Origin of the sequence: Novosphingobium sp. (assembly GCF_032093395.1) — a bacterium.
Taxonomy (GTDB): domain Bacteria; phylum Pseudomonadota; class Alphaproteobacteria; order Sphingomonadales; family Sphingomonadaceae; genus Novosphingobium.
Map to the genome: position 1 here is coordinate 1 of NZ_DAMDBA010000039.1, position 45,193 is coordinate 45,193.

Annotated in this window: 38 protein-coding genes; 19 read left to right on the forward strand and 19 right to left on the reverse strand. The window is 64.5% G+C overall.

Annotation, left to right across the window (positions count from 1 at the left end; translation table 11 throughout):
- Positions 1-1,409: DEAD/DEAH box helicase (locus RT424_RS13845; protein WP_313439218.1), on the reverse strand; the 1,409-nt coding region annotated here is incomplete at its 3' end.
- Positions 1,410-1,665: 256 nt separating this feature from the next.
- Here RT424_RS13845 and RT424_RS13850 point away from each other — a divergent pair.
- From RT424_RS13850 to RT424_RS13865, 4 genes are all read left to right on the forward strand, one after another.
- Positions 1,666-2,445 (forward strand): polysaccharide deacetylase family protein, encoded by a 780-nt coding sequence (locus RT424_RS13850; protein ID WP_313439221.1) that lies wholly within the window; start codon positions 1,666-1,668, stop codon positions 2,443-2,445.
- 128 nt (positions 2,446-2,573) lie between these two features.
- Positions 2,574-3,764 (forward strand): glycosyltransferase, encoded by a 1,191-nt coding sequence (locus RT424_RS13855; RefSeq protein ID WP_313439224.1) that lies wholly within the window; start codon positions 2,574-2,576, stop codon positions 3,762-3,764.
- A 23-nt stretch (positions 3,765-3,787) separates the two neighbouring features.
- Complete coding sequence (locus RT424_RS13860) at positions 3,788-4,729, forward strand: hypothetical protein (RefSeq protein ID WP_313439227.1); 942 nt, start codon at positions 3,788-3,790, stop codon at positions 4,727-4,729.
- A gap of 112 nt (positions 4,730-4,841) precedes the next feature.
- Positions 4,842-6,023 (forward strand): glycosyltransferase, encoded by a 1,182-nt coding sequence (locus tag RT424_RS13865; protein WP_313439230.1) that lies wholly within the window; start codon positions 4,842-4,844, stop codon positions 6,021-6,023.
- Between the two features lie 3 nt (positions 6,024-6,026).
- Here the strand turns inward: RT424_RS13865 and RT424_RS13870 are convergent, their stop codons facing one another.
- The 5 genes from RT424_RS13870 to RT424_RS13890 are packed head-to-tail and all read right to left on the reverse strand — an operon-like array spanning position 6,027 to position 11,131.
- Entirely contained in the window at positions 6,027-7,442 is a 1,416-nt protein-coding gene (locus RT424_RS13870) for a TolC family protein (protein ID WP_313439325.1), read from the reverse strand.
- A gap of 23 nt (positions 7,443-7,465) precedes the next feature.
- A complete protein-coding gene (locus RT424_RS13875; RefSeq protein ID WP_313439232.1) occupies positions 7,466-8,410 on the reverse strand; it encodes an efflux RND transporter periplasmic adaptor subunit in 945 nt (314 codons plus the stop codon).
- Positions 8,407-8,622 carry a DUF1656 domain-containing protein gene (locus RT424_RS13880; RefSeq protein ID WP_313439235.1) on the reverse strand — a complete coding sequence of 72 codons (216 nt, stop codon included), beginning with the start codon at positions 8,620-8,622 and terminating at the stop codon, positions 8,407-8,409. The genes RT424_RS13875 and RT424_RS13880 overlap by 4 nt, the downstream gene beginning before the upstream one ends.
- A complete protein-coding gene (locus tag RT424_RS13885) occupies positions 8,619-10,682 on the reverse strand; it encodes an FUSC family protein (protein ID WP_313439239.1) in 2,064 nt (687 codons plus the stop codon). Before RT424_RS13885 ends, RT424_RS13880 begins: the two co-directional genes overlap by 4 nt.
- A complete protein-coding gene (locus RT424_RS13890; RefSeq protein ID WP_313439242.1) occupies positions 10,679-11,131 on the reverse strand; it encodes a MarR family transcriptional regulator in 453 nt (150 codons plus the stop codon). Before RT424_RS13890 ends, RT424_RS13885 begins: the two co-directional genes overlap by 4 nt.
- 140 nt (positions 11,132-11,271) lie before the next feature.
- Between RT424_RS13890 and RT424_RS13895 the strand changes: the two genes are divergently transcribed.
- The 4 genes from RT424_RS13895 to RT424_RS13910 all read left to right on the forward strand — a co-directional run bounded on the left by RT424_RS13895 (position 11,272) and on the right by RT424_RS13910 (position 17,381).
- Entirely contained in the window at positions 11,272-13,026 is a 1,755-nt protein-coding gene (locus RT424_RS13895; protein ID WP_313439245.1) for a gamma-glutamyltransferase family protein, read from the forward strand.
- 95 nt (positions 13,027-13,121) lie between these two features.
- Positions 13,122-14,432, forward strand: a complete 1,311-nt coding sequence (locus RT424_RS13900) for an amino acid permease (RefSeq protein WP_313439247.1) — start codon at positions 13,122-13,124, stop codon at positions 14,430-14,432.
- A gap of 23 nt (positions 14,433-14,455) precedes the next feature.
- A complete protein-coding gene (locus tag RT424_RS13905; protein ID WP_313439250.1) occupies positions 14,456-16,102 on the forward strand; it encodes an NAD(P)/FAD-dependent oxidoreductase in 1,647 nt (548 codons plus the stop codon).
- A gap of 181 nt (positions 16,103-16,283) precedes the next feature.
- Entirely contained in the window at positions 16,284-17,381 is a 1,098-nt protein-coding gene (locus tag RT424_RS13910) for an acyltransferase (RefSeq protein WP_313439252.1), read from the forward strand.
- A 24-nt stretch (positions 17,382-17,405) separates the two neighbouring features.
- Here the strand turns inward: RT424_RS13910 and RT424_RS13915 are convergent, their stop codons facing one another.
- The 8 genes from RT424_RS13915 to RT424_RS13950 all read right to left on the reverse strand — a co-directional run bounded on the left by RT424_RS13915 (position 17,406) and on the right by RT424_RS13950 (position 29,613).
- Positions 17,406-18,815, reverse strand: coding sequence for a M20/M25/M40 family metallo-hydrolase (locus RT424_RS13915; protein ID WP_313439255.1), 1,410 nt, complete (start codon positions 18,813-18,815; stop codon positions 17,406-17,408).
- Between the two features lie 119 nt (positions 18,816-18,934).
- On the reverse strand, positions 18,935-20,614 hold the full coding sequence (gene acpA / locus RT424_RS13920; RefSeq protein ID WP_313439258.1) for an acid phosphatase: 1,680 nt from the start codon (positions 20,612-20,614) through the stop codon (positions 18,935-18,937).
- 165 nt (positions 20,615-20,779) lie between these two features.
- On the reverse strand, positions 20,780-22,414 hold the full coding sequence (locus RT424_RS13925; protein WP_313439261.1) for an alkaline phosphatase D family protein: 1,635 nt from the start codon (positions 22,412-22,414) through the stop codon (positions 20,780-20,782).
- A 23-nt stretch (positions 22,415-22,437) separates the two neighbouring features.
- The gene (locus tag RT424_RS13930; RefSeq protein ID WP_313439264.1) at positions 22,438-24,720 is read right to left on the reverse strand and encodes a TonB-dependent receptor; all 2,283 of its coding nucleotides are present in this window, start codon (positions 24,718-24,720) and stop codon (positions 22,438-22,440) included.
- Positions 24,721-24,813: 93 nt separating this feature from the next.
- Complete coding sequence (locus RT424_RS13935) at positions 24,814-25,914, reverse strand: ABC transporter permease (protein ID WP_313439267.1); 1,101 nt, start codon at positions 25,912-25,914, stop codon at positions 24,814-24,816.
- Positions 25,911-26,975: an ABC transporter permease gene (locus RT424_RS13940; RefSeq protein WP_313439270.1), complete on the reverse strand. Its 1,065-nt coding sequence runs from the start codon at positions 26,973-26,975 to the stop codon at positions 25,911-25,913. Before RT424_RS13940 ends, RT424_RS13935 begins: the two co-directional genes overlap by 4 nt.
- 92 nt (positions 26,976-27,067) lie before the next feature.
- Positions 27,068-28,114, reverse strand: coding sequence for an efflux RND transporter periplasmic adaptor subunit (locus tag RT424_RS13945; protein WP_313439273.1), 1,047 nt, complete (start codon positions 28,112-28,114; stop codon positions 27,068-27,070).
- The gene (locus RT424_RS13950) at positions 28,111-29,613 is read right to left on the reverse strand and encodes a TolC family protein (protein ID WP_313439276.1); all 1,503 of its coding nucleotides are present in this window, start codon (positions 29,611-29,613) and stop codon (positions 28,111-28,113) included. Before RT424_RS13950 ends, RT424_RS13945 begins: the two co-directional genes overlap by 4 nt.
- A gap of 200 nt (positions 29,614-29,813) precedes the next feature.
- Between RT424_RS13950 and RT424_RS13955 the strand changes: the two genes are divergently transcribed.
- From RT424_RS13955 to RT424_RS13965, 3 genes are all read left to right on the forward strand, one after another.
- The gene (locus tag RT424_RS13955; RefSeq protein WP_313439279.1) at positions 29,814-30,287 is read left to right on the forward strand and encodes a GNAT family N-acetyltransferase; all 474 of its coding nucleotides are present in this window, start codon (positions 29,814-29,816) and stop codon (positions 30,285-30,287) included.
- 452 nt (positions 30,288-30,739) lie between these two features.
- Positions 30,740-30,886, forward strand: coding sequence for a hypothetical protein (locus RT424_RS13960; protein WP_313439282.1), 147 nt, complete (start codon positions 30,740-30,742; stop codon positions 30,884-30,886).
- A gap of 205 nt (positions 30,887-31,091) precedes the next feature.
- A complete protein-coding gene (locus RT424_RS13965) occupies positions 31,092-31,658 on the forward strand; it encodes a MarR family transcriptional regulator (RefSeq protein WP_313439285.1) in 567 nt (188 codons plus the stop codon).
- 206 nt (positions 31,659-31,864) lie between these two features.
- On the opposite strand, the gene eno is transcribed toward RT424_RS13965, so the two are convergent.
- Positions 31,865-33,151, reverse strand: coding sequence for a phosphopyruvate hydratase (gene eno, locus RT424_RS13970; RefSeq protein ID WP_313439288.1), 1,287 nt, complete (start codon positions 33,149-33,151; stop codon positions 31,865-31,867).
- A gap of 183 nt (positions 33,152-33,334) precedes the next feature.
- Here eno and RT424_RS13975 point away from each other — a divergent pair, with 183 nt between their 5' ends.
- The 5 genes from RT424_RS13975 to RT424_RS13995 all read left to right on the forward strand — a co-directional run bounded on the left by RT424_RS13975 (position 33,335) and on the right by RT424_RS13995 (position 35,489).
- On the forward strand, positions 33,335-33,847 hold the full coding sequence (locus RT424_RS13975; RefSeq protein WP_313439291.1) for a hypothetical protein: 513 nt from the start codon (positions 33,335-33,337) through the stop codon (positions 33,845-33,847).
- Positions 33,848-33,866: 19 nt separating this feature from the next.
- Positions 33,867-34,253, forward strand: coding sequence for a phage holin family protein (locus RT424_RS13980; RefSeq protein WP_313439294.1), 387 nt, complete (start codon positions 33,867-33,869; stop codon positions 34,251-34,253).
- Positions 34,250-34,543: a hypothetical protein gene (locus tag RT424_RS13985; RefSeq protein ID WP_313439297.1), complete on the forward strand. Its 294-nt coding sequence runs from the start codon at positions 34,250-34,252 to the stop codon at positions 34,541-34,543. The genes RT424_RS13980 and RT424_RS13985 overlap by 4 nt, the downstream gene beginning before the upstream one ends.
- A gap of 12 nt (positions 34,544-34,555) precedes the next feature.
- Positions 34,556-35,137: a hypothetical protein gene (locus RT424_RS13990; RefSeq protein WP_313439299.1), complete on the forward strand. Its 582-nt coding sequence runs from the start codon at positions 34,556-34,558 to the stop codon at positions 35,135-35,137.
- Positions 35,138-35,267: 130 nt separating this feature from the next.
- Positions 35,268-35,489: a DUF4170 domain-containing protein gene (locus RT424_RS13995; RefSeq protein ID WP_313439302.1), complete on the forward strand. Its 222-nt coding sequence runs from the start codon at positions 35,268-35,270 to the stop codon at positions 35,487-35,489.
- Positions 35,490-35,572: 83 nt separating this feature from the next.
- Here the strand turns inward: RT424_RS13995 and greA are convergent, their stop codons facing one another.
- The 4 genes from greA to carA all read right to left on the reverse strand — a co-directional run bounded on the left by greA (position 35,573) and on the right by carA (position 41,260).
- Positions 35,573-36,049, reverse strand: coding sequence for a transcription elongation factor GreA (gene greA, locus RT424_RS14000; protein ID WP_313439305.1), 477 nt, complete (start codon positions 36,047-36,049; stop codon positions 35,573-35,575).
- A gap of 129 nt (positions 36,050-36,178) precedes the next feature.
- Positions 36,179-39,502 (reverse strand): carbamoyl-phosphate synthase large subunit, encoded by a 3,324-nt coding sequence (gene carB, locus RT424_RS14005; RefSeq protein ID WP_313439308.1) that lies wholly within the window; start codon positions 39,500-39,502, stop codon positions 36,179-36,181.
- Between the two features lie 47 nt (positions 39,503-39,549).
- On the reverse strand, positions 39,550-39,927 hold the full coding sequence (locus RT424_RS14010) for a hypothetical protein (RefSeq protein ID WP_313439311.1): 378 nt from the start codon (positions 39,925-39,927) through the stop codon (positions 39,550-39,552).
- Positions 39,928-40,093: 166 nt separating this feature from the next.
- The gene (gene carA / locus RT424_RS14015; protein ID WP_313439313.1) at positions 40,094-41,260 is read right to left on the reverse strand and encodes a glutamine-hydrolyzing carbamoyl-phosphate synthase small subunit; all 1,167 of its coding nucleotides are present in this window, start codon (positions 41,258-41,260) and stop codon (positions 40,094-40,096) included.
- A 163-nt stretch (positions 41,261-41,423) separates the two neighbouring features.
- Here carA and RT424_RS14020 point away from each other — a divergent pair, with 163 nt between their 5' ends.
- From RT424_RS14020 to RT424_RS14030, 3 genes are all read left to right on the forward strand, one after another.
- Entirely contained in the window at positions 41,424-41,876 is a 453-nt protein-coding gene (locus tag RT424_RS14020) for a GatB/YqeY domain-containing protein (protein ID WP_313439316.1), read from the forward strand.
- 27 nt (positions 41,877-41,903) lie between these two features.
- Positions 41,904-43,784: a DNA primase gene (gene dnaG, locus RT424_RS14025; RefSeq protein WP_313439319.1), complete on the forward strand. Its 1,881-nt coding sequence runs from the start codon at positions 41,904-41,906 to the stop codon at positions 43,782-43,784.
- Between the two features lie 40 nt (positions 43,785-43,824).
- On the forward strand, positions 43,825-45,193 hold a 1,369-nt coding region (locus tag RT424_RS14030; protein WP_313439322.1), incomplete at its 3' end, for an RNA polymerase sigma factor region1.1 domain-containing protein.

Here is a 45,193-nt window from a genome sequence, read left to right on the forward strand (position 1 = left end):
TGGATCCAGCGCGGATCGGCATTCTGCTGGCGGCCGATATCCATGGTGAACCACACCACGTCGTCGAAACCGGGACGCTGGCGCGCTTCGCGGGCTTCCGGGCTGTTGCCGATGAGTTCCTCGGGCTGTGGCATGGCGGCGCGGTGCGCGCGGACCAGTGCGGCGGCGAGATCCTCGGCACTGACCTTGTCCAGGATTTCGCGGGCGATCTCGCGATCTTCCTCGTCGGCCTCGACCGGCGCCAGCAGCTTTTCCATCAGGCGGCCACGGTCGGCGGCGCGGATGACTTCCGGCGTCGGCGCGGCAATCCACTCGGCTTCGATGCGCGCGCCGCGCAGCATGCCTTCGACGCGGCGACGGCGCGGGAACGGTACGATGAGCACGGCAGTGCCCTTCTTGCCGGCGCGGCCGGTACGGCCCGAACGGTGCTGAAGCGTTTCCGCATCGCGGGGAATCTCGACGTGGACGACGAGCGTCAACGAAGGAAGGTCGATGCCGCGCGCTGCCACGTCGGTGGCCACGCAAACGCGGGCGCGCTTGTCGCGCAGCGCCTGCAACGCGTTGTTGCGCTCGTTCTGCGAGTGCTCGCCCGAAAGCGCCACGGCGGAGAAGCCGCGCTCCGTCAGCGTCGAATGCAGGTGCTTCACGTTGTCGCGCGTGGCGCAGAACAGGATCGCGGTTTCTGCGTCGTGCAGGCGGAGCAGGTTGACCACCGCGTTCTCGACATCCGCCGGAGCGACGGTGACCGCCTGGTAGGTGATGTCGCCGTGACCGCGGTTTTCGCTGACGGTCGAAATGCGCAGCGCATCTTTCTGATAGCGACGGGCAAGTGCTTCGATCGGGCGGGGCATGGTGGCCGAGAACAGCAGCGTGCGGCGGCTTTCCGGCATCGCATCGAGCATCTCTTCCAGGTCTTCGCGGAAGCCCATGTCAAGCATCTCGTCCGCTTCGTCGAGCACGACGACGCGCAAGGACGAGAGGTCAAGCTTGCCGCGTTCGAGATGGTCGCGAAGGCGGCCCGGCGTTCCGACCACGATCGTGGCGCCGCGTTCCAGCGCCTTGCGCTCACGCACCGGGTCCATGCCGCCGACGCAGGTGACGATGCGCGCGCCGGTCGAGGCGTAGAGCCATTCCAGTTCGCGGCTCACCTGCTGCGCCAGTTCACGGGTTGGCGCGATCGCCAGCGCCAACGGCGCCTCGGCATAGGGGATGGAGCCGTCTGCCAGAAGTTCGTCGCTCATGGCGATGCCGAAGGCGACGGTCTTGCCCGAGCCGGTCTGTGCCGACACCACCAGGTCGCGCCCACGCGCCTCGGCTTCGGCGACGGCGGCCTGCACCGGGGTCAGGTTCTCATAACCATGCGCCGTAAGCGCGTCGGCAAGAGGTTGGGGGAGCTGGGAAAAAGTCATGCGTTTCGAATCTGTCCTATGCCGCCGTCGCGGTCTGTAAGGGCGGGCCTGTGCGAAGTGTGCGACCCAACGGGCCCTGGTTGAGGCGCTCCATAGACAAAAAAGTCCGGTTTGGCGCGCACCAATTTCATAAAAGGCAACAATGGCCTTGCGCGACAGACAAATATTCGGTCGCAGACGCGCAATTCCGTCTGTTTGTCACACGATTTTCATGAGCGAAGCCCAGGCGCGCTCGTGTGGATGGCTTTGACATATCATGACGGGAATAGCGAGTCCCAAGCACCTGCTTGCCTCCATTCATGACGTGGGACCGGGATCCGAAGCGGCAGTGCTGCGATTGGCCGAACTGCTGGAACGGCGGCTTGGCGGGCCGCGCTTCGCCATGCTGGTGGTGCCCGACCATTGGGGGCGGCATCCCTTGTCGCAAGACAGGCTTTTCCAGGCACGCCTCAGAAGCTGGGCCGATTCCGGCATCGAAATGTTCGTCCACGGCTGGTTCCACAAGGACGATTCCGAGAATGGCGGCGGGCAGCACCGGGGCGCGGCACGGTTAAAGGCCCGGCACATGACCGCCGGCGAAGGAGAATTCCTCGGTCTCGACGAAGCGACCGCGCTATCCCGCATGCTGGATGGCAAGGCGCTGTTGGAAGACGTAATCGGCCGCCCCGCCGCCGGTTTCGTCGCGCCTGCCTGGCTCTATGGAGACGGGGCGCGCGCGGCCTTGCGCAAGGCCGGCTTGCCGATCGTCGAGGATCACTGGCGTGTGTGGTCGGCCAAAAGCGACGCGACTCTCGCAAAGGGACCGGTGATCACCTGGGCGAGTCGCTCCACCGCCCGTACTGCATCCTCGCTTGCTTTCGCCGCCCTCGCTCGCCGCGTCCTGCCCATGATGGAGACGGTGCGCGTCGCGGTGCATCCAGGCGATGTGACGAAAAAATCGCTCATAGCCAGCATCGATACGACTTTGAAGCGCTTCGCGGCCACCCATACTCCGTCGAAATATCAGGATTTATGCGATTCCATGGCGGAACAGTGACTCTTTTCTAGAGCTTTCGCGTCCGCTCCATGACGAGGCCCCGCAGCGTCACAGACCCGACATCTAGCCCCCATACGAGCCCTTCCCGACAACGAGATCATGTCGCGCAAGGTCATAAGAGGGGTCGTATGACGGACAAGCTCAGGATCGTGGTTCCCATCCACAGCCTCGATCCGGGTGGCGTCGAGCGCGTCGCCCTGGGCCTCGCCTCGCGCTGGGTCGATGCCGGCCACGAGGTGACGATCGTGCTCGGCCGTTCGGGCTGCAACCATCTCGCCAGCGCGCCGCCCTTGAATTACTGGCAGGTGCCATCGCGTATTCCCACGGCATCCTGGGAAACGCCGTGGATGGTCTACTGCCTCTACAGCTACCTGGTCGCACATCGCGCCGACGTAGTGTTCCTGCCCGGAAACACGTATGCCGTAGTGGGCGCGGCGATGAAGCTGCTGCTGGGCGATCATGCTCCGCCAATGGCGCTGAAAGTCAGCAACGCCCTCCACCGCCCGGACATGGCAGCGCCGGTGCGGGCGGGATATGCACTCTGGTTGCGCGCCCAGGGCCGGCTGTTCGATCGGCTGGTCGCCCTTTCCGAGCCGATGAGCCGGGAGATCCGCGACACCACGCGCATGGAGGCGTGCCGCGTCGAGGTGATCTCCAATCCGATCCTCTCGCGCGCACGGCTGCGCAAGCTGGCGAAGCACCAGCCCCGAACAGCATCGGTATGGGGGACGCGCTATCTCACGGCCGGTCGTCTCGTCCCGCAGAAGAACCATGCCCTGCTGCTGCGTGCATTCGCCCGCTCCGCCCGACCATCGGACAGCCTTACGATCGCCGGTGAAGGCCCGCAACGCGCCCCCATCGCGCGGTTGGCGAGCGAACTCGGCATATCGGATCGCGTGCGCCTGGTCGGCCATGTCGCCAGCATCGACCCCTTGATGGCCGAGGCGGACGTCTTCCTGCTGAGCTCTGACTACGAGGGCCTCCCCGGCGTCGTCGTCGAGGCGCTTGCCGCCGGCCTGCCGGTCCTCTCGACCGACTGCTGCGTGAGCATGAAATGCCTGATCGAGAATGGGCGCACCGGCCTGCTCGTACCGACGGGCGACGAACGGGCGTTCGCCGAAGGCCTGGAGCGTATTCGCGATCTTGCCGGAGACGCGCAGCGAGCCCGCGCCGTCGCGTCTCGCTACGAAGTCGAAGGCGCGGCGCACCGCTATCTGGATATGATGGCGCAACTGTACCGCGAGCGGGAAAGCCTGCGTCGCCGGCGGCTGGGCCTGAGTACATGGGCGCCCCACTCGCCCTGGCAGCGATCGCTTTGAGACATCCCCAAGCGGAGACCTTCGTGACAGAAACCGCTGCCGCCCTGGCGCCCGAAAGTCGGACGATCCAGTTGACTCCCCAGGATCGCAATCCGCGGCTGGGCCGAAATGCGCTGTTTTCGATCGCCCTCTCCCTCGCGGTGATCGCGGTCGTGTTCCACGAAATGGACGGGCTCGACATGCGGCATCTGTCCGCCATGATCCCGGCCAACCCGGCGTTCTGGGCCGTCTTCGCGGCGAGCTACCTGATCACCCCTGCCAGCGAGTGGCTGATATTCCGCCGCCTCTGGGGCATTCCCGCAGCTGGCCTGATCGCCCTGCTGCGCAAGAAGGTCTACAACGAGCTTCTCCTCGGCTATCTTGGCGAGGCCTATTTCTACACCTGGGCCCGCCGCCGCGTCTCGCTCGATGCCGCCCCCTTCGGCGCGGTGAAGGACGTGGCGATCCTTTCCGCGATGACCGGCAACGGAGTGACGATCGCCCTGCTCGCGGTCATGGTGCCTTTCGTCGGCACCGCGCGGCTCGGTCTCGGCCAGGGCGCCTTCGATACGCGTATGATCACGCTCTCGCTGGGCGTAATGGTCCTGTTGTCCGCAGTGGCCATGCTCTTTCGCCGCCGGGTCTTCACTCTGCCGCGTGCGGAGTTGTCTATGATCGCCCAGGTGCATCTCGGCCGCATCGCGCTGACCACCCTGTTCAACGCTCTGCTCTGGCATCTGGCCCTGCCCGAGGTGCAATTGTCCTTGTGGCTGTTCCTCGCGACGCTGCGCCTGCTGGTGTCGCGCCTGCCGCTGATCCCGAACAAGGACTTGCTCTTCGCCGGCGTCGCCGTGCTGGCCCTGGGCCACGAACAGGACATCGGCGCGCTGATGACGCTGATGGCCGGACTGATCCTGGCGGCGCATCTGCTGCTCGGCGGCCTGCTGGCCATCCGCGATCTCACCGTTCCGGAGCAACCGGCGTGAGCCTATCCTCGATCATCCCGTTGCTGGCGGCGACGCTGACGCCCCTCCGCATCGTCCCGAACTATCGCAACAGCCTCGGCGTGGCGCTGCGAAGGCAAGGTTCCTGACCCACATGAAGATCGTCGATGTCTGCGCTTTCTACTCGCCCCAGGGCGGCGGGGTGCGTACTTATGTGGAGCAGAAGCTACGCATCGGCCCCTTGCTTGGACACGAGATCGTCGTCCTCGCCCCCGGAGACGAGGATACCGTCATCGAGCGCGGCCCCGGCGCAAGGATCGTCACGATAAAAAGCCCGCGTTTTCCGCTGGACCGCAAGTACGGCTACTTCGCGGAAAGCCGGCAACTCCATGCGGCGCTCGATGCCGAAGCGCCGGATTTCGTGGAGGCGACCTCGCCCTGGCGCAGCGCCGGGCTGGTGGCGGACTGGGCGGGATCGGCGCCGCGCAGCCTGGTCATGCATGCCGATCCACTCTCCGCCTATGCCTACCGCTGGTTGGGCAATATCTTCTCGCGCCAGACGATCGACCGGCAATTCTCGATATTCTGGGAACACTTGCGGCGCCACAGCCGCAAGTTCGATCATGTCGTCTGCGCCAACCGCGACCTTTCTCGGCGCCTGACCGAGGGCGGCGTCTCTCATGTCGTGACGATCCCGATGGGGGTCGAGCGGGGCTGCTTCTCGCCCGGGCATCGCGATCCGGCGCTGCGGGCGCGCCTGCTGGCGGACTGCGGGTTGCCGGAAAGCGCCGCCCTGCTGCTCGGCGTCGGTCGTCTCGCGTCCGAGAAGCGCTGGCCACTGGTGATCGACGCAGTGAATCTGGCCAGTCAACAGAGCCCGATCGGGCTGGTCATGTTGGGCGAAGGACGCGAACGGCGCACGATCCTGCGCCATATCGCCGGCAATCCCCATGTCCGCCTGTTCGCGCCGGAACGCGATCGCGCCCACTTCGCCCGGATCATGGCGAGCGCCGATGCGCTGGTTCACGGCTGCGAGGCCGAGACCTTCTGCATGACTGCCGCCGAAGCGCGGGCAAGCGGCATCCCCGTCGTGGTCCCGGACGCAGGCGGCGCGGCGGACCACGCCGCCGGGGGCGCGGGAAGAACCTATGCGGCGGCCGACAGCAATGCGGCGGCCCGGGCGATACTCGACGTGGTGCGCGAGCGCCCCCGTTCACGTTCACGTTCACGTTCACGTTCACGCCCGCGCGCAACAGCCCGGACGATGGACGAGCACTTCCACGAACTCTTCGCAGCCTACGCCGCCTGCCTCGACAGGCGGCGTCAGGCGGCCTGAGTCTTACTCGGCCTTCTGCCAGCCGCCACCAAGCGCCAGGAACACCGCGATCTGATCATCCACCAGCGCGGCCTGGGCAGCCGCATGGTTCACTTGCGCGGTGGCCAGCGCGCCCTGTGCGCTCAGCAGGTTCAGGAAGTCGCTGCGTCCGAAGCGGAACAGCTTGCCCGCCTGCTGCGCCGACAGCCCGGCGCTATCGCTTGCGCTTTCGAGCGCGACCGCCCGGTCGGTATCGCGCGCATAAGTCTCCAGCGCAGTTTCGGTGCCGCGCAAGGCGTCCAGCACGGTCTGGTCGAACCGCGCGAGGTCGGCCTCCACTTGCGCGTTCGCGGCATCGATCCGTGCCCGCACGATGGGTCGGTTCGGGAACGACCAGCTCAGCAACGGTCCCAGGCTGAACCCGAAGCTATGCGTCTTGCCGAAGTTCTCCAGCTTGCCGTCGTTGATGATGCCGCCGCCGATGCTGACGGTTGGGTAGAGATCCGCCGTTGCCACGCCGATACGGGCCGTGTCGCCCGCAATCGTGCGTTCGGCCTGGCGAATATCCGGACGACGGCGGATCAACGCGGCGCCGTCCCCGATCGGCATGGGCTGCGACAGGCGCGGAAGCGTCGCGCATGTCTCGACTTCGCGTGGATACTCCGCAGGCGCCTTGCCGAGCAGGGTGGCCAGCAGATAGAGCGCGGTCTGCCGCTTGGCATGGAAAGCCGGAAGATTGGCCTTACTGCTCTCCACGGCGGTGCGCGCCCGGCTCACGTCGAAAGCCGTGCCGCGACCGCCGCGTTGCAGGCGAACCGTAGCATCGAGAGTCTGCTGTTGCAGCGTGACGACCCGCTGCACCGTCGCGATCTGGTAGTTCGCGGCGCAGACGTCGGCATAGGCCTTGGTCGTTGCCGCCGCGACGCTGATCCGCACGGCGTCGCGCGCCGCTTCCACGGCCTCACGGTCGGCCAGGCTGCTTTCGATGGCGCGCTTGATCTTGCCGTTGAGATCAAGTGGATAGGATAGCGTCAGCCCGAGATTGTACGTCAGCACACCGGGCAAGTTGGTCCCGGCGGAGGGGGTGGAATAGTCTCGTTCGAGGTTGCCCTTGGCACCGATCGTGGTGTTGAGAGCCCTTTGTCCGGTCGTCTCGCGAAGGATTGCATCGGCCTTGCGCAAGTTGGCATCGGCAGCGCGAATGTTCGCGTTCGCCGCCAGCGCCTGTTCGACCAGCCCGTCCAACTGCGGATCGTCGTAGAGCCGCCACCAACGATCCGGCAGTTCGGCCTGGGCGAACGCAGGCCCCTGCCCGGACAGGAACGCGCCGTTGGCTCCGGGGGTCGTGGCCACGGAGTGCTCCGGCGGCGCGTAGTCCGGGCCGGCCGTGGCGCAACCGGCCAACAGCGCGAGTGCAACGAGGGAAGCTCCGTGACGGATCACTGGCCAAGTCACTGGCCAAGTCACTGGGCTGCCTCCGCCGAAGCAGCCGGCTGGGGCTGCGCGCGCCGGACCTGCCTTGCACTTTTGCGCCCCGCTTCGCCCGGTTGTTCAATGGTCACGGTCGCGGTGCGGCCGGAGATCAGGCTCACGTCGTCGGGTACTTCGGTCAGGCGCACCCGCACCGGGATGCGCTGGGCGAGACGGACCCAGGTGAAGGTCGCGTCCACGCTCGGCAGGAGGTTACGCGAATCGCTCCGGGTGGTGTCGTTGATGCCTGCCGCGATGCTCTCCACCACGCCCTTGAGCGGACGGTCCTCGCCCATCAACACGACCGTGACCGGCGAGCCGACATGGATGTTGGCCAGCTTGGTCTCCTCGAAGTAGCCCTCGATACGGATGGAATCGCTGTCGATCAGGGCCATGGCCTGATTGCCCGGCGCCACGTAGTCGCCCGGATGCAGGTCGAGGTTGGTGACCGTTCCGTTGACCGATGCGTGGACGTTGGTGCGCGCAAGATCGAGCTTGGCCTTGTCCAGCGCGCTCAGCGCTTGGTCCAGCGCAGCGCGCGCGGTGGCGACGGCGGCCACGTTCTGCTCGTGGGTTTCGGTCGCCACCAGGTCTCCCAGCGCCAGGTCGCGCTTGGCCTCGCGCTGCGCCTGCCCCAGTCGCGCCTGCGCGCTGGCGACGGCGGCCTGTGCCTGCTCCACCGCCAGCGAATAGCGCGGACGGTCGATCACGAAGAGCAGGTCGCCGGCCTTGACCACCTGGTTGTCCTTCACCTCCACCGAGGTGACCAGACCGCCGATGTCCGGCGTGACGCGCACGACATCGGCGCGGACGCGGCCGTCGCGGGTCCAGGGGCTGTCCTCGTAGTGACGCCATAGCCAGATCGCGATGATGGCGGCGATGATGACCAGCACGGTGGTGGCAAGGCTGGGGGCGACGCGGGCAAGAAAGCGCTTCATTGGCGGAAACCGATCAAGGGAGAGGCCCAGACGAGAAGCCCGAGCACGAGGATGTAGAGGCAGAGGTCCACCATCGCCCGATAGGCGAAAAGGCGGTAGAAACCGATGACGTTGGCAATGCGCATCAGCACCAGGGTGATGACCGAGGCGATCACGGCCAGGACAAGCAGCGTGGGGAGGAACACCCCGTCGAAAGAGACTTCCCCCCTCATGCCGGCACCTCGATCGTCTTCGCCTGCCGGGCGGGGCTGGCGGCGGGAAAGAGGTTGCGGCGCAGGCTGACCAGCCCCAGCGCCCCCGCACGGCTGAGCTGCGGGTTTTCGTCATTCAGGACGGCGGTCATGGCAATGTCGATATCCTCAAGCAGGATGGGATCTGCGGATGCGGGCCGGTCGGGATCGAGGCTCCGGTAATACTCGCCCACTTTCTGGAGAACTTCGGTCAACGGCCCACGCCTGGAGGGCGGCATGGCAAGGCGTAGCTCGCGCAGTTCGCCGATGGCGATGCCGGTACGCAAGTCGCGAAGCGCGTCGTAGAGCGGCGCGCCGGGCGAACGGCCCGCCATGGCGAGCCGCGGCGCCAGCAACGCGATGCGGTCCAGCATGCGGTTGATCCACGCACGCACGTCGGGCGGGCTCATGAGGTTGGCGCGCTCGGCGATGTCGGCCCAGCCGGCGCGGACGGTACGGCGTATCGCGGCATGCGTTCCGGTGGAATTGAGCAGGCGGATGACGATGATCGCGAAAAGAATGCCGACAAGCTGCGCGAACGCGCCGTTCACGAAGCCGGCGAAGCCACCGATGTAGCGATCGGATACAAGCACCGGCGAGCCGAGGCCCAGCAGCATCGGCAAGGCGATTCCGCTCCAGCGCGGAGACTGCATTAGCGCGCCCAGCATGAGCAGCATCGGCGCCATGGCGGCGGCGTACTGACCGAAACCGGCGAGCCGGGGCATGAGCACGAAGCCGTAAAGCAACCCGATCAGGGTGGCGAGGAGCGTGCCTGCAAAGAAGGAGCGCAACGGTGCCAGCGGGTCGGGCGCGGCCGCGAAAAGCGCGGTGAAGACCCCCGCCAGCATGATCGCCGTCGCGCCCTCGTGCCAGCCGGACCCGATCCATAGCGCACAGCCGAGAACGATGGTGAGGAAGGCCCCGATCGCGCCCCGCGTGGCGCCGCCGACATCGACATGCAGCTCCCTGCCGCGCCGCCCCTCAACCAGCTTTGCGGCGCGCGGGCTGACGGGCTTCGTGCTGGGCGTAGCAAGCTGCTCGGCCAGTATCCGGCAATCCCGATGGGCATCCACCAGGGCGGAAAGACGCGACAGCAGACTGAGAAGGATAAGGTCGTTCCAGGAGACCTCCGGCCCGACCTGCGGCTCCAGCGCGCGGCTGCGCTCCTGCAAGGCTATGGCGGTCTCCTCGCGCTCTGCCAGCGAGAGCTTGTCCAGTCGGCTGAACCACGCGCGGGTATCCGCAAGCAGCGTCTCGACGTCCTGGGAGACGGCACCGGCGGCGTGAAGCTGTGCTATGCGGTCGGTCACCGCAGCGCCCAGCGGCATTATGAGCGAGAGCTGATCCTGCAACGCGCGCACGGTGCGGATGCGCGGTGCGATCCTGGTGCTCTCGTAAGGAAGGTGGATCGACAGCTGGTGCAATTCGGTAACGTCGAGCGCGAGACGCTGGCGTTCCTTGTCGATGGCTGGAACCGCTTCGAGCTGCAGCGAATCGCGCGACCAGCGCTCGGCATCGGCAAGGATGTTGGAGACCCGCTGCAACATGAAGGCCGACACGGACTGCGGCAGCACCAGCGCATGAACGAAGCTGCCGCAAAGAATGCCGATCGTGATCTCCTGCACGCGCAGGGCGGCTACGGTGAAGATCGTGTCGGGCACATCGACGGTGGGAAGGACGATGAGCACCGCCGTATAGCCCGCCAATACGAAGGCGTAGGAACGCGGCGTGCGATCCAGCAACGAAACGAAGACGCAAAGCGCCAGCCAGGCGCCGATGCCAAGGACCAGCAGTTCCGGCTTCTGCACGAGGTTCGGCACCAGGACGACCGCCATGGCCGCGCCGACGAGAGTGCCCACCACGCGGAACATGGCCTTGGACACGACCGTGGCCGCCAGCGGCTGAGCAACGATGTAGGACGTCAGGAAAGCCCAGTAAGGCCGCTCCAGGCCGATCGAGAGGGCGATGTAGATGGCCAGCATCGAGGCCAGATAGGCCTTCACGGAGAACAGCGCGGCGTCCAGTCCGAAACGCTTCGTCATTGCCGGGCGGCGCTTTCCGCAATGCGTGCCGCGATGCGATCGAGCACCCGCACGACAGTCTCGACATCTTCAGTGGGAATGCCATCGAGCAGGCTCGCGCGCAACTCGATCAATCGCTTGTCGATGCGCCGCGCGGCAGTGACGCCTTCTGCCGTGAGCCGCAGGTTCTTGGCCCGGCGATCACTATCGTCGGCCACGCGTTCCACAAGGCCGGCGTCTTCTAGCAGATGAAGCGTACGTACCAGCGAGGGTTCGGTGACGTTGATCGCGCGTGCAAGGTCGCCCTGCCGAACATCGTCGCCCAGCCGCAACAGGTGCACCAGCGCCCATCCCGAGGAGTTGGAAACCCCGAGCGAGGAAAGCGCCGAATCGGCCAGTTGTTGCCATGAACGCGAAACCGGCCCCAACCTTGCGGCCAGAGCCTTCTCGCTCGATTGTCGATCTTGCATGCCATGGTAATTAGCGTGCTAACTAATCCGCGCAAGATCGGCTCGCTTGGATATTATCGCATTGCCCTTGCACTTATTGCAATGTGGCACCCTGCGATACGATGGTGGCGCGACGCGATGGAGGTCGCTAAGCCCCGCGCATGTCTGTCCTTTTCCAGAGAATGCCCTTGCGCCGATCGATCCTCGCTCTCGGCCTGTCTGCCGTTGCGCTTGCAGCCAGCCCGGTCCTGGCCAGGCAAACGGCCGAAACGACAGCCCCGACTAAGCCCGAGCGGGTCGAGCAGTCGGCATCCGCCCGTCACGCCATGGTCGCAGCGGCCAATCCCCTGGCGGTGAAGGCCGGTGTGGACGTGCTGAAAGCCGGAGGCTCTGCCGTGGACGCAGCCGTGGCCATCCAGGCCGTGCTGGGGCTTGTGGAGCCCCAAAGCTCCGGCATCGGCGGCGGCGCCTTCATGGTCTACTACGACGCGGCCAGTCGCAAGACGACGGCCTATGACGGTCGCGAAGTTGCGCCATCGGGCGCCACCGGAAGCCTGTTCCTGGATGACGACGGCAAACGCCTGCCTTTCGCCGAAGCCGTGCTCGGAGGTATCTCCACCGGCGTCCCCGGTGCGATTGCCATGCTGGACATGGCGCACCGCGATCACGGCAAGCTGCCCTGGGCCAGCCTGTTCGACGAGGCGCATCTGCTGGCCAGGGACGGCTTCATCGTCAGCCCGCGCCTAGCCGGCATGATCGCGAGCAAGGCACCCCAGGCCGCCGCGCCCGATGCCCGCCGCTATTTCACCAAACCCGACGGGACGCGCTACGTCGCGGGCGATCGACTGAAGAACGCGAACTATGCCCAGTCGCTGGAGCGAATTGCCCGATACGGTGCCTCGGGCCTGCTGACCGGCCCGCTCGCCCAGCAGATCGTGGACCGCGTGCACGAAGGCCCGCGCCCCAGCACCCTGACGCTGGCCGACATGGCGAACTATCGGCCGCATTCCGGCCCGGCGCTTTGCCAGCCCTACCGCATCTATCTCGTCTGCACGCCGCAGGCGCCTTCGGGCGGCCCCGGCGTACAAATCGCGCTCGGCGTGCTCGAACATACCGATATCGGCAAGCGTGATGCCTCGGACGAGAAAGCATGGTTCACTTTCGCCCAGGCCAGCCGCCTAGCTTACGCCGATCGCGACCGTTACGTGGGCGATCCCGCCTTCGTGCAAGTGCCGATCACGGGATTGCTCGATCCGGCCTACCTCAAAGGCCGGGCCGCCGAGATCGGGGAAAAGGCAGGCCCGGTAACGTTCGGAATGCCCAGCGGCGCGCCCAAAGTCGGGCCGGATGCCACGGAAGAGCCCGGCGGCACCAGTCACATCGTCATCGTCGATGCACAGGGCAATGTCGTTTCCATGACCACCACGGTCGAGAGCATCTTCGGTTCCGGCCGCATGGTGGGCGGCTTCTTCCTCAACAACCAGCTTACCGACTTCTCGTTCAGCCCCAGGGACGAGGATGGCGCAAAGGCCGCCAATGCCGTGGCCCCCGGCAAGCGTCCGCGATCGAGCATGGCCCCGGCCATCGTGCTGACGCCGCAGCGCAGCTTCGTGGCGGCTGCCGGTTCGCCTGGAGGCTCGGCCATCCAAGCGTACAACCTCAAGGTGCTGGTCGCCCTGCTCGACTGGAAGATGACGCCGCAGCAGGCCGTCTCGCTGCCCAATCTGGTCGCCAGGGGAGATAGCTACAGTGCCGACAGGTTCCCCCAGCCGATCATGGACGGGCTTGCCGCAAGGAACATGCCGCTCTCCACCGCCAGGGGCGAAGAATCCGGTCTTCAGGCGATCGTCGCCACGCCCAAGGGGTATGTCGGCGGCGCCGACCCCCGTCGCGAAGGCGTCGCGCGCGGGTTCTGAGCGCGGAAAGGCCGCTTTCTTCACGTTGAAAATCGCATAATCATCGCCTAGGGGCCGCTGCCTTCAATCCCACTGCCCTCATCAAGGGAGACGACATGGCAGGCGATCAGGACGGGCAAGACGAAGATCCCGGCATCAGGACGGCGACAGGCAGCCTTGGCCTCATGGCCGCGATCGCGCTGGTGATGGGCAACATGATCGGTTCCGGCGTGTTCCTGCTGCCGGCCAGCCTCGCGCCATTCGGCTGGAACGGGGTGATCGGCTGGGTCGCCACCATCGCCGGCGCCCTGATCCTCGCCTATGTCCTGAGTCGGCTCACGCATGAGCGGCCCGCGGACGGCGGCCCGGCCGGCTTCGTAACCGATGCCTTCGGGAGACGCGTCGGCTTCTTCATCAGCTGGATCTATCTCGTCTCGCTCTGGACATCGGTGGTCACCATCGCCGTCGCCGCCGTCAGCTACCTGTCGAGCATGGTGCCGTTCCTCGGGCGCGGCGAACATGTGCCCGCCCTCGCCGCGATCGTGCTGCTGTGGCTGATGACGCTGGTGAACTTGCGCGGCACTCGCGCCGCCGGACGGTTCCAGATCGTCACTCTGGCCCTGAAGGTCATCCCGCTGGTAGTGGTGATCGTGCTGGCTGCCTATGTCTTGTCGAGCGGGCAGGCGCAGCTTCCGACCTTCGATCCCACGCAAGTGCATACCGGTGCCGTCAACGGTGCGGCAACGATGACGCTGTGGGCCTTGCTGGGCTTCGAATCCGCCAGCGTCGCCGCAGCGAGGGTCCGCAACCCGGCCGTGAACGTTGCCCGAGCCACCCTGTGGGGCACCGCGCTCACGGGCGGGCTCTACCTTCTGGTGTGCTCCGCCATCGCCCTCCTCCTGCCGAGCGACGTGACCGCGCACTCCGCCGCGCCTTTCGCCACGTTCGTCGCCCATTTCCTGGATGGAGACGTGGCTACCCTCGTGGCCATCTTCGCGGTGATCAGCTGCATCGGCGCGCTCAACGGCTGGACCTTGCTCGAAGCCGAGATGGTGCGTGACATGGCGGCGCGACGCCTGCTGCCACACTGGTTCGCACAGACCGACGCGCGCGGGACGGCGCGGCGGGCCTTGCTGATTTCGGCCGTTGTCGCCAGCTTCTTCGCGGCGATGAACGCCAGCCGGACGATGCAGGCCCTGTTCGAATACCTGCTCCTGCTCTCCACCTCCTCCACGCTCTGGCTCTATCTTGCCTGCGCCCTGGCCGCGCTCAAGCTCGGGGTAGCGCGGGTTCCGGCAGCGATCGGCGCGGTCTATGCCGTGTGGACATTGTGGGGTGCCGGCATCGGTGCCAGCGGGATGAGCTTCGTGCTGATGGCGCTGGGCTTGCCGATCTGGCTCTGGCTAAGGCGCAACGAGATCGACTGACCACGAAAAAGGACGCCGCCCGCATGACCAAGCACTACGATGCCCTGATCGTCGGCGGCGGCCACAACGGCCTGGTCTGCGCCTTCTATCTTGCCCGCGCGGGCATGAACGTCCGCATCCTGGAACGCCGGAACGTCGTGGGCGGCGCAGCCGTCACCGAGGAGTTCCATCCCGGCTTCCGCAACTCTATCGCCAGCTATACCGTCAGCCTGCTCCAGCCCAAGGTCATCGCCGACATGCGACTGGCCGAGCATGGCTACCGCGTGATCGAGCGGCCGATCTCGAACATGCTGCCCCAGGAAGACGGCGGCTATCTCAAGCTCGGCGGCGGGCTGGAGCGCACCCAGGCCGAGTTCCGGCGCTTCTCCGCGCACGATGCCGAAGTGCTTCCGGCCTATTACGCATCCCTCGATGCGGTGGCCGATGTCCTGCGCGACCTGGCGTTGAAGCCGCCGCCCAACGCCGGCGACGGCTGGCGGGGGTTGATCGAGGCTGCCCTTCAGGGCCGCAAGCTGGCGGGCCTGTCGCTGGAGGCGCAGCGCGATGTGCTCGACCTCTTCACCAAGTCCGCCCGCGCGCTGCTGGACGGCTGGTTCGAGAGCGAGGCGGTGAAAGCCGCCTTCGGCTTCGACGCGGTCGTCGGCAACTATGCCTCTCCCGATACGCCGGGCAGCGCCTATGTGCTGCTGCACCACGTGTTCGGCGAAGTTAACGGCAAGAAGGGCGCCTGGGGTCACTCGGTAGGCGGCATGGGCAATATCACCCGCATCATGGGCGAGGTCTGCCGCAACCTCGGCGTGGAGATCAGCCTCGAAAGCCCCGTGGAGCAAGTGCTGGTCGATGGCGGCAAGGTTGCGGGCGTGCGGCTGGAAAGCGGCGAGGAGATCGCCGCCAGGCGGGTAATCGCCAATGTCGGGCCCAAGCTGCTCTACGGCAGGATGATCGCGCAGAGCGACCTCGCCCCCGATTTCCGGCGGCGCCTGAAAGGCTTCAAGACCAGCAGCGGCACTTTCCGGATGAACGTGGCGCTTTCGGAGCTACCCCGCTTCACCTGCCTTCCCGAGAGCCGTCCAGGTGAAGTGGGCGAGCACCATAAGTCCGGCATCATCGTCGCGCCGACGCTCGACTATATGGACCGCGCCTTTCTGGATGCGAAGGTCCATGGCTGGTCGAAGAAACCGATCGTCGAGATGCTTATTCCCTCGACCGTGGACGACAGCCTTGCGCCGGAAGGCGGGCATGTCGCCAGCCTGTTCTGCCAGCAGTTCGCGCCGGAACTGCCGACCAATCCGGACGGAACACCTCGCGACTGGGATATCGAGGAGGACAAGGCCGCCGATACGGTGATCGACACGGTAGAGGACTATGCTCCGGGGTTCCGCGCCTCGATCCTCGGGCGGCAGGTGCTCAGCCCGAAGGGGCTGGAGCGGAAGTTCGGGCTGGTGGATGGCGACATCATGCATGGCAATCTCACGCTCGACCAGATGTGGTCGGCGCGGCCGGTATTGGGTCATGGCGCCTATCGGGGGCCGATCGCGGGGCTCTACATGTGCGGTTCCGGAACCCATCCCGGCGACGGCGTTACCGGCGCGCCGGGTCACAATTGCGCGCATGAAGTCATTGCCGACAACAGGCGCTTCGGAAATCCTTACCGCCGCTTTATTTCATGACTTTCCTAACGGAACGCCCGCTCATCCCTTTTGCGGCTCATTCTGCCGAATAAGAACAGACCTCTTCCCATCCCGTTGGTTTGACGCAGTGGACGAGTAGCCGCTTCTTCCCGGATCGCCATCCGGCAGCAGCGGCAGTTCGACGGGTCGCCAAAAACTGGCCAAGAATTGGGATGACGGTTTGCCTGAAGCTTTCAATATCGACGCGCGGCGCCGGTCCGATGCAATCTCGGTCGCGCGCGTGATCTGTATCCTTGGCGTCGTCTACGTTCACGCCTGGACCGGGTTGACCGGATACGATCTCCAGCTTGCCCACGGCACCCCGCAGGAGAACTTGCGCTGGGTGCTGATGGACGTGTTCGGTCGCAGCGCCGTCCCCCTGCTCGGGCTGATTTCCGGCTGGCTGGTGGCCGGATCCAGCCGGACCTTCGACTGGGCCAGCCATGTAGGGCGCAAGGCCAAGACGATCCTGCTGCCGATGGTGCTGTGGAACGCCCTCGCCATCCTGCTCGTTTCCGGCGCAGCGGTCGTCACGCGGCTTGCTGCGCCGACCCCGCAGTCGCTGGACTGGATCTTCCAGGAAGTGTTCATCGCCAGCCGTAACCCGGACATCAACGTCCAGATGCCCTTCCTGCGCGACCTGTTTCTCTGCATGTTGCTGGCGCCCCTGCTGGTGCGCTGCGGCAAGCGGGCTCTGCTGGCGATAGCGTTGGTGGCGGCGGTCTGCCAGATCGCCGGTTGGGGCCCACCCATATTCATGCGCGCGTCGATCCCGCTCTTCTTCACTCTCGGCATCATCGCCCGGCGCGAGAATCTGTCGGATCGGATCGCCACCTGGCCCCTGGCCGTCGCGCTGGCGCCTTTCGCGATGCTGACCGTCGTGCAACTCTACTTCACGCTGGTGGTGGACTGGTCGCCGATCAGCCTTCCCGCCGCGACGCTAGACCTTGCCGTGCGTATCTCGGCGGCGCTGGCCTACTGGCGCATTTCCTGGGGTCTGGCCGGAACGGTCGTGCGGCGCCCGCTGCTGAAGATCGAGCCTTTTGCGTTCTTCCTGTTCTGCTCGCACCTCATCCTGATCTGGCTGGGCGGTCCGCTGCTGGGCAGGCTGTTCGGCACGCTCGGCTCGCCGCTCTATCCCGTCTACCTCGTCACCCAGCCGCTGATCGTGCTGCTGGCCGTGGTCCTGTTGGGCACCCTGCTCAGCCGCGCCGCGCCCGGTCCTGCGCGCATCCTCAGCGGCGGGCGACTTGCGGGAAGGAAACCGGCGGTCGCCTGAACCGCCGGTTTTCCGGTTAGCACCTCACTTGGCGGCCAAATCCTTGTAGAGACTGATGTAATAGGTAAGCCCCGGCCGGACGTTCAGCAGCGGCAGGCGCTCGTTGAGGCCGTGGGCGAACTCATCGGAGTCCTTCATCATCGAGGCGCTCGCGCTGTAGCTCGGCACGCCGAGCGCGCGATACCACATCGAATCCGAGGCTCCGGACGCTTGCGAGGGGATGATCGGGATCGGCCCCCAGGCGGCAGTCACCGCCTTGCGGGTTGCCGCCACGAAGTCCGGGCGCATCGGCGAGGCTGGCGACATCGTGGATGCATCGCCGGTCACGTCGGAGAACTTCGCGGCCGGCGTCTGTGCCACTTTTTCGAGTTCGGCCATGATCTCCTCGCGGGTGTGACCGGGGAAGATGCGGCAATTGATGTTGGCGGTGGCACGCTGCGGCAGGGCATTCTGGGCATGGCCGCCAGAGAGCATGGTCGGAACGCACGTCGTACCGGTACGGCCGACCATGGAGGGATTGGCCCGCAGCACCTTGAGCGCGGCCTCGTCGTTGGGATTGGCCGCAAATGCGCGCATGGCGCCGGCCAAAGTGGCATCGGGTTCCAGCTTGGCGGCCTCCACCCAGTAAGCGCGGGTGATGTCGTTCAGCTCGGGCTTGAAGTGGTAATGGCCGATCCGCTCCAATGCCTCGGAAAGTTGGACGATTGCGTTCTCGGTGCGCGGAGCGGAGCTGTGGCCGCCGGGGTTCGTCACCTCGATCCGGTAATCGACGTAGGTCTTCTCGGCGCCGCCCCAAGACCAGAACGCGGGCTTGCCGGTCTTTTCGGAAAGCGTGCCGGACGATCCATCGACATTGAGCACGAGTTCCGCGTTCTTCAGCCGCTCGGCGATCAGCTTGGAGGTCGCCATCGAGGTTTCCTCGTCGCCGGAATAGGCGATGATCAGCGACCGCTTCGGCTTGAAGCCCTGCCTGCGTAGCTCGATCATCGATTCCATCGCCAGCACCGCCTCGAACTTGGTGTCGCTGGCGCCCCGTCCGTAGAGATAGCCGTTCTCGACCACCGGCGTGAACGGATCGCGCTCCCAATCGGCGGCCTTGGCCTCGACTACGTCCATGTGCGCGGAAACGACGATCGGCTTGAGCGCGGGGTCGCTGCCCGGCCAGGTGGCGATGAGGTAGGCAGTATCCTTGTGCGAAACGATCTCGATGTCCTTGGCGTCCCAGCCATTGGCGAGCAGTTCCTTGCGGAAGAGTTCCGCAACCTGCTGCGTCTGGTTGCCTTCGCCTTCGACCGAGCGCAGCGAAATCGCCTGCTTCGAGATTTCGAGAACCTGCTTCTCAGCCTGCGGATAGGGTTTCGGTGCCGCTTGGGCCGTGGTGGACGCAGCGATGATGGCGCCGAGCGTGAAGACGGTGGATGCGATGATCCGCATGAATTTCGTGCCCCCTGAGATGCGATCCGAAGTCGTGATTGGCCGGAACCGATGGAGAATCGGTCCCGGCCCTGTTACCTTGTCGCAATCGCCAGGCTGGTGCACCTGTTTTGCGAAGATCAGAGATCGAGCGCGCCCGTCAGATCGCCCGGCGCTACACCGCCAGCCGCGATCATCGCCTCTTCGCGCATCTTGAGACCTTCCAGCTTTTCCAGGCCGAAGCGGCGGGTGAGGAAGCGGGCGATCGATCCGGTGTCGTAGATCGTGTGATCCACCGCGCCCTTCTTCGCATGGGGAGAAACGATCACGGCCGGAATGCGCGTGCCCGGCCCCCAGCGGTCACCCTTCGGCGGCGCGACGTGATCCCACCAGCCGCCGTTCTCGTCGAACGTGATGACGACCAGCATCTTCTCCCACTGCGGGCTGGCGCGCAGGCCGTCGATGACAGCGGCAATATGACGATCGCCCGCATCGATGTCCGAGTAGCCGGCGTGCATGTTGAGATTGCCCTGCGGCTTGTAATAGCTGACCGCCGGGAGCTTGCCCGCCTCGGCGTCGGCCAGAAACCTGTTGGTACGGGCGGTGCTTCCTTCCCCGCCGTCGCGCAGGAATTTCGCGCGATCGGCCGTGCCGGGGGCGAAACGGTCGTAGTAGTTGAACGGCTGGTGATGCGGCTGGAAGTTCGGGCGCGAGGGGAACGACGCGTCGTTCATCTTCCCCGCCAGCGCGGCGTTCCAGCCTCCCGCATACCAGGCCCAATCCACGCCCTTGGCCGAGAGCATGTCGCCGATGGTCCGGTGCTGCTGGGGCACCAGCGTGTGGGCGCTTTCGGCATTGGCGTAGCCCGGCTTGGTCGCATCGAGTTCGTAAGTCGGCGCATAGGGCGGCAGCATCGTGTTGACTGCCCAGAAGTCGGGTGACAGCGTGTTGGGGCCGAAAATCGCCGGCCCGTCGAGAGCGCTCGCGGGTGTCTTGGGATCGACTTTGAGCCGCGTCCCCTTCGGATCGCCCCCTTCCAGCTTTGCGATCCGCTTGGCGGCCGGGCTCTTGTCCGCGTCCGGATAGAACGGCGGCTGCGCGGCGATCAGGTATTGGTGGTTGAGGAAGGAGCCGCCGAAAGCGCCCATGAAAAAGTTGTCGCAGAGCGTGAACTCGCGGGCGATCTGCCACAGGCGAAGCTGCGCGCGCATGTCGCCGTAATGGCCCATGACCAGCGCACCACTGTCTCCCCAGGCCACGAACTGGTCGTTGGCACCGCCGTTGATCTGCATCTGGTTGTGATAGAACGCATGCACCAGATCGCGCGTGACAAGGCCATGCGGCAGCGGATCGCCCTCCGGTGTCTTGAGCGCGAACGGCGCGTTCGGCAGCGGGGCGAGATCGTCCGGGCCGATCATATACTCGGTATGCTCGACCACTTGCTTGCTGGGCACGAGTCCCTCCCAGATCTTGGGCAGGCGCTCCATGACCTTGCCGTCACGATCGCGCTGGCGGGTGCGCTCCGCCGGAACTTCGGACAGCGGCTGCTCCAGCCCCGGAAAGTCCGCAAAGAGATTGTTGAAGCTGCGGTTTTCCGCGAAGATCACCACCACCGTATCGATCGCCTCGCGCAGGCGGGCATCGCTGACGGGACCGGTGCTGCGGGTCCGCCCCTTCTTCGCCGCCGCGGCGGCTTCGCCCGGTACTCCCGCTACCGCAGCGGCCCCGAAAGCAGCGGCAAGCCCGCCCAGAAAATCACGCCGATCAGGGCGTACTCCCGAGGAATCGGCCTGAGGCTCGGGAAGATCGGAGTCGGTCATGGGATTTCCTTGGGGAGACGATTTTCCGGCTGTTTGCGATCCCTGCGACAGCACGTCAACCGTTTGTGATATTTTGTATCATCGCATCGCTCAGCGCCTCGAAAAGCGAAAGGCGACCCGGCAGAAGCCGGGCCGCCCTTTCACAGAGCTTTCACTCGCGCCGGTTCAGGCCGTGGCGAAGCGGCGCTCGTTCCACTTAACGGACAGGCCCTCGCTGGTCGTTCCAGCAGTCGTGCGCTGGGCGATCGTGCCCACGAAGTGCCACTCGCCGCGCACCTGCTCGGGCGTCATTTGCAGCGACACATAGCCGCGACGGCTGGTGTCCGCATAGGCAAGCCCCGGATTGGCGCCGCGCAGCGCCTTGGCAAGGTCGGCGGGCGGCACCGAGGGGAGGTATGCCTCATATCCCGGCGAAGTGACCGAGTGACCCGCATATTCGACGCCGGCCGCCGTGCCGTCGACGGACAGTTCGCTACCCCAGGCATTGTGGCTATCGCCTGCCAGCACCACCAGGTTGCAGTCCCCTTCGCGCGCTGCCCGCAACAGGCGTTCGCGCGCGGCGGGATAGCCGTCCCACGAATCCATGTTGAACGGCAGGCCAACCTGCGAAGCCGCGGCGATCGCCATAAGCGCCTGGCGAACCTTGGGGTCGCCGCCGCTGGGAACCAGGTCCGCCATCTGCGGCGGCGCCTTGAGCGAGCCCATCACGATCTGTTGCGCCAGGATCTGCCAGCGGGTGCCGGACTTCGCGGAATCCGCCAGTCCCTTGTAGAGCCAGTTCTCCTGCTGCGTCCCCATCAGGGTGCGGTCCGAAGACATCCATGGCCCGTCGCGGAACTGCGCGAGCGCGCGGGCGATCTCCGCCTGCCCGCCCTTTGCAGCCCCGGCCATCACCGCGCCGAAATCGAGCTGCTCCATGCGCCCGGTCACGCGCGTTTCCGGGCGGAACAGCGTGGCCAGCGAGCCGATCTGGAAGCTGTTGTAGAGCGCGTCCGAAACCGGCATCCATTCGCGATAGGCTTTCTCCGCCGCTGCCCGGCGAACCGACCATTCGCCTTCCTTTTCGGGCTGGTGGTTCTCGGCACCGCCCTTCCAGGTGTCGTTGGCGAACTCGTGATCGTCCCACTGGGCGATCATCGGGAAGCGCTGGTGGACGCGGCGCAGGTCCGGATCGAGCCGATAGCTGGCGAACCGCAGGCGATAGTCGGCCAGCGACACCGTCTCGTTCCGCGGCTCGATCGGACGGCCCGCCATCGGGTTATCGGGGTAGTGGCCGTATTCGTACTCGTAGTAATAGTCCCCGACATGGACGATCAGGTCCAGGTCGTCGCGCGCGGCGGCGTGGGCATAGGCGTTGAACCAGCCGAACGGCATGTTCGAGCAGGAGAACAGGCCGATGCCGAAGCGATCGACCTCGCCCACCGGCAGAGTACGTGTGCGGCCCACTTCGCTCTTCGTGCCGTCCGGCGCGATGAAGCGATAGTAGTACCATTTGCCGGGCGTGAGGCCGGAAACCACCAGCTTGGCGCAGCTGTCATGTGCGGGCGAGGCGATCACCTCGCCGCCTCCTGCCACCTTGCGGAAGCTCTCGTCGGCAGAGACTTCGCAGCGCAGCCTGGTGTCGCCGCTGCCGACGTAGCGGGTCCACAGCAGGACCGAATTCGCAGCCGGCTCGCCGCTCGCCACGCCATGGGTGAAGCCCCGCGCGGTAAGGATCTGGGCGACGCCCGGCGTCGAAAGGGCAGCAAGCCCGAAGGCGCCTGCCTGGAGCAGCAGGCGACGATCGAGTTGGAGTGTCATGGGTATCCCTTCAGGCCAGTCGGTCAGTAGCGTGCGGTGATCTCGATGCCGTAGGTGCGCGGCTCGGCAGGGATGAAGGTGGGATAGCCGAACGATCCGCCGGTATTGCCCGCGTCGAGCAGATACTTCTTGTCGGTAAGGTTGCGGGCATAGCCGGCGACCTGGAACTTGCCGTCCATGAGCGAGACACCGCCGCGCAGATTGACCTGAGTGACCGCGTCCTGGCTGATCGCCTCGCTGTTGGGCACTTCGAAATAGATCTTGCTGCGATAAGTCACGCTGGGCGTCAGGAACAGGCTGGTGTCCGCGTTGATCGGGGCATTGAGGTTGAAACCGGCTGCCCACTGCCACTTGGGCTGGAGGCGGAACTGGTTGCCCGCGAAGACGCCGTTGGAAGCCTTGTCGTCGATCCCGCCATCGATGTAGCCGACGTTGCCGAAGGCGCTCAGCCAGTCGGTGAAGCGGGCTTCCAGTTCCGCCTCGACGCCGAGGTTGGATGCCGAACCGGCGCTACGGGTAACGGCCCGGCCGTTCTCGATCACCGAGACCTGGAAGTTGTCGTACTTGTTATAGTAGACGCCCAGCGAGCCGGAGAACATGCCGACCGTGCCCTTGATGCCCGCCTCGTAATTCCACACCGTTTCCGAAGCGATCTCGTCCGCGTAGGCCACGGTGTTGACCGCGTTGGGGAGCTGCACGACCGGAGAACGACGGCCCTTGGAGATCGTGGCGTAGAGATTGAGGTTCGGCGTCAGGCGATAGAGCGCATTGATACGCGGCAGAACCGCCGCATAGGACCGGCGAGCGTAAAAGGTCTCCCCAGCCGTATCGGGGTAGGGCAACAGGATGGCGCCATAGATGGGGGCAACCGGCTGATTGGACGCGAAGCCCGAGCGCCGCTTTTCGATCAGCACGCGCGCGCCGGCGGTCAGGTCCAGCGCCGGAACCGGAGTCCAGGTGACGTCGCCGAACATCGACCAGGTCTGGTTGCGGCCATAGTTCTTCGTCCAGCTATTATAGGGTACCGATGTCAGCAGGCCGCCGCTGACCAGACCGGCGGTCGCTGCGGCGGGGACGCTGTTGTTCGGAGCCACGCAGCCGAGGCCGGGAATGACATTGGCATAGCATTGCAGGAAGGTGCCAAGTTCGGTCGAGAACGGCACGTACTGCGAGGAATCCTCATGGAAGTAGTTCCAGCCGAACGAGGCGCGCCACTGCGGATCGCTGTAGGTGAAGCGGCCTTCGTGGCTGGCCTGCCAACCCTTTGCATGTTCTGCGAATTCCAGGAACCAGGCGGCGGAACCGTCGGCATCGAATACTTCCAGCGCGTCGAAATTGCGATAGCCGTTGACGGTGGTGAAGTTCCAGCCGTCCGTGAAATCCCAGCTCAGCGTCAGGTTCGCATCGTAGACGTCGCGGTTCAGGCCCAGCTTGTCCGATCCGAGAAGCTGCCCGGAAAGCGGCGAGCCGCCCAGATAAGCCTTGTCATAGACGCCTTCGACGGACGTCGAACCGAGGTTCTTGGAAAGGAACGGCGTGCCCGAATTGCGCTGGCGATCGTAGGTAAAAACGAGGTCGGCCGTGAAGTACGTGGTCGGCGTGTAGCGCAGCGAGCCGCGCAGGCCCAGCTGGTCCTGCGCATAGAGGTCGTCCTGCCCCGGCGCGAGGTTCTCGATATAGCCGTCGCGCTTCTTCCACTGGCCGGCAATGCGCGCGGCGATCACGTCGTTACCGGCGTTCACGAAGCCCTCGACGCGGTAGGCATCGAGATTGCCGTAGGACGCGGTCAAGGCTGCCGATGTGCCCGGCTGGGGCTTGGCGGATACGAAGCTGATCGCACCGATCGTGGCCGCCGTGCCGAACAGGGTCGCCTGCGGGCCCTTCACCACTTCAACGCGATCGAGATCGTAGATGCCCTGATAGGCGCCGCGCGAGCGCGAGATGTCGATGCCGTTGTAATAGAGCGTAACGCGCGGCCCCTGCTGGGCCGAGCCGCTGTCCGAGGTGATGCCGCGAATGACGAAGCCGGGATTGTTGGCGCTCTGCACTTGGACGTTGAGGCCGGGAACGTAGTTCGACAGCTCGCCGATATCGGTGACGCCCAATTCGCGCATCCGCTCGCCGGTCTGCACCGAAAGCGTCATCGGCACGTCGACGGCGCGCTGCTCGATCTTCTGGGAGGTAACGATGATGGCATTGGAGTCGGTGGTTTCCGCCGTCTCCGCCTCGGCGGCGTGGGCCATCGCGGGAAACCCTGCGAGAGCGGTTCCTGCCAGAATATTTACGACGCAAGTGCCGAATTTCATTACCGTTTCCCCTACGCGAATACGCTTACGGGTCGGCGGGGTACGCCCGGCAGATGAAGGTTGGATGGCGTTCCTGTGACGGTTCTGTGCCGCTTACCTCGTCAATCGGAATGCTGCCGTGGTGCCGTAGACAAGGCAGAGCGCGCCGAGGCCTGCGAGTTGCGGCAGAACCGCGCCGAGGCTTGCTCCCATCTCGTTGAGGCGCAGAAAGGCCTGCGCACCGGAAGTCGCCGGCGAAAGATGCGCGAGGCCCGCCACCCATACCGGCATGGAAGCGAGCGGCCAGGCCGCCCCGGCAAGGAAGAACAGGATGATCGACGTGGGGATCAGCACCTGCAAGGCACGGTCGGCACTGTCGAACAGGCTCCCGAGCAGCAGCCCCAGGGCTGACACGGCGGCGGCGAACAGTGGCACTGCAAATAGCAGGGCTCCCGGATTTCCCGCTCGGGGCACGTCCTGATACCAGAATATCCAGCCGAAATAGAATGTCGCGGCCAGGCATCCGATCAGGGCAAGCGCAGACCACATGCCAAGGAACGCCGGCAGTGTCAGCGCCGCCCGCCTTTCAGCACGGCGGCTCGCGGCCAGCATTGCGGTGCCGAACAGCAGCGTCTGCTGGAGGATGATCGCGGAGACCGCCGGAAACACATAGTCGGCATAGCCTTCGCGCGTATTGAACAGAGGGCGTTCGGCCACGGCGATCGGCGCCTGCAAGTGCAATCCCTGGGCCAGCGGGCCAAGGCGCTCCACGGCAGCGGCAATGACGGCCTGTTGAACCGCACCGCCGATATCCCGCGCGCGGATGAGGTATGTGCCGTTGACCCAGATGCCGATGCCTCCGCTTCCTGCCCGGCCCGGCGCTCCCGTAAGCATGGTCCGCATGAACCCCCTTGGCAGAAGAAGGACGCCATCCGCCTTGCGATTTCTGACGAGGTTCTCGGCTTCGAGCGGAGACGCTGCTTCCGCCACGACATGTACCTCGCGCATGTCGGAGAGTTTGCGGACCAGCGCGCGTGTCAGCCCGCTGCGCTCTTCGTCCACTACCACCAGCGGAAGCGCATAGGCCGTCTGATGTGCATAAGGCGCGGGATAGTAGAAACCGTATAGCACGACCGCCAGCACGACGATCGAGGCCAGCGCGAAATTGGAGAGCACCGCGCGGAAGACCGATGCAAAACCTTGCGCGAAAGTCATACCGTCGCCTCGCGCCGATGCAGCAGAAACAGCGCCAAGCCCAGGGGAGCCACAAGGTAGAGCAGGAGCGCCGCGATCTGCGGCAAGGCCACAGCCACCGGCGCGCCGAGAAATTGGTCCATTTGCAGGCGCAGATAATGGGTGAAAGGCAGGGCCTCGCTCCAGCCGCGCGCGAAGCCCGATCCTCCCGCCAGAGGCAAAGTTCCGCCGGAGTAAGCCAGTGCCGAACCGGCGTAGAGCGCGGTTGCCGAAAAGGCGAAGCTGGGCTTGCGGACCGCGATAACCAGAAGCATCGAGATCGCGGCCGTGCCTGCGAACAGCAAGGCCTGCGCCAACACCGTCAGCAAGAGGCTGCCGTTCATCGTCCAACCGCGGATGCCCGTCAGCCAGATCAGCCAGACGAGCCCCCAGATCGAGATCGCGCCGACGTAAGGCAACATCTTCCCGGCAATCGCGGCCAGTCCGCCGCCCGTCTCGGCCTTCCACTGCCCGAGCGATCGCCCCTGCAACTCCCGCCCCATTGCCATCACCGCCACGCAGCCGATCAACAGATGCAGGACCGCCGGTTGGATCAGGGCCTGGAGATACCACTCGAAGCTCGTCTGCGGATTGAACAGAACGGTCGCCTGCACCACCGGCGGGCGGATGCGAATGGCCGGAAGCCCCCTCGCCCGCGCGGCGTCGAGCCCACGCTCCGCCAGCACGGCGACCACGGCCGAACGAATGCCGGAAGCCGCGCTGCTGCCGATCGTGAGAAAGGAGGCATTGTAGAAGATCTGGATGGCCGGCGTCGTGCTACGCACCAGACCTTCGTCGACGCCGCTCGGCACCAGCAGGATCGCCCATACCCGCCCTGCCCGCGCCAGCCGCTCCGCCTCCGCCATGTCCTGCGGCCTTGCCACGATCGATACGGCGGGACTGGCCTCCACCGCCCGCAAGATCGCGCGGCTGAGCGTGCCGTTGTCCTCGTCCACCACCGCGATCGGCAGTGCGCGGGGGACCGCCCCGATCAGCATGGCCGCAACGATCAGGATCGCGACCGCCGGGAACAGCGTCAGCATCGCCAGGTCCCAGCGACACTGCCGCAGATGGACCATCTCGCGACAGAAAGCAGCGCGGAAACCATGGCGAGGCAATGTCATCGCCCCAAGAGTCATTGCGGCCAGTCGAACAGCACGCTCATGCCCGGCCGCAACCCTTTCACCGGCTCTGCCGGATGCAGTCTGATCTCGAAGCTGCGAACATCGAACCCCGAGGACTGACGCGTCGCCCGCCAGGTCGCGAAATCGCCCTGAGGGCTGATGTAAGTGACCCGGAACCGTGCCTTTCGTCCTTCCAGCGCGGGGATGCGCCCGGTCAGTTCCGTGCCTTTCTGCAACGCGTTGAACTGATCCTCACGCAAGTTCAGCGAAACCCAGGGGTGCATGGTATCTACGATCTGGAACACCGGCACTGCCGGTCCGACGATCTCCCCCGGTTCCGCCAGCCGCCGCGTCACTTCGCCGCCGATCGGCGATACCAGCGTCTTCTCCGCGCCCAGGGCATCGGCGATGGAAACCCCCGCCCGCGCCACTTTCACTTGCGCCTGTGCCGCTGCCTTCTCCTCCGCCCGCGCCCCGGACAGGGCCTTCATATATTGGAGCCGTGCCGCTTCCGCCTGACGCGCGCTCGCCTCCCGTGCCGCGCGCGCCTCGTCGCGGCGCTGGGCGGCTATCACGCCTTCGGCATAGAGGTTGTCGGCCCGCCGCGCCGTGACCGCCGCCAAGTCAGCACCTGCCTGTGCCGCCTGCCAGATCGAGCGCAGAGACTCCACGTCTTCTTTCCGGGCGCCATTATCCGCAAGGTCGCGCATGGCCTCGGCACCCGCCAGCACCCCTTGCGCCTGCTGGCGGCCAGCATCGATTTCCGGGCTGGAGAGCACGGCCAGCACCGTACCCGCCGTCACCGTGGCGCCCTCTTCCGCAAGAAGGCGATCCACGCGCGCGAGTGCCTTGGTCGCCACGTTCACCTCGTCTGCGTCGACCATGCCCTGAAGTTGCAGAGGCGCCGGCCGCGCCGCGATCCAGAGCCCCGCGAGCAAGACCACGGCAAGCAGCGCCAACCCTGCAACAAGCAGCCGCGAGGTGCCCCTGCTCCGGCCTTCACCGGCGGCGGCATCTTCCGGTCCGGCTTGAGCGAAGCCTTCGTTCCCTTCACTCATGGTGCAGCGATCCTGTCGGCTCTCAGAAGATAATCGCGAAAGTTGTCCCCGCGGTTGCTGGCGACCAGCAAGGCCGAAAGCGCGACGACATATTCGTAAGCCGATGCGATGCGTTGAGTCTGTGCGAGCGAGAGCGCGTTGCGGGCATCGATCAACTGGCTGGCGGTGTCCTCGCCTTCGCGGAACCCGATTTCATGGACCCGCAGGTTCTCCTCGGCCGCTTTGATGTTGCTGTCGAGCAGGAGAAACGACCGGCGGGCGGTTTCCGTGAGGTTGTAGGCGCGGCTGGTTTCGATCTCGATCGTCTTGCGGGCATCGCGCGCGGCATTGTCCGCCGCGCTCTGTCTTGCGTGCGCCGCAGCGAGGGTGTCGCGCCTGTCGATGTTGGAAAGGAGCGTGAAACGAACGCCCATGCCGACGATCCAGTCCGGATCGACCGGGATCGCATCGCTCCGGTTGAAATTGTAAGACCCGAAAGCGAAAGCCTGAGGCCTCATACGCGACTTGGCCAAATCCACGCCGGAGTCCGCCAGATGACGCGCGGCCTCCGCCACTCTCATCTGCGGCTGCCCGGGTGAAGCGGCCGTGGCGAGAAAATCGTCGAGCGGTTCCAGCGGCTGTCCGTTGACGAACAGCGGCGTGGTGGGTGCCACGCCTCCGGCCGCATCGAGCAGGCGGGCGAGCGAATCGGATGCGCTGCGTTCTTCCATGGTCGCCCGCTCGACGGCACGCTGGGCAGCATCGCGCGCCACTTGCACTTCCAGCACACGCGATCGGGGAATGACGCCTTCGCGAAACAGGGCCTGGGCATTGGCGAGATGCTTGTCGAAGGCATCGCGCGTGCCGGTCGCGGATGTCAGGAGTGCCTGCGCCAGCTGCTGGCCGAAATAGCTCTGGACCAGACGCACTTGCGACAGATCCTGGGCCCCGGCCTGTTTCGCCCGCGCCAGTTCCGCGCCGGCTTCCGCGCCGCGCTGGATGGCCGGGATGGCACCTCCCGAATAGAGCGGCATCACTGCCGTGACATTGGGGCGGATCACCGTTTGCCGAGCGCGGAAATCGAGTTCGTCCGGAAGCTGCGAGAGCAGCCCCGGAAGTGCTTGGGCCACGCGGCCGCTCACCTGCTGGACGATGGCCGAGAACTCGGGGGGGAATTCTCCGGGCAGCCCCTCCAGGAACTGTCCCGCCGCATTGCTGAAGCTGTCTTTCTGTCCTGTCAGATCGACCGACAGCGATTTCTGGTAGGCGATGACCGAGACCGAACTCGACACCACCGGCCGATTAAGCGCCTTGAGCGCGTGAGCCGTGTATTCCGCCGCGCTGAGTTCATCCGCCGCCGCACCCAAAGCTGAGGAAACGCGATCGAGACGCTGACGCGCCGCTTCGAAAGACAGGGCAGCGGGCTCCGCGCTGTCCTGAACAGCGCGTCCTGAGCCAACTTGTCCGAAAGCAACCGTAGGAATTACGGTCAGCATCGCGAAGATACCGGCCCGGCCCATTACACATCGATTCCGAAAACCGTTGCCAGAAATCATGGTTCACCAGAAGTGGGACATGCGAGAGTTTGCATATTTCATCTTGAGCGGAAAGCATTTTCGCTCAGGCATGTGGTCGGCGCCGCCTCACGCCCCCATATCACGGCGCGATGTGGCATCGTGTCACGAGATAGCGGAGCAAGGCAGCTATGTATTGGCGACCAATGCGCGAGGAAGATATCGGCTCGGTGGCCGAAATGGCCGAAGCCGTACACCTCGATTATCCCGAAAATCCTGGGGTCTTCGCAGCCTGCTTCCGGCATTACCCCAAGGGTTGCCATGTACTGGAAGGCGGCGACGGGAAGATCGCCGGGTACCTGATCTCGCACCCCGGTCGGCAGGACCGACCACCCGTCATCGACGTGCCGCTGACCGGGCTTGCGGAACCCTTCGATTGCTATTTCCTGCACGACCTTGCGCTGGGCAGCGCCACACGCGGACGGGGCTTTGCAGCGGAAGCGGTGCGGATCGTGCTGGATGAGGCGAAACGGCTGGGGCTTGGCCGCGTCGTTCTGATCGCAGTGGGAGACGCTCACGAATTCTGGAGGAAACAAGGCTTTCAATCGCTGGGCGATGGGCTGCTCGATCCTGCCAAGGGCTACGGCCCCGAAGCGAGAATGCTCGTTCGAGCAGTATGAAGGCCCCTGCCGGGATCCTCCGTAGTGTCCCGCCTGACGATGGCGACGGAATAGGGCGCTCCCGATGGCGAAACCACATGTCAGTGCATCGTGACCCCATCGAATCGCACCTAATCGTCCGTATGATTCGATATACGTGAAATAACCTAGTTCACTGGACAAATTCATGGGATGAATAGTTTTTCCACGCCGCAGTACGTTTTCAGCCCGTTAACCGATTTTCATGACGTGTTCCCAAGATGGACAGTCCTATCATGGCTGTTCCATTTCGATGAAAATTCTGTAATTGCACGGTCAATCTCTCCGATATTGCTCGTTTTCGGAGGGATTATTGGTCGAAAATTCCGCTCCCTACAGGCGCGGGTCGCAAACCCAGGTTCGGGGGAAAGCCGAACTCAGGCGCGAAGCATTCCCGCCTGCCGGAGAACCGTACTGTGAACAGGGAGACGAACATGATTCAATTGATCTGCGAACTCGGTTCGAAGCTGGAAGAACTGGAAGAAATCGGCGCCCTCGTCGCAGCTGCCCACCTTCAGGCCGCCATCGACTCCTTGCGCGACGTTCGCGAACCAGACCAGAATCGATCCAAACCGGAGTAGCCTGCGCAAGACGCGTCGATCAGACTGTGGTTATCCTTAGGTCAGTTCGCGAATAATTCCACCGTTTCAGCCGATCTTGATGAAGCCGAAAGATCACTGAACGGTGGATGCGCGAACTTGGGGGTAATCGCTGCGAACAACGCGTTGTCCAAACGAATTGGATGGACGAACTTTATTCGTGGCAAGGCGCTGGTGACATGAACTTATGGAGAAGACCGATCAGTTGATGCGAAATCGCGCGAAGGCTATTCGCCTGATTGGCATCGCCAATGAACTTCTTGCCATGGCGCGCGAACTCGAAATTGGAACAAGCGCTTCCGCTGACCTTCTGGATATCGGCATTCCGATGGAAAGCCGGGAAACCCCAAAAACGGCGACAAGCCAGGACCATACCGTCTGGGTGGAACTGGCGCGCCAGACTTATGAGGACCGCCGCCGCCGCACGAAGATCTTCCAGTCGGAAGATCTTTTCGGCGAGCCCGCCTGGGACATTCTGCTGGACCTTTTCATCGCCGCCAAGGAGCGGCGCCGGGTATCCGTGACAAGCGCCTGCATCGGTTCGGCGGTTCCCTCCACCACCGCACTGCGCTGGATTACCATCCTTGAGAAAAACGGCCTGCTCGTCCGGGAGGCCGATCCTGGCGATGCCCGGCGCGTCTACGTCAAACTGAGCGCGAAAGGCTATGCCGCGATGCTCGAATACTTCGCCTCCGCATCCCGATCCGTGGTGCTGCTCGACGATCCCCGCCCCGGGATCCTGGCAGCCCGATAAGGACGCCTGAAACCGACCCGTTCCGCCCCACAGGGGGGTAATCAGGCATATCGGATGTGGTGGCGACCGGGTGGTCGGTTCTCCCTGACGGGAACCGGCCACCCGGTTTCACTTACAGGAAGACCCGACCTCCACACGGAGACCGGGTCTGCTGCTTTAAGCGAAGATTGGGCCAAGCGGGCGACGCCGCTCGGCCTTCACCATCCTTAGCGGGCCAGACGCCCGAACGCCGAAGCGCCGGCGTAACGCGCCGCCTTGCCCAGTTCTTCCTCGATGCGGATGAGCTGGTTGTACTTGGCGAGCCGGTCCGAACGCGCGAGCGAACCGGTCTTGATCTGACCGCAGTTCGTGGCGACAGCCAGGTCCGCGATCGTCGCGTCCTCGGTCTCGCCCGAACGGTGCGACATGACGGCGGTGTAGCCATTCCGCTGGGCGATCGAAACGGCCTCAAGCGTCTCGGTAAGCGTACCGATCTGGTTGACCTTCACCAGCAGCGAGTTGGCCAGGCCCTTGTCGATGCCCATCGAAAGCCGCTTGGGATTGGTGACGAACAGATCGTCGCCTACCAGCTGGACCTTGTGGCCGATCTTGTCCGTGAGCGCCTTCCAGCCCTCGAAGTCGTCTTCACCCATGCCGTCCTCGATCGAGATGATCGGATAGGCTTCGGTCAGGTCGGCAAGGTAGTCTGCGAAGGCCACCGGAGACAGGCTCAGGCCCTCGCCACTGATCTCGTACTTGCCATTCTTGAAGAATTCGGTCGAGGCGCAATCCAGCGCAAGCTGGATTTCCGAACCGGCCTTGAAGCCCGCCTTTTCGATAGAGGCCATGATGAAGTCCAGCGCGTCGCGGGTGCTGGCAAGGTTGGGCGCGAAACCGCCCTCGTCACCCACCGCGGTGGCCAGGCCCTTTTCGTGCAGGCCCTTTTTCAGGGTGTGGAAGATCTCCGCCCCCCAGCGCACGGCTTCGGCGATCGAATCGGCGCCGACCGGCATGATCATGAATTCCTGGAAATCGATCGGGTTATCGGCATGCTCGCCGCCGTTGATGATGTTCATCATCGGCACCGGCAGGACATGAGCCGAAACACCGCCGACATAGGAATAGAGCGGCAGGCCGCGCGCGTTGGCCGAAGCCTTCGCCGCCGCCAGGCTGACGCCGAGGATGGCGTTCGCGCCCAGGCGGCTCTTGTTCTCGGTGCCGTCCAGCTCGATCATGTTGAGATCGAGGTCACGCTGGTCTTCGGCGTCCATGCCTACCAATGCCTCGGCGATCTCGCCGTTGACCGCGTCCACGGCCTTCAGCACGCCCTTGCCCATATAGCGGGCCTTGTCCCCGTCTCGCAGTTCCACCGCCTCGTGCGCGCCGGTCGAGGCGCCAGAGGGAACTGCAGCGCGACCGAAGCTGCCGTCTTCAAGAAGAACATCGACTTCGACAGTAGGATTGCCGCGGCTGTCGAGAATTTCGCGGCCGTGGATATCGATAATCGCGGTCATAACGGGTTTTTCCTCCAGCAAGGCGCCCCCTGAGACGCTTGGGCGCACTCTCGACGGGCGTCTTAGCAGGGGAACTACGCCTGACAAGTTGCGTTGCCATTTCGACGACAAGTTGTGTTACGCTTGATGCATATCGCCTACCAAGCGAACGAGACGCAACGGGATGCAAGGAAGGAATTCGCAATGCCTGAGACCACCAGCACTGGAAACGGCACCGAAAACGCCAAGAGCCACTTCACCAAGGCCGTCGAGGAAGCGAAGGCCGGCGTCCACGCCATGGCCGACGGCTGCCAAGAAAAGTTGAACCAGACCAAGGGCGAATGGTCGAGCGAAGCAAAGGTGCGTTCGGAAGACGCCATGGCCAAGGCCAGCGCTTTTGCCGACGATGCCAAGGTCAAGGCAGCAGACCTTGCCAACCAGGGCAAGACGAAAGCCAGCCAGGCGATCGTCGGCATTTCGAAGCTGATCGACGACAATGCCGCCCTGATCGACGAGAAGGCCGGTGCCAAGTACGGAGACTACGCCCGTACGGCCTCGAAGTCGCTCGCGGACACCGCAACCAAGCTCGACGAGAAGTCGCTCGACGAACTCGGTGAGGAAGCCAAGGAATTCGTGCGTCGCAGCCCCGTGGCGGCGGTAGGCATGGCGGTGGCCGCAGGCTATCTCTTCGCGCGCCTGTTCAAGAGCGGCAAGTAAGCAGATCGTTCGCACGACGATGCTCGACACCCAAGCCAACCTCGCCCCTCCTACTACGGAGGGCGAGGATCTTTCCCTGATCGAGGACGTACGCCTGCTTGCGGGCGAAGCGCGTGCCTACGCCCAGGCCGAACTGGCCTATCAAAAGGCACGCGCCGCTTATGCGGGAGCCGAAACCCGGAATATCGCCATTCTGGGCGTCAGTGCGGCGGTTCTCGTTTTCTTCGCGGTCATGGCCCTGGCTTTGGGTGCGGTGATCGCCGTCGGAACCCTTATCGGTCCCTGGCTCTCGATGATCGCCGTGCCCGTTGCCATCCTTGTCGTCGCGGCGATCCTCGGGCTCTCTGCGCGGGGAAAAGTCCGACGCATGATGTCCCTGCTTCGCGAAAAGGAACCGGCCGAATGAGCGCCCTCGTTCGCCAACTGGAGGCGGACCGATCGGTCCGCAACGCCGCCAAGGCAGCCTTCGACGTGCGTTACGGCGCATTGAAAGCCGATTTCGAACTACGCGGCCTGACGGGACGTATCCTTGACGAAGCCGTCGAGGGTGCCGCAGACATGCTGGACGAGGCGGTAGCCGTGGTTGAGGAGCATCCCGTCGCGATCGGCGGAACCTTCGCTGCGCTGGTGCTTTGGTTTTTGCGTAACCCGATCCTGGCCGCCGTCGAACGCCTGTTCGGCAAGGCCGACACCTGAAGGAGACCGATGGTGAGCAAGACTGAACCGACCAACCCCAACCTGCCCGCAACGTCCTCCAGCGACAGCAATCCCGGCAAGGTCGTGGCGCTGAAGACGCCGGTGGCCGAGCAACGCCCTTCCGAGAAGGTGGTGGCGTTCGTGAAGGCGCATCCGGTGCTCGTGGTGGCAGGCGGCCTGGCGGCCGGTGTGGTGGTCAGCGCCCTGTTGCCCCGCCGCATGACTCGCGGCGTGCTCTCACGCGGGGCACATCTTGCCGAAGCAGCCGGAGCGGCAACGGCTCTGTTCGGCAAGGAGGCGGCCGAGAAGGCTCATGAGCTTGGCACCAGCGCCCGCAAGAATGCATCGAAGGTAGCCGACCGCGCCGAGAAGAGTGGCGAATTGGCTGCCGAGCGACTTGAAAAATACGGCATGGCAGCGCTGGCTGCTGCAAGTGCCCTGGGTCGTGCATCGGCGCAGCGCGCTGGTGAAGCGAGCGAGGTGGCGGCCCGTCAGGCGCGGAAAATCGGCCATTCCGCCAGCGAAACCGCCAGTTCCGGCTCTCACCGGATCGCAGAAATCTTCAGTGGGCTGACGCAGCGTCTTCCTCATTGACACGCCGTTAAGGCTAATGAGAACCGGAAGCAATTAGGGGAGCGGATCGCGCACGCGATCCGCTCTTGCCCTGTGAACGTCCTAAACGTATGGGGTCCGCATCTCTCTCCCCACTCACGAAAGCGGTCCCATGCAGAAGCTTCACCTTGTGATGGGCGGCCGGGTCAAAGATCCCCGCAGCCTCGAATTCGCCGACCTCGATGCCCTCGATCTCGTAGGCGTCTACCCGGACTATGCCTCGGCCGAAGACGCATGGCGTTCGTCCGCGCAGCGCACGGTTGACGATGCCGAAATGAAGTACGTGATCGTGCACCTGCATCGCCTGCTTCAGCCGGACCAGCCGGAAGCCTGATCGGCTTCTGCCCGAAGGCTTAGAAATGAAAAAGGCCGGCAGAAATGCCGGCCTTTTCTGTTTCATTCGAGCGAAACATCAACTCAGATGAATTCGATCTTCTGAACGAGGTAGAACTTGTCACCAGCCGGAACGGTGACTTCGATCTCTTCCTCCACCTTACGGCCGATCAGCGCCTTCCCGAGCGGCGAATTGTAGCTGATGCGGCCGATCCGGGCATCCGCTTCGTAAGGCCCGACGATCTGGTACTTCACCGGCTTCTCGTCATCGTCGAGCAGCGTAACCGTTGCACCGAAGATGATCTTGTCGCTCGAAAGCGTGGCAGGATCGACGATCTGGGCCCGCGTGATCTTGTCTTCCAGATCCGCAATCGTCGCTTCGACCTGGCCCTGACGCTCCTTGGCGGCATGATACTCGGCATTTTCCGAGAGATCGCCGTGAGCGCGCGCTTCTTCGATCGCATCGACGATCCGGGGGCGCTCTTCGCGCAGCGCCCTGATCTCTGCGGTAAGCTTCTCATACCCTTCCGCGAGCATGGGGAGCTTTTCGATACTGGCCATCAAACACTTCCTTCCTGCTGCCTCCCCGCACGCGAAACCAGTCGGAGGAGACTAGTTTCCTGTCCCGTCCCTCAGGTCATTCCCGGGGACTGGGCCGATCCGCAGCGATGTGGGGAGGCTAGATCGATCTCAACTATAATAATCCTGCAACGAACGCACTTCAAGCTGGCTCCCGCGTTGTGCAGAAATTGCTTGTGCAGCAGCGACGCTGGCGGCCGCCGTCGTGAAGTAGGGCACCTTGCCCGTAAGCGCCGAAGCACGGATCGACTGCGAGTCCTTGAGGCTCTGCCAACCTTCGGTGGTGTTGAAGATCAGCGCGATATCGCCATCGACGATCTTGTCGACGATGTGAGGGCGGCCTTCCGCCACCTTGTTCACCAGTTCGACCGGCAGCCCCGCCTCGGTCAGGTACTTGTGGGTGCCGGAAGTGGCGACGATGCGGAAACCTTCCTTCACCAGGATCTGGACCGCAGGCAGGATCACCGCCTTGTCGCTGTCCTTCACCGAAACGAACACCAGGCCGCTGTCGGGCAGGCGCATGCTGGCGCCGAGCTGGGCCTTGAGGAAGGCGCGCGGGAAGTCGGCGTCGATGCCCATGACTTCGCCGGTGGACTTCATCTCGGGGCTGAGCACCGGATCGACGCCGGGGAAGCGCGCGAAGGGGAACACCGCTTCCTTGACCGCCATGTACGGCAGGTCACGCTTGAACGGCGGGAAGTCGGCCAGCTTTTCGCCCGCCATGACGCGGCTGGCGATCTTGGCGACCGGCTGCCCCAGAGCCTTGGCAACGAAGGGCACGGTGCGCGAGGCGCGCGGGTTGACTTCGATGAGGTAGACCTCGCCATCCTTCACCGCGAACTGGATGTTCATCAGACCGCGCACGCTGAGGCCGAAGGCCAGCGCTTCCGCCTGACGTTCCATCTCGGCGATGATCTCGGCCGGCAGGCTGTAGGGCGGCAGGCTGCAAGCGCTGTCGCCCGAGTGGATGCCCGCTTCCTCGATGTGCTGCATGACGCCGGCCACGACGACCTGGTCGCCGTCGCAAAGCGCATCGACGTCGCACTCGATGGCGTCGCGCAGGTACTGGTCGATCAGCACCGGGCTGTCGCCCGAAACCTGGACGGCGGTGGTGATGTAGTCGTCGAGCTGCTGTTCGCTGTCGACGATTTCCATGGCGCGGCCGCCGAGCACGTAGCTGGGGCGCATCAGCACCGGATAGCCGATGCGATTGGCGACGTTCACCGCTTCGTCACGGCTGCGGGCAATGCCGTTGGCCGGCTGCTTGAGGCCCAGCTTGTCCACCAGGGCCGAGAAGCGCTCGCGGTCTTCGGCAAGGTCGATCGCGTCGGGCGAAGTGCCGAGGATTGGGATACCCGCGTCTTCCAGTGCCTGCGCCAGCTTGAGCGGGGTCTGCCCGCCGAACTGCACCAGCACGCCGACCAGTTCGCCGTTCTGCTGCTCAACGCGCAGGATTTCCAGCACGTCTTCCGCGGTCAGCGGCTCGAAGTAGAGGCGGTCGGAGGTGTCGTAGTCGGTCGACACGGTTTCCGGGTTGCAGTTGACCATGATCGTCTCGTAGCCGACTTCGGCAAGCGCGAAGCAGGCGTGGACGCAGCAATAGTCGAACTCGATACCCTGACCGATGCGGTTGGGACCGCCGCCGAGGATCACGATCTTCCTGCGATCGGACGGGTTCGCCTCGTTCTCCGGCTCACCGAAGATCGGCGCTTCGTAGGTCGAGTACATGTAGGGCGTGACCGCCTCGAACTCGGCCGCGCACGAATCGATGCGCTTGAATACCGGGTGGACGCCCAGCTTCTCGCGCAGCTTGCGCACTTCGTCTTCGCTGGTGGCGCCCGCCATGGCGCGCAGCGCGTCGTGCACGAGGCCCGAGCTCTTGGCCTGGGTTTCGCCCATGCCGCCGGCAACGCCGACCGAGCGCACGGCCAGCGTGGCAAGGCGCTTGTCCGAGAAGCCCATGGCCTTCACGCGGCGCAGGCCCTGCGCATCGATCGGCAGGCCGTGCTTCATGATCTTCGCTTCTTCGGCGATGATCTCTTCGATGTGGCGCAGGAACCACTTGTCGTAGTGGGCGATCGCGTGGATTTCATCGACCGAGAAGCCCTCGCGGAAGGCCTGAGCGGCGACGAGCAGACGATCCGGCGTCGCCTTGGAGAGCGCGGCAGTGATCACGTCACGCCCGGCGCCTTCCAGCTCGACCACGCGGTTGAAACCGTCGAGGCCGGTTTCCAGGCCGCGCAGGGCCTTCTGCATCGATTCCTTGATGTTGCGGCCGATCGCCATGACTTCGCCCACCGACTTCATCGCGGTGGTCAGGTCGTTCTTGGCGCCCTTGAACTTCTCGAAAGCGAAGCGCGGGATCTTGGTGACGACGTAGTCGATGGTCGGCTCGAACGCGGCGGGCGTGGCGCCGGTGATCTCGTTCATGATCTCGTCGAGCGTGAAGCCCACGGCCAGCTTCGCCGCGACGCGCGCGATCGGGAAGCCGGTGGCCTTGGAAGCCAGCGCCGACGAGCGTGAGACGCGCGGGTTCATCTCGATGACGATCAGGCGGCCGTCCTTCGGATTGACCGCGAACTGCACGTTCGAACCGCCGGTTTCGACGCCGATCTCGCGCAGCACCTCGATCGAGGCGTTGCGCATGATCTGGTATTCCTTGTCGGTCAGCGTCAGCGCCGGGGCGACGGTGATCGAGTCGCCGGTGTGGACGCCCATCGGATCGACGTTCTCGATCGAGCAGATGATGATGCAGTTGTCGTGCTTGTCGCGCACGACCTCCATCTCGTACTCCTTCCAGCCGAGCAGCGATTCCTCGATCAGCACTTCGGTGGTGGGCGAGGCATCGAGGCCCGAACGGACGATCGCTTCGAACTCGGCCTTGTTGTAGGCGATGCCGCCGCCGGTGCCGCCCATCGTGAAGCTGGGACGGATGATCGAAGGCAGGCCGGTGGTTTCCAGCACCGCAAACGCTTCGTCCAGAGTGTGGGCCACACCCGAGCGCGCCGAGTTCAGCCCGATCTTGTCCATCGCGTCGCGGAAACGCTGGCGATCCTCGGCCTTGTCGATGGCATCGGCGTCGGCACCGATCATCTGCACGCCGAACTTCTCCAGCGTACCGTCATTGAACAGCGCGAGCGCGCAGTTCAGCGCGGTCTGGCCGCCCATCGTCGGGAGCACCGCGTCCGGGCGCTCCTTCTCGATGATCTTGGCGACCACTTCCGGGGTGATCGGCTCGACATAGGTGGCGTCGGCCATGTCCGGATCGGTCATGATCGTCGCCGGGTTGGAGTTCACCAGGATGACCCGGTAGCCCTCTTCCTTGAGCGCCTTGATCGCCTGCGTCCCCGAATAGTCGAATTCGCAGGCCTGGCCGATGATGATCGGGCCGGCGCCGATGACGAGGATCGAGGAGATGTCTGTGCGCTTGGGCATGGGCTGTCCTGGGGTGTCCTGTGTGTCTTGTATGTCGGACTGGCGGCCTAGGCCACCAGTTCGCCAAACGCCTTGTCCCAGTAATCCGGGCCTTCGGCTTTGGCTTTGAGAATGATCGGGTTGCTGTCCTGCTCCTCGCGGATCACCGCGCGGTATCGGTCAGCCTGAAACTGGTGCATCGAACCGCCGTACTCGCCTTCCGTGGTCGACCAGGCGCCCGTTTCGAGCATCCGGTCGATGAAGGTCTTGCCGGCTTCCTTGGCGTGCTTGCGCACCTTGGGGCCGAACTTGCGAACGGCCACCGAGACCTTGTCCTCGAAGATGAGCTGCAATTCACCGTAAGGGTAGAAGCGCGGCGCAACCGTGAGTTCGGAAGCCTGTCCTGCAATATAGTAAGCGAGCATGTGGTCGATAAGGTCGGTCATTATAGGGCACCTTGCTTTGCACGGGTTCCCGACGCGGCGGCCGGAATTCCGATTGCATAGGCAAAGTGCGATACCGGGTCGAAATCTCGCTGGTCCACACCGGCAATGATCGCCGATGCGGGGTGCGGCATTGCCGCCCCTGCCAGAAATCGACCCGCCCGGCCCATCAGGTCAGCATCCCCACGAACTTTTCGAAGAGGTAGAAGCTGTCCTGCGGGCCGGGGCTGGCTTCGGGGTGATACTGCACGCCGAAAGCCTTCTTGCCCTTGATCGAGATGCCGCAGTTCGAACCGTCGAACAGGGAGACGTGCGTCTCCTCCACGTTCTCGGGCAGGGTCTGGTTGTCCACCGCGAAGCCGTGGTTCATCGAGGTGATCTCGACGACGGCGTCTTCCAGGCGCTTCACCGGATGGTTGGCGCCGCGATGGCCCTGATGCATCTTCGAGGTCTTGGCGCCAGCCGCAAGGCCGAGCATCTGGTGACCGAGGCAGATGCCGAAGATCGGCACGTCGCGTTCCAACAGCGAGCGGATCACGGGAACGGCATATTCGCCGGTCGCCGCCGGATCGCCCGGACCGTTCGAGAGGAACACGCCCGCCGGTTCAAGCGCGAGGATCGCTTCGAGCGAGGTTTCGGCAGGAACCACGGTAACGCGGGCACCGGCTCTCACCAGGTTGCGGAAGATGTTGTCCTTGGCGCCGTAATCGATGGCGACGACATGCGGAGGCGCTTCATTGACGCCATCGCCGAAGCCCCGGCCGAGTTCCCAGGTCGAGCCTTCCCAGCCCTCCTGGATCTCGCGGCTGACGATCTTGGCAAGGTCCATGCCTTCCAGGCCCGGCCATTCCTGTGCGCGCTGGATCAGCGCGGGAATGTCGAATTCGCCTTCCGGATTATGGGCGATCACCGCGTTGGGCGCGCCCTGAAGGCGGATACGGCGGGTAAGCGCGCGGGTATCGACTCCGGCGAGCCCGACTTTGCCCTTGGCGGCAAGCCAGTCCCCGAACTCACCGGCAGAGCGGAAGTTCGAAGGCGGAGTCACGTCCTCGCGGACGACGCAGCCGACGGCGCCATCGACCCTGGATTCGAGATCCTCGTCGTTGACACCGACATTGCCGATGTGGGGGAACGTGAAAGTGACGATCTGGCCCGCGTAGGAAGGATCGGTCATCACTTCCTGATATCCGGTCATCGCGGTGTTGAAGCAGACTTCGCCGACTGCTTCGCCGACGGCTCCAAAGCCGCGGCCCCAGACCACGTGTCCATCGCTCAGGACGAGAACGCCTGTCGCCCCTTCAGGTTTGGGCGCAAGCGTATATGCGGCGTCGGCCATGGTGGGTCGCTCCGTTTACGGCGTTTCTGACTATGTGTGCTAAGTGCTGCCCGCTAGAGAGGGTTGTGCACCGCGTCAAGGCGCGACAGGTGCAATTTGGCGCGCGGCTTGCTAGTTTTACGCCACGACACTTCCCAAAACCTATCAGAACAGCAGGAAACCAATGCTTCGTGATTCGATCAAGGCCGCCCAGATCACTGCGATGAAAGCGGGTGACAAGCCGCGCCTCGCCGCGGTTCGCCTCATCCTTGCCAAGATCAAGGACCGCGACATCGAACTGCGCACCGCCGATTCCCTGCCGGACGACGATGCCATGGTGATTGACGTTCTCCAGAAAATGGTGAAGCAGCGCCGCGAATCGATCCAGCTGTTCGAGGAAGGTGGCCGTCCCGAGAAGGCCGCCGACGAGAAGGCCGAGCTGGACGTGATCGAAACCTTCCTGCCCGCGCAGCTCTCCGAAGACGAAACCAAGGCCCTGATCGAAGCCATCAAGGCCGAAGTCGGCGCGGAAAGCATGAAGGACATGGGCAAGGTCGTCGCCGCGCTGAAGGCGCGCCACGGCACCCAGCTCGACATGGGCAAGGCTTCGGGCTGGGTGAAGGCGGCGCTGGCCTGACCTGACACGCGATCGGGCGGCAGGACCGTGCTTACCCCTCAATGGCTCGACCAGCTTCGCACGCGGATAACGCTTTCGGCGCTGATCGGTCGCTCGACCCGCCTCACCAAGGCGGGGCGCGAGTTCAAGGCCTGCTGCCCGTTTCACAACGAGAAGTCTCCCAGCTTCACCGTCAACGACGAAAAGGGCTTCTATCACTGCTTTGGCTGCGGCGCACATGGAGATGCGATCCGCTGGATGACGGACCATCAGGGCCTGTCGTTCATGGACGCGGTCAAGGAACTGGCGGCCGAGGCGGGGATGGACGTCCCTGCCCCGGATCCGCGCGCGGCCAAGGCGGCGGAGAAGCGCGATACGCTTCATGACGTGATGGCCGCCGCGCAAGGCTGGTTCGTGCAGAACCTGTCCTCGCCCGGCGGCGAATCGGCGCGCGCCTATCTGGCGACGCGCGGTTTCGACGCCCATACCCTCCAGCGCTTCGGCTTCGGCTATGCGCCGGAGGGGCGTCAGGCGATGAAGGAAGCGCTCGGCAAGTTCCCGGAGGCCATGCTCATCGAGGCGGGTCTGCGGATCGAAGTGGAGAACCGCGACCCTTACGACCGTTTTCGCGGCCGCCTCATGCTGCCGATCGAGGACGCGCGCGGACGTGTGATCGCTTTTGGCGGACGTATTCTCACCAAGGAGAAAACAGATGCACCCAAGTATCTGAATTCTCCCGATACCCCCCTCTTCGACAAGGGCCGCACTCTCTACAACCTGCACCGCGCCGCGCCCGCCGCGCGCCAGTCGGGCCGGATGGTGGTGGTCGAAGGATACATGGACGTGGTCGCCATGGCAGCGGCGGGAATCGGCGAATGCGTCGCCCCCCTCGGCACGGCGCTGACCGAGCAGCAGATCGAGATGCTCTGGCGTCACGTCGAAATGCCCATCCTGTGCTTTGACGGCGATGCCGCAGGCCAGCGCGCCGCGATGCGCGCCGTAACGCGCGCCCTGCCCCTACTCCGCCCGGCGCATTCGCTGCGAATCGTGCGACTGCCGGAAGGCCTCGACCCGGACGACCTCATCAAGCAGCGCGGCGCACGTGCCATGGAAGAGATTCTGGGCGCGGCGAAAAGCCTGATCGAGGTACTCTGGGAGGTTGAGCGCGATGCCCAGACACTGAGTACGCCGGAAGACAAGGCTGGCCTCAAGGCGCGCCTGATGGCCCATGTCGATTCGATCCAGAATTCCGATATCGCCAGCCTCTACCGCCGCGAATTGCAGGATCGCTATTCCGAGTTCGCCTTCCCGAAGCGCGAGAGCCGCTGGCAGCAAGGCGGAAGTAATGGATTTCGCCCCAACCAACCACGGGGAGGGCAACAGCGCGGGAACGGTCGCTGGCAGCCCCAGCCCGAATCTACGCCCGAATCACTGGAACGCCTGCGCCGCGCAGCAGCGGGCGGGTCACGCGATGCGCTTTCGGCGGCAGTGCTTGCCGGGCTCATTCACTGGCCTGCCCAGATCCGGCGTCATGCCGAGGCGCTTGCCCGAACGCCCGGGCTCGATCCGCGCTTCGGATTGCTGCTCGATTGCTGCCAGGGCCATGAAGCGGTTGAAACAGACCGCCTTGCCACCATATTGGTCGAGAATGGCCTGGAGATCCCCGGCACCGCAGAATACTCAGGATTGCGCTTCGGGTTCCTGAACACCGAAACAGGCGCGGACCAGGCGGGAGAGGATTTGGCCCAGGCAGTCGATCTCTTGGTGGAGCGTCCGATCCTGGATGCGGCATTGGCGCAGGCGACGGCTCGATTCGAAAGCGAGCTTTCGGAAGAGGCTTTTGCCGATCAACAGCGCCTGCTCAAGAGAAAGCTGGAATTTGATAGTCGTCTCAGGCAAATGGCGACAAGACAGGTGGCGTCTTCCTGATGGTATAATCGGGTCGAATGCACGGGGACAACGGCGAAGAATGAGCAAAAACGACAACACCGGCGGCGACAACGACGGCACCGATGCACCGCTGATCGACCTCAACGAAGGCGCCATCAAGAAGTTGATCGCTCGTGCCAAGCGCCGGGGCGTGATCACTTACGACGAGTTGAACGAAGCTCTTCCCCAAGACCAGATGTCTTCCGAACAGATCGAGGACATCATGGCCGCGATCTCGGAAATGGGTATCAACATCGTGGAAAGCGATGAAGATGCCGACGGCCAGCAGGAAGACGACGACCGCGACAACGAAGAGGTCGATTCGGACGACGTCTCCCCGCGCATGGTGGTGGACGCCAAGAAGAAGGAAACCGTCGAGCGCACCGACGACCCCGTGCGCATGTACCTGCGCGAGATGGGCGCGGTAGAACTGCTCAGCCGCGAAGGCGAGATCGCCATCGCCAAGCGGATCGAAGCCGGCCGCGACATGATGATCCTGGGTCTCTGCGAAAGCCCGATCACCTTCCACGCCATCATCCAGTGGTCCGAAGCACTCAACAACGGCGAGATGCAACTGCGCGAGATCCTCGATCTCGATGCCATGCTCTCGAAGGAGCCCGCGCCGGAAAGCCTGTCGGAGGACGGCGAGAGCGACGACGACGGCGAGATCAGCGAGAAGACCGCCGGCCCCTCGTTCAAGGATGAGGACGACACCGAGGAGGACAACTCGGAAGAAATCGACGAGGACGGCAACCCGATTCCCAAGCGCGAAGCCGAGGAAGAGGAAGAAGACAACACCCTCAGCCTCGCCCAGATGGAAGCCGCGCTCAAGCCCGAAGCGCTTGAGAAGTTCATGCTCATCACCGAGCTGTTCCAGGCCTTCGAGCGCCTTCAGTCGGAACGCCTCGACGCGCTGGCTCTGGGCATCGACTTCCCGGTCGCCAAGGAAGACCAGTACCAGCAGCTGCGCGAAGACCTGACCGCTCAGGTCGAATCGGTGAAGTTCCACGCGACGAAGATCGAGTACCTCGTCGACAACCTCTATGCCTTCAACCGTCGCCTGACGACATTGGGCGGCCAGATGCTGCGCCTTGCCGAGCGTCACAAGGTGAAGCGCGCCGACTTCCTCGAGACCTACGTAGGTCGCGAATTGGACGATACCTGGCTCACGGACATGTCCAAGAAGGACAAGAAGTGGGCGGCCTTCGCCGAGGCCGAAGCCGATCCTGTGGAGCGCATCCGTTCGGAAGTCTCGGACATCGCCGCCGCCACCGGCATGGCGCTTCCCGAGTTCCGCCGCATCGTCAACATGGTCCAGAAGGGCGAGCGCGAGGCGCGTATCGCCAAGAAGGAAATGGTCGAGGCGAACCTGCGCCTGGTGATCTCTATCGCCAAGAAGTACACGAACC

Excerpts from the sequence above, each read along its gene's own strand:
- RT424_RS13850 (WP_313439221.1), top strand. The coding sequence starts at position 1,666 with ATGACGGGAATAGCGAGTCCCAAGCACCTGCTTGCCTCCATTCATGAC.
- RT424_RS13855 (WP_313439224.1), top strand. The coding sequence starts at position 2,574 with ATGACGGACAAGCTCAGGATCGTGGTTCCCATCCACAGCCTCGATCCG.
- RT424_RS13865 (WP_313439230.1), top strand. The coding sequence starts at position 4,842 with ATGAAGATCGTCGATGTCTGCGCTTTCTACTCGCCCCAGGGCGGCGGG.
- RT424_RS13875 (WP_313439232.1), bottom strand. The coding sequence starts at position 8,410 with ATGAAGCGCTTTCTTGCCCGCGTCGCCCCCAGCCTTGCCACCACCGTG.
- RT424_RS13880 (WP_313439235.1), bottom strand. The coding sequence starts at position 8,622 with ATGAGGGGGGAAGTCTCTTTCGACGGGGTGTTCCTCCCCACGCTGCTT.
- RT424_RS13885 (WP_313439239.1), bottom strand. The coding sequence starts at position 10,682 with ATGACGAAGCGTTTCGGACTGGACGCCGCGCTGTTCTCCGTGAAGGCC.
- RT424_RS13890 (WP_313439242.1), bottom strand. The coding sequence starts at position 11,131 with ATGCAAGATCGACAATCGAGCGAGAAGGCTCTGGCCGCAAGGTTGGGG.
- RT424_RS13895 (WP_313439245.1), top strand. The coding sequence starts at position 11,272 with ATGTCTGTCCTTTTCCAGAGAATGCCCTTGCGCCGATCGATCCTCGCT.
- RT424_RS13900 (WP_313439247.1), top strand. The coding sequence starts at position 13,122 with ATGGCAGGCGATCAGGACGGGCAAGACGAAGATCCCGGCATCAGGACG.
- RT424_RS13905 (WP_313439250.1), top strand. The coding sequence starts at position 14,456 with ATGACCAAGCACTACGATGCCCTGATCGTCGGCGGCGGCCACAACGGC.
- RT424_RS13915 (WP_313439255.1), bottom strand. The coding sequence starts at position 18,815 with ATGCGGATCATCGCATCCACCGTCTTCACGCTCGGCGCCATCATCGCT.
- acpA (WP_313439258.1), bottom strand. The coding sequence starts at position 20,614 with ATGACCGACTCCGATCTTCCCGAGCCTCAGGCCGATTCCTCGGGAGTA.
- RT424_RS13925 (WP_313439261.1), bottom strand. The coding sequence starts at position 22,414 with ATGACACTCCAACTCGATCGTCGCCTGCTGCTCCAGGCAGGCGCCTTC.
- RT424_RS13930 (WP_313439264.1), bottom strand. The coding sequence starts at position 24,720 with ATGAAATTCGGCACTTGCGTCGTAAATATTCTGGCAGGAACCGCTCTC.
- RT424_RS13935 (WP_313439267.1), bottom strand. The coding sequence starts at position 25,914 with ATGACTTTCGCGCAAGGTTTTGCATCGGTCTTCCGCGCGGTGCTCTCC.
- RT424_RS13940 (WP_313439270.1), bottom strand. The coding sequence starts at position 26,975 with ATGCTGACGCTGTTCCCGGCGGTCGCGATCCTGATCGTTGCGGCCATG.
- RT424_RS13945 (WP_313439273.1), bottom strand. The coding sequence starts at position 28,114 with ATGAGTGAAGGGAACGAAGGCTTCGCTCAAGCCGGACCGGAAGATGCC.
- RT424_RS13950 (WP_313439276.1), bottom strand. The coding sequence starts at position 29,613 with ATGGGCCGGGCCGGTATCTTCGCGATGCTGACCGTAATTCCTACGGTT.
- RT424_RS13955 (WP_313439279.1), top strand. The coding sequence starts at position 29,814 with ATGCGCGAGGAAGATATCGGCTCGGTGGCCGAAATGGCCGAAGCCGTA.
- RT424_RS13960 (WP_313439282.1), top strand. The coding sequence starts at position 30,740 with ATGATTCAATTGATCTGCGAACTCGGTTCGAAGCTGGAAGAACTGGAA.
- RT424_RS13965 (WP_313439285.1), top strand. The coding sequence starts at position 31,092 with ATGGAGAAGACCGATCAGTTGATGCGAAATCGCGCGAAGGCTATTCGC.
- eno (WP_313439288.1), bottom strand. The coding sequence starts at position 33,151 with ATGACCGCGATTATCGATATCCACGGCCGCGAAATTCTCGACAGCCGC.
- RT424_RS13975 (WP_313439291.1), top strand. The coding sequence starts at position 33,335 with ATGCCTGAGACCACCAGCACTGGAAACGGCACCGAAAACGCCAAGAGC.
- RT424_RS13980 (WP_313439294.1), top strand. The coding sequence starts at position 33,867 with ATGCTCGACACCCAAGCCAACCTCGCCCCTCCTACTACGGAGGGCGAG.
- RT424_RS13985 (WP_313439297.1), top strand. The coding sequence starts at position 34,250 with ATGAGCGCCCTCGTTCGCCAACTGGAGGCGGACCGATCGGTCCGCAAC.
- RT424_RS13995 (WP_313439302.1), top strand. The coding sequence starts at position 35,268 with ATGCAGAAGCTTCACCTTGTGATGGGCGGCCGGGTCAAAGATCCCCGC.
- greA (WP_313439305.1), bottom strand. The coding sequence starts at position 36,049 with ATGGCCAGTATCGAAAAGCTCCCCATGCTCGCGGAAGGGTATGAGAAG.
- carB (WP_313439308.1), bottom strand. The coding sequence starts at position 39,502 with ATGCCCAAGCGCACAGACATCTCCTCGATCCTCGTCATCGGCGCCGGC.
- RT424_RS14010 (WP_313439311.1), bottom strand. The coding sequence starts at position 39,927 with ATGACCGACCTTATCGACCACATGCTCGCTTACTATATTGCAGGACAG.
- carA (WP_313439313.1), bottom strand. The coding sequence starts at position 41,260 with ATGGCCGACGCCGCATATACGCTTGCGCCCAAACCTGAAGGGGCGACA.
- RT424_RS14020 (WP_313439316.1), top strand. The coding sequence starts at position 41,424 with ATGCTTCGTGATTCGATCAAGGCCGCCCAGATCACTGCGATGAAAGCG.